Genomic DNA, 57,252 nt, shown 5'->3' on the forward strand with positions numbered 1-57,252 from the left:
ATGTTCAGGAAAAAGAAAAACTGTAGCCAAAGGAGCATTAGGCTCACTTTGTCTACAGTCTGAGACCGCATTTTCATGCGGTCACTTTCGCCTGATCTTCATTTTCCCGGAGGCAATGACTTTTCCGTCCAGCCGAATCTGCCAAATTCCTTCATTTCCAGTTCTCGGCACAACCGCCGCATGTGTCAGCCGGTCGCGCTCCTCCTCGGTCACCAAGACGGTGAGCGGCTCTGCGAGTGTGCCCCGGAGACCCGGCAGGAGAGCATACGTGCCGGGCTGCGCAGCGGTCACGAGTTCATAATCACTGAACGCCTGATCTGACAGCCGGCGGTGGGTGTTCCAGTCATCGCCGTCGTCGAGCGTGACGACGATGACCGCTTTCCCGTCCTGCTCAAACTGGGTCGCCAGCGTCCTGCCCGCACGTTTTGTGAATCCGGTTTTGCCGGCGACCGCCGAGCCGTCTCCGCGGACAAGCCGGTGCTTGTTCTGCCAGGCGTTCCCCTCGCCGAACTTGTAATACGGCGTGGAAGCGATCTCCCGGAATTCGCGGTTCTCCATCGCAAGCTTCAGCATCAGCGCCGTTTCATAGGCCGTCGACAGGTGCCGGTCGTCATGAAGGCCGGATGGATTGGTGAAGGTCGTCTTTTGCAGTCCGGCCAGCTCCGCTTTTTCATTCATCATCCCGACGAAGCCCTCAACCGATCCGCCCGCGTCCTCCGCGAGGCCGACTGCCGCGTCATTGCCCGAGCGGAGCATCAGACCGTACAGCAGGTGCCTGGCCGGAACCCGCTCCCCCGCCTCAACATAGATTGCCGATCCCTCCTGGTCGTCCGCATTCCGCGAAATTTCAACCGTCCCTTCCGAGCCTTCGGCGTCAAGGTATGTGAGCGCGGTCCAGATTTTCGTCAGGCTTGCGATCGGCATCTGCTCCATCTCATTGCTGCCATCGAGCAACCGGCCGTTTTTTGCATCGATGACCGCGTAGGCGCCCGCCGCAGATACAGACGCAGCGGGGCCGGCCAGCAATGCAATCAAAATGACCATCCAACTGGTGAGCAGCTTGTTACGCACAGTCCACCGCCTCTGATAATTTGGTCGTTGTCCGCCGGATGCACATTCAGTCAGTCAATCAGTCTGCCGATTCATCGGCGAATGTTTCGGTGAACGAGGACATGAAAAGATCCAGTTCCTCTTCGCCTTCTTCTCCCTCCGGATCCGCAAGTTTCGGCAGGTCTTCAATCGAAGCCAGGCCGAAATGATCAAGGAAGGCGTCCGTCGTCCCGTAGAGGATCGCCCGGCCCGTCCCTTCCGCTCGGCCGGTTTCTCTCACCATCCCGCGCGTGACGAGCGTCTGCAAGGGCCGCTCTGATTTTACGCCGCGGATTTCTTCGATTTCGACGCGGGTGATCGGCTGCCGGTAGGCGATGATCGCCAGCACTTCAAGCGATGCCTGAGTCAGCGACTGTGCCGTCGGGTTTTCAAGGAGCCGCCGGACCGCTTCCGCATGCTCAGGTTTCGTCACGAGCCTGAATGTTCCGGCCACCTCTGTGAGCATGATGCCGCGGCCATCCGACCCGTCGTAGTCTTTCTTCAGAATGGCGATCGCGCGTCCGACCGCCTCCAGGTCCGTTTCGGTCGCCTCCGCAAGCTGCCGTCCGGTCAGGCCGTCCTCCCCCGCCACAAACAGAAGGCTTTCGACCATTCCGGTAATCCGGGTCTCATTGTCCATTCATTCCACTTCTTTCTTTAGGATGACCGTCAGTTCTTCGAAGTTCCCTTCCTGTTCGACGGTCACTTCTCTTCGTTTCATCAGTTCCAGGATAGACAGGAACGTCACCACGAGCTCGGACTTCTCTCCCGAACGGAACAGGTCGCCAAACAGCGCACGGCCGCCGGCGCGGCCAAGCGAACTGATGACGCTCTCCATCGTATCGGCAATGGAGATATCCTGCCTGGCCACCCTCGTCCGGAGCGGTGCCCGCAGTTTCTTCCGCTCCATCATCTTTCTGAAAGCGGCGATCATGTCGTGAATATTGAGTCCTTCTTCCGGAAGCGGCGCCGGCACATCCCCGCCCGGTTCCACCGGTGGTCGGGAATAGGATCGGCCCCGCTCTTCCTCGTATTCCTTCAGGACGCCGGCCGCCTCTTTATATTTCCGGTATTCGATGAGCCGTTCGACCAGTTCATCCCTCGGATCCGGACCGTCATCGGAAAAGTCATCCGGCTCGGGCATTTCCTCTTCATGGACCGGGAGCAGCATTTTGCTCTTGATCGCGAGCAGCGTCGCGGCCATGACCAGGTATTCACTCATTTCATTGAGCTCAAGGACTTTCATCGTATGGATATGATCCATGTACTGCTGTGTCAGCTCGGCCATCGGTATATCATAGATATCGATTTCAAGCCGGTTGATTAAGTGCAATAATAGATCAAGAGGCCCCTCGAACGCCTCAAGTTTCACCAAATAAGACAAAACGGTTCACCTGCTGTCGTTTTTTAAGGGAGGACGATTGGGATGCATGCGCTCCGTCATCCGCTTTTCATCAAGTTTATGGCGTATTTCAACGGGAATCAAGATTATTTCGAGTGCCACGAAGTTTTGGAAGACTACTGGAATGAGGTGGCGCCAAGGGATAAGACCCATCCGCTCGTCGGCTACATCCTCGTTGCGGTGGCGTTTTACCACTGGAGGCGCGGCAACTTTGCCGGTGCGGAAAAGTCGATGGAGAACGGGTTGGGTAAGCTCTCCGGTGCACTTGAAGAACGTCCGGAGTTCTTTGAAGGCATCGACGCCGGACAGCTTCTCGCTTCCGCCGGCCGGTCGCTGAACGAAATCCGTGCGGGGCAGCCGTTCCGTTCATTTGAGATCCGGGTACTGGATCCGGATCTCCAAGCGGCCGTCAACACGACGGCCTCTTCCCTGACAGACAGAAGAAACAGCCCGTCCCTCATTCACAAACATATGCAAAGACACCGGTCCGCTATGCCGGTCCGGCCGAAAAAAGGGAGGGACAGCCGTCATTGACGGTCTGTCCCTCCTTCGATCATTTCCGGGCACTTTTCAAGAAACGGCCTCGTCGCTTCGGTGGCTTTGAACGTTTTCCCGGGCAAAAGCGCTGCAAGCTTCCCGACCATCGCTTTCCCGATTCCTTCACCTCTGTGCGACGGGTTGACCGAGACGTGGTGAACCGTTACGGCATCCCCCTCAATCTCGGTGCCGATCAGGCCGATGTAGTCCTCTCCCTGCTTCCAGAGAAACAGCTGGAAACGGTCATCCGATTCATACCGGCTGATCGTCTCCTTCAGCTTTTTCAGGTCTTTTTCCTCCGGCATGAAGGAGAGAAGGCCCATCGCGATTTTTTCGAGTGATTTCTTATAGCGCAACAGCATATTTCAATCCCTCTTTTTCGTGTTCTCTGCCGGTCTCACTGTGACGGCGGTCCTGCGTTGGGCGCGATGAAAAGCCAATAGACGGCTCCCCATATGATCGCCATGACGACAAGGACGAGGAACAGAATGATGTTCGATTTCCTCAACGGATTCCTTCCTTTCCCACTGTTGCGGGTTCGGCGTCCAGGCGGACCAGGTCCTCGTAAGTTTCTCTCCGGATGGCAAGGCGGTGTTCCCCGTTTTCCACAAACACGACCGCGGGCCGGGGCAGCCGGTTATAGTTGCTGGCCATGGCATATCCGTAGGCACCTGTGCAAAAAACAGCCACCAGGTCCCCTTCCCGGACACCGGGCAACAGCGCCTCTTCGATGAGCTTGTCTCCGGACTCGCAGCACTTGCCCGCAATCGTATACCGGGCATCGTGCGGCTCGTCCATCCGGTTTGCCAGCGCAGCCGAGTACCGGGCGCCGTACAGCGCGGGGCGGATGTTGTCGCTCATGCCGCCGTCCACTGCAAGATAGTGCCTGACTCCCGGCACCGTCTTTTCGGAGCCCGCTCTGTACAGGGTCGTGCCGGCATCGCCGACGAGCGACCGGCCCGGCTCGATCCAGATTTCCGGCAGCGGATAGGAGGCTTCCTCCGTGGTCCGCTTCACGGTCCGGATCATGCTTTTGACATACTCCTCCGGTTCAAGCGGATGATCTTCCTCCGTGTACCGGATGCCGAATCCGCCGCCGAGATTGAGCACGGAGCAGACGAATCCGCGCTCCCGGCGCCAGGAATCCATTTTGCCGATGAGCGACTCCGCGGCGAGGCCGAACGCCTCCGTGTCGAAAATCTGGGAGCCGATATGGCAATGGAGGCCAAGCACCCGGATTTCGGGGATTTCCGACAGGCGACGGAGCGCTTCGTCTGCCTGCCCGTTGTTCAAGTCAAACCCGAACTTCGAGTCTTCCTGGCCGGTCGTGATGTAGTCATGCGTATGCGCTTCGATGCCCGGCGTAACGCGGATCAGCACATCCATTCTCCGCGATGAACCGCGGGCAAGCCGGCCGATCATTGAAATTTCAAGGAAATTGTCCGCGACAATGCATCCGACGCCTTCTTCAAAGGCCATCCGGAGCTCTTCTTCACTTTTATTGTTGCCATGGAAATGGATCCGCTCCGCAGGGAAGCCTGCCCGGATGGCAGTGTACAGTTCTCCCCCAGAAACAACATCCAGCGACAGGCCTTCTTCCTCGGCGAGCCGGTAAATGGCCATGCAGGAAAATGCCTTGCTCGCGTAGGCGACCTGTGCCGGCACCCCTTCGTCCGAAAATGTTCTTTTGAACGCACGCGCACGGGACCGGAACAATCCCGTGTCGTATACGATGAGAGGCGTGCCGTATGTATCGGCCAGCAGGACCGAGTCCATGCCGCCGATTTCAAGATGACCCTTGTTGTTGACTGTCTGTGCTCCGTATAGATGCACGCTGCTCATCCCCCCGGCTTGTTCTACTACAAACTTTACCATGAAGGAAGGGAACGTGCAATCGGCCTTCAGGTGCGCCTGCGCTGCGGCGAATCGGTGATGAACGGCCTGATGGCATCCTGCGTCATCGGGAAGCGGATGACGACACGGCCAAGCGCCTTCGGGAAGAACGGAACGAGCGGCCACAGGTACGGAACGCCCATCGGCTTGACCCAGCACAAATACCAGAACATGATCCCGATGCCGATGAAGAATCCAGGCGGTCCGAGAAGGGCGGTCAAGATCAGCAGCCCTGTACGGAAGATTTTCGCAGATATGCTTAGTTCATAAGACGGGATGGCAAATGTGACGACCGCCGTCAGGGCGACGTACAGCACCACTTCCGCCGTGAACAGCCCGACGTCGATGGCGATCTGGCCGATGATCACCGCAGCGATCAGGCCCATCGCCGTTGTCAGCGGGGTCGGCGTATGGATGGCCGCCAGCCTCATGAATTCAATGCCTGCATCCGCCGTGATGATCTGAAACAAAAGCGGGACCGAGCCATGGTCTTTCGGCCCAAGAAAATCAAGTGCCGCCGGCAGATGGCTGCTGTGCTTGACAAGCAGATACCAGAGCGGCAGGAGGAAAACGCTGGCCAAGAATCCGGAGAACCTGAGCAGCCGGACCGCGGTGCCGATGAGCGGTGCCTGTCGATATTCCTCGGCGTGCTGCAGGTGATGGAAAATCGAGATCGGCACAAGAAGCACGGACGGCGACGTATCGACGATGATGGCGATATGGCCTTCCAGAAGGTGGGCGACGCATATATCCGGCCGTTCGGTGAACCGGACGAACGGAATCGGGTGGAACCGCTGTTTGAACAGCATCTCCTCCAGCTGCTTGTCGGTCATCGTCATCCCGTCGTGCTCAATCTGTGCAAGACGGTCGCGGATCATGTCGACGTGGGCGCTGTCGGCGACCCCTTCGATGTAGCCGATCGCCACGTCCAGCCGGCTCCTTTCGGAAACCCGGTGGATCTGGAAGCGGAGCTTCGGGTCCCGGAGGCGCCTGCGGATGAGCGCCGTATTCATCAAGAAGTTTTCGGTGAATCCGTCACGCGAGCCCCGGACCACTTTCTCGTTGTCCGGCTCTTCCGGCTGGCGGCCCGGATACTCGCGCACATCGGCGAGGAACGCAGAGCCGTCATCCATGATAAAAGCGGCCTGCCCGCTCAGGACCGCGTCGATCAGGTCATCGACGTCCTTTGCCGGGCCGGCCGCATGATAAGGGAAGAACGTGAGGAAGTTGGATCGGTCGATCATTTCCTGAAGCGTGTCCCACTCGTCATCCACCTGCATGGAAGTGAGCAGTTCGGTCAAGACCTGGCCGCTCACCAGACCGTTCATATACACCAATGTGGCCGGCTCTTTCCGCAGGTGAATGTCCGCCAACACGAAATCGAAAGTCTCCCCTTCCCCGAAGAGCGCGCCGAGTTGTTCTTTTGCCTGATCTCTGCTGTCGTATAGACGCTTGATCGTCATCCTTCCCCTTTCATCTTCACTGGTTCCCGGACAAGATCCGGCCTCATCCAGGTCTTCATCTTCGAAAGGATTTTTTTCTCGAGCCTCGACACCTGAACCTGTGAAATGCCGAGGCGTTCTGCAATGTCGCTTTGCGTGCAGTCCATATAAAACCGCATGATGATGATCGTCCGGTCACGCGGATCCAGGCGGGAGATGACATCCTTGAGCGGGATGTGTTCGAAGCCGCGCTCCGAACGCTCATCCCGCACCTGGTCCATGAGCGTCACCGAATCTCCCTCTCCCTCGTACAGCTGTTCCTGAAGAGAGGCGGGATCCCGCATGGCATCCATTGCGACAATCACTTCGCCGGGCGGCACTCCGATGATTTCGGAGATTTCCGTGATGGTCGGCGAACGCTCATGCTCTTTCATGAAGTCATCCGAGGCATGCCGGATCTTGAAGTTGAGTTCCCGGATGGAGCGGCTGACCTTCACCATGCCGTCGTCACGGAGAAACCGCTGGATCTCCCCGATGATCATCGGCACCGCATAGGTGGAGAACTTCACGTCGTAGCTCAGATCGAACTTGTCGACGGCCTTGAGCAGACCGATGCATCCGATTTGATACAGATCGTCCAGTTCGACGCCTCTTGAAGAAAAGCGTTGGACAATCGACCAGACGAGCCGGGTGTTTCCCTCCACCATTTCACGCCTGGCATCCGTATCCCCCGCCTGGGCGGCGGCGATCAGCTCCCGCATCCTTTCCTGTGTCAGCAACGATTGCTTTCGCTGTGTCCCATGCTCTTCCATTGTTCACCCCGTCGTCCGGCAGACTTCGGGCACCGGGGAAAAAGTTTTTTTGAACGTGACCGTCGTCCCGCTGCCCGGCCGGGATTGGACTTCCAGATGGTCGGCGAAGCTTTCCATGATCGTAAAGCCCATTCCGGACCGCTCCGCCTCCGGTTTGGTCGTGAACATCGGCTGCATCGCTTCATTCACGTCTGCGATGCCGCCTCCATGGTCCGTGATCGACACGGTCACTTCCCGGCCGTCCAGCTTCGCCCGGATTTCCACGACTCCCGCCGGATCTTCCGCATACCCGTGGATGATCGCGTTCGTCGCCGCTTCCGAAATGATCGTTTTGTATTCCGAGATTTCTTCTAGCGTCGGATCAAGCGCAGCGATGAAAAACGTAAGTGTCATGCGGGCCAGCGCCTCGTTTTCACTGATGGCGGAAAATTGGAGTGTCATTTCATTTTCCATGCAGGATCCCTCCCAGCCTGTCAATTGCATCCGTCGGCAGCCCGTCAAGAAGATGATCGCCCAGCCCCGACATTTCAAACATCTTCCTCATCGTCGGCGACGGATTCAGGATCACCGTTCCTCCCTCAACCGCCCGCAGGTCTCTCATCCTGCCGAGAATCAGCCCGATCCCCGCACTGTCCATGAATTGCAGGTTGCCGAGATCCCAGATGATCCCGCTGATTGAGCCCCCGTAGATCAAGTGGCTGACCGTCCTCCGGATTTCATCGGCCGAGTGGTGATCGAGCTCTCCCATCGGCCGTACCGATACAATGCCTTCATCCAACATTTCAATCATCTGTTCCATTGGTTGACCCCCTTTAGGCCGTATATTCCACATCTCTCCCGCCTGTTCCTTGCCTCCGACAAAACTAGTGCGAAACCGCCAGAATCAGACCCGCGGCCCGTCCTCCGAGCCTGCCCCGGAAAGGCGGATTTTATACGCGGAATTGCGGATTTGATTAGGAGTATCGGGACGGTTTCGGAGTATGGAGGCAAATATCGGAGCTTGGGCTGCAATTTCGGAGTATGGAAGCAATTATCGGAGTATGGGCTGTAATTTCGGAGTATGGAAGCAATTATCGGAGTATGGGCTGTAATTTCGGAGTATGGAAGCAATTATCGGAGCTTGGGCTGCAATTTCGGAGTATGGAAGCAATTATCGGAGCATGGGCTGTAATTTCGGAGTATGGAAGCAATTATCGGAGCATGGAGGAAAAAGTCCATTGTGTCGGGCGGATCCATCAGTCGAAGAAAACCGCTCGCTTGCCGCGGGCATTGTCTCAGTCTCCTCGAGCTCCGCTCTGCGGGGCCTTCGACTAATGCTATTCCCGCAGGCGTCTCGCGGATTTCTTCTCCTTCTTCTGAGTAGAAATTACATAGAAACAAAGCCTGCGCGCTCACTCAAGTGCTGTATGATTCCACTCGCGCGAGCAATGCGCTCACTCGCAGTTCCTATGATCCCACTCGCCCTTTCTTTTCCGACATCCGCCATCAATCCGCTCGCTTACAGCGGGCATTGTCGCGGGGCCTCGCATTAATGCTATTCCCGCCCGTCTCGCGGATCTCTTCTCCTTCTTCTGAGTGAAAATAACACTGAGAGCCGGACAATACCGAAATTAGAAGACGGGCCACAGTTCCTGCTCAACCTTCGGACAATGAGTGTGATCAAGCCTGACACTTCATCACAGCGAACCCGGCGCCAAAAATCCCCCTCAACCATAAAAACTGTGCAGGCCCCAATCGGCCTGCACAGTTCTGTCACTCTTTCACCTTTTATTGAATATCTCCATGGATGAGCGGCGGCGGGGCGATTCGTTCGGCGCCGATGAGGACGTGTTCGAGAATCATGGAGACGGCGGTGTCGGTGCCGCGTCCATTCGTATGGACATCAGCGATCGGTTCGCCTTTCGCCACCCGGTCACCGACCTTCTTTTTCAGTACAATTCCGACGCCAAGATCAATCTCTTCGTCTTTTGTGGCACGGCCGGCGCCGAGATGCATCGCGGCAACACCGATGTCATCCGCACCGATCGTTTGGACAAAGCCTTCCTGTTCCGCTCTCACGGAAACGATCTCTTTTGCAGCCGGAAGACGGTCAGGATGATCGACGATTTCCGGATCGCCGCCCTGCGCTTCGATGAATGAGCGGAACAGGCGGAGGGCCGAACCGTCTTCGAGGACACCGCGGATCAGGTCAGCGCCTTCTTCCAGTGTTTCCGCCTTGCCTCCCGCAACAACCATCCGGCTTCCGAGTTCCACGCAAAGGTGCGTGAGGTCTTCCGGTCCCTCGCCTTTCAGCGTGGCAATGGCTTCTTTCACTTCAAGCGCATTGCCGACCGCGTAGCCGAGCGGCTGGCTCATGTCGGAAATGACGGCAAGCGTCCGGCGGCCGACCGCATTGCCGATGCCGACCATCGCTTCTGCCAGCCGGCGTGCATCTTCATCCGTTTTCATGAACGCGCCTTCTCCGGTTTTCACGTCCAGCACGATTGCATCGGCGCCGGCCGCGATTTTCTTGCTCATGATGGAGCTCGCGATGAGCGGGATGCTGTTCACCGTCGCCGTGACGTCGCGCAGGGCGTACAGTTTCTTGTCGGCTGGCGTGAGGTTGCCGCTCTGTCCGATGACGGCGAGTTTCAGCCGGTTCACCTGATCCCTGAACTGCTGTTCCGTCAATTCAATATGAAAACCGGTGATCGACTCCAGTTTGTCCAGCGTGCCGCCGGTGTGCCCGAGCCCGCGGCCGCTCATCTTGGCAACCGGCACGCCGCATGCAGCGACGAGCGGGCCCAGGATGAGGGTGGTCGTGTCTCCCACTCCGCCCGTCGAATGCTTGTCCACCAGCGTACCTTCAATGCCCGACAAGTCAATCCGGTCGCCGGAGTCGACCATCGCCATCGTCAGAGTCGCCCGCTCCTGCTCGTCCATGTCCTTGAAAAACACAGACATGAGCAGTGCGCTCGCCTGGTAATCCGGAATGGAGCCATCCGTGATCCCTTCGATGAAATACTGGATCTCTTCATCCGAAAGGCTTCCGCCGTCCCGTTTTTTCTCTATGACATCCACCATTCTCATTTCCGTTCAGCCCGCTTTCTATAAGATTCTCCAATCCAAGCCGGTTTTTCCGTCTCAAGACAGCCTGTCGAGGAAGCTTTGACCGAATTCCGGCAGCTTCACGCCGAAGTTGTCGGCCACCGTTGCTCCAAGTGAGGCGAATGTGTGCTGCAGCGGAAGTTCGCCGCCCTTCTCAAACCGCGGCGACCAGGCGAAGAGGGGAACGTATTCCCTCGTGTGGTCGGTGCCCGGTGCGGTCGGATCATTCCCGTGGTCCGCCGTGATGATCAGCAGATCGTCTTCGCCCATGGCCTCCTGGATTTCCGGCAGGCGGGCATCGAACTCGGCGAGCGCACGCCCGTACCCTTCCGGATCCCGCCGGTGGCCGAACAATGCGTCGAAGTCGACGAGGTTCGTGAAAGACAGGCCGCGGAAGTCCTTGCCCATTACTTCAATGAGCTTGTCCACGCCGTCCATGTTGCTTGTCGTGCGGATCGCTTCCGTCACACCTTCGCCGTTGAAGATGTCGGAGATCTTTCCGACCGCCATCACATCAAAGCCCTCATCTTTCAGCTCATTCATGACTGTCCTGCCGAACGGCTTCAGCGCATAGTCATGCCGGTTCACGGTCCGGCTGAAGTCGCCCGGCTTTCCGACGAACGGGCGGGCAATCACGCGGCCGACGAGGAATTCTTCACGGAGCGTAATCTCCCGTGCGATCTCGCAGATGCGGTAAAGCTCATCAAGCGGAATGATTTCTTCATGGGCCGCAATCTGGAGCACCGGATCTGCGGACGTATAGACGATCAGATCACCGGTTTCCATCTGAAGCGGACCGAGCTCATCGATGATGACCGTTCCGCTGGCCGGCTTGTTTCCGATCACTTTCCGGCCTGTTTTCTCTTCCAGTTCAGCGATCAGTTCCGGCGGGAAGCCTTCCGGATATACCTTGAACGGCTTGTCAATGTTGAGGCCCATGATTTCCCAGTGCCCGGTCATCGTATCCTTGCCGACCGAAGCTTCCTGCATCCTGCCGTAAAAGGCAGCCGGTTCGGTCGCCGGATCCAGACCTTTGAGGGGCCGGATGTTCGCAAGGCCGAGCTTCGCCATGTTCGGCATATCGAGCCCGCCCGTCTTTTCAGCAATGTGGCCGAGCGTATCCGCGCCTTCGTCACCAAAATCGGCAGCATCCGGTGCTTCACCGATTCCGACCGAGTCGAGCACGATCAGATGAATTCGTTTAAATGGTTGCGCTGTCATTTCCAAAAACCTCCTTGGCCGTTTATACCCTTTTCATGAACCATCGTACCATAATTCAGATGTCAGTTGTCATGATTTTACTGTCAGGCACGGGGATGATATTGGCTGTAAACATCTTTCAGGCGGTTTTTCGAAACATGTGTGTAAATCTGCGTCGTGGAGATATCGGCATGGCCGAGCATCTCCTGGATGGCCCGCAGATCGGCGCCGTTTTCGACGAGGTGCGTGGCGAATGAATGACGGAGGATGTGCGGTGTGAGCTCCTTCGTGATTCCGGCCGTGCGGGCATGTTCATTGAGCAGTTTCCAGACACCTTGCCTGGACAGCCGCCCCCCTCTTGCATTCACAAACAGCGCATCCTGAGCACGCCCGCCCTTGAGCAGCTGAGGACGGGCTTCGTTCAGATAGACGGACACCGCATCGAGCGCTGTCCGGCCGAGCGGGATGATCCGCTCTTTGCCCCCTTTTCCGAACACGCGTGCAAAGCCCATCGTCAAATGGACATCACCCGTATTCATGCCGATGCACTCGCTCACCCGCATCCCGGTTCCGTAAAGCATCTCGAGCATCGCCCTGTCTCTGACGCCAGTCGGCTTCGAACGGTCCGGTGCCGAAATGAGCGCATCGACTTCTTCGACCGACAAGACACGCGGAAGCTTCATCTCAAGTTTCGGCAAGTCAAGCTGGACCGTCGGATCTCCCGTGGTGATCTGCTCGCGCACGAGAAACTGGTGAAACGAGCGGATGGATGAAATATGACGGGAAATCGTCCTCGCCGACTTCCCGTCCGCCTCCAGGACTTTCAGGTATTCGATGATATCCTGCCGCGACACCCCGTCCAATGAGCCCGCATCCGTGCTTTCGGCCAGATGACGGAGATACCCCCTCAGATCCCGCCGGTATGATTCAACCGTGTTGTCCGCCAGCTGTCGCTCCACTTTCAAAAAATGAATATAGTCCATCAACGCGTCGTCCGCTTCTTTCATCTGGCATCCCCCCTGTTTGATCTGATCGGATGAAAAAAAGGACAGCTTTCGCCATCCCCATTACTGTTATGTCGTTTATGTACGTTCCGCGTCATCGGAAGTCTCGCCGCTGCATCGCCAGCAGATTCCATGGAACGTGAGACGGTGGTCCTTGATCTGGAAATTCCATCTGTCTTCGACAATCTGCTCCACGTCTCCAAGCAGATCTTCCTGAATTTCATCAACCGCGCCGCATTCAATGCAGACAAGATGATGATGGAAATGGGCAGCGCCTTCCTGCCTGAGGTCAAAGCGCGATACCCCGTCACCGAAATTGATCTTGTCGACGACTTTCAGTTCCGTCAGCAGCTCGAGCGTCCGGTAAACGGTCGCCAGTCCGATTTCCGGCGCCTTTTCCTTCACGAGCAGATAGACATCCTCCGCACTCAGGTGGGCCTCTTCATGTTCCAGGAGGACCCGGACAGTCGCCTCTCGCTGGGGCGTCAACTTATAGTTCGCATTGTGCAGCTGTTTTTTGATCCGTTCAATCCTGCTCTCCATGAGACGCCCCCCCTCAAACTGCTCTCATTATAGCAAACCACATCGCCCGGTTACAAGATGGCCGCCGTTATTCTTGATAACAATTATTATATGATAATCATTTTCAGTTATCAAGCAAATAGAATAGACCTATCTCTCCGGCAAGGGCGAAAGCGGAAATGACGGCGATCCTCAGAGCTGCCGCCTGTCGGTCCCTGCCGAAATGCCTCTTCAGCATGAACGGAGGTGCAAGGTTCATGCAAAACAGGATGAACAGCACAGTCAAAACAAGCTGTCCGGGGAACCACCAGAGGGCATAGTACTTCATCGCCCCTTCCTGGCTGATGAGAAATGCGGACGCGAGCCCGAAGTAAACCGAACGGATGCCGGCAAACAACAACACCGAATGCCGGAGGGCCGCATGGGAAGCGAAAAAGAGGGCGATCACATGAAACGCGGCGAACGAGGCGGCGGCTCTCCATGGGAATCCGGATGCCCCCAGTCTCGCCCGGTTGTCCACGAACACGGCGACCGCTTCTGCCATGCCGGGACCGGACAGCCGATAAAGCACAGTCCCGCCCGTATAGCCGATGATCAGGAGCGTCAGAAGATAAAGAAATGGGAGCGTACGTGGCACGGCCTGCACCTCCTGCTGTTTTGTACATGCTATGCCTGTCCGCTCCCCGTCATGTCAACGGACGTTCCGCGCCCCTTTAGCCCAAAGGATGGAAAATGCCGTCTTGGCATCAAAAATCCGGCCGTCAGCCACCATCTCCTCCGCTTCCTCAAGCGTGACTTCATGCAGCTCCACAAACTCATCCTCATCGCCTTGCAGGGGATTTTCGACGGCGTTGAGCCCCTTTGCGGCAAACACATGCACCACTTCATCCGCAAATCCGGGGGAAGTCGCGAAACTCGTGACCGCTATCAGTTCATCGCAAGCGTAGCCCGTTTCTTCTTCCAGTTCGCGGCGTGCGGTCACTTCCGGAGCCTCGCCCGGCTCGAGCTTGCCTGCGGGCACTTCAAGCATCGCCTTGCCGAGCGCCTTCCGGTATTGTTCGACAAGCACGATCCGGCCGTCTTCCAGGATGGGAATGACGGCCACCGCCCCCGGATGCCGGACGAGCTCCCGCTTTGCGGATTTTCCGTCCGGCAAGATCACATCATCCAGTTCCACGGTAATGATTTTCCCTTGATAGATCGTCCGGGTGCCGATCGTCTTTTCTTCGAACTTTTCCAAATGGCTCATTCCTTTCGGTTGGTCGTCTTGATGTATTCATTATACTATTGTCGGGAGGGGGTGTTCTCGTTGGAGAAACGAAAACTTGGAAATGACGGGCCGTATGTGTCAGAGATTGCGTTCGGCTGCATGTCGCTGCCGGACGATCTGGATGCATCTTCCCGGATCATCGATGCCGCCCTGGACGCGGGCATCAACTACTTCGACACTGCCGATCTGTACATGCGCGGGCGCAACGAGGAACTGACCGGACGGGCGCTCGGCAGCCGCCGGAAAGACGTGATCCTGGCGACCAAGGTCGGCAACCGCTGGACGGAAGGCCGTGACGGCTGGACATGGGACGCATCGCCGGAGTATATCCGGAGCGCCGTCCGGGACAGCCTCCGCCGCCTCCAGACGGATTACATCGATCTGTACCAGCTCCACGGCGGGACAAATGAAGATGACCTGGACGCCGTGATTGATGTGTTCGAAGAACTGAAAAAAGAAGGGCTGATCCGCCAATATGGCATTTCATCGATCCGGCCGAATGCCTTCCGCCCGTTTCTTGAAAAAAGCGAAGCCGTTTCTGTCATGATGCAATACAGCCTGCTTGACCGCCGGCCCGAGGAATGGCTTGCCGGCATCCAAAACAACGGTGCATCGGTCGTCGCCCGCGGCCCGCTGGCAAAGGGGCTGCTCACCGCCGAAGCCGGGAAGCGCTCCGCGCAATCAGAAGGATTTGAATCTTATTCGGGAAGCGAACTCCGGGAAATTGCCGATGAATTTTCAAGGTTGCCCGGCAGTCTGCACGGCGCAGCGCTCGGTTTTGTGCTTGGCCGTCCGGAAGTGGCGGCTGCCGTGGCGGGCGCAAGCAGTGCCGGCCAGCTCGAGGAAACGCTGAAGGCCTACCGGGACATGCCTGACAAAGAGACGATCGAAGCCTACGCCGCTTTGACGAAGACGGCCCGGTATGAGAATCACCGGGAATAAGACCGGAAAACGGACGAAAGCACCGGGGCGATTGCGCCCCGGTGCTTCCTTTTGCAAAAGCCGGTCAGTCTTTCTTGCGGCCGTCCCCATATCCGTACCGGTCGAGGAGCTCCCCAAAGGACATGTTCTTCTCGCGGTCGCGGCGAGCCTTGGCGGCTTCTTCCTTCTTCCGCGTCTCTTCTGCCTGTTCGCTTGCAAGCAGGTCTTTTTTCGCCTGCATCAGTTTCTGCAGCGTGTCGCCGCCGAGTCCGTCGGCCACCGTCGCCCTGCCTTCGGCATCCCGGCTCCGGTCCCGTTCAGGCTGCCGGGCTTTTTTCTGTCTGGACATATTTCGCTCACCTTCCTGCGTTCACTTTCTCACGGCCTGGTGACGATTGTGGCCACACCCTGGCCGCCGCCGATGCACAAGGTCGCCAGGCCGTTCTTCGCGTCCCGCCGCTCCATTTCGTGGAGCAGCGTCACGAGGATCCGGGCACCGCTCGCACCGATCGGGTGTCCGAGCGCAATGGCGCCGCCGTTGACATTCAGCTTGTCGTGGTCAAACCCGAGTTCTTTGTCGACGGCAATCGACTGGGCCGCAAACGCCTCGTTTGCCTCCACCAGGTCCATGTCCGCGAGTTCCATCCCCGCCTTTTCAAGCACATTGCGGACCGCCTGGACGGGACCGATCCCCATGACGGCAGGGTCTACGCCCGCATTGGCATTGGCCTTGATGACGGCGAGGCCCTTGATGCCAAGTTCGTCCGCCTTCTCCTTAGACATGACGACAAACGCCGCAGCGCCGTCATTGATGCCCGAAGCATTCCCGGCCGTCACGCTTCCTTCCTTCTTGAACGCAGGACGGAGCTTTGAAAGCTTGTCCGCCGTCGTCCCGGCCTTTACATACTCGTCTGTGTCAAAGACGACCGGGTCTCCCTTGCGCTGCGGGATTTCAACCGGCACGATCTCCTCTTTGAAACGGCCGGCTTCAATGGCAGCCGCTGCACGGGACTGCGACCGGGCCGAAAATTCATCCTGCTCCTCGCGGCTGATCCCGTAGCGGTCGCACAGGTTCTCCGCCGTCACGCCCATGTGATAGTCATTGAACGCGCACCATAGCCCGTCGGAAATCATGCTGTCGACGAGGTTCTGGTCGCCCATCTTGAAGCCCTCTCGTGCACCTTTTACCAGATAAGGCGCCTGGCTCATATTCTCCATGCCGCCAGCAACGATGATGTCGGCGTCCCCGGCCTTGATCGCCTGCATCGCCAGATGCACTGCCTTCAGACCGGAGCCGCATACTTTGTTGATCGTCATCGACGGAACGGTTTCCGGCAGGCCCGCCTTCATCGCGGCCTGGCGTGCCGGGTTCTGGCCAAGCCCCGCCTGGAGAACGTTGCCCATGATCACTTCATCTACGTTGCCTCCGTCCACACCGGCACGGTTCAACGCTTCTTTGATGACGATTCCTCCAAGCTCAGTTGCCGGAACATCCTTCAATGCGCCGAGGAACGACCCGATCGCCGTCCGGACAGCGCTTACAATCACCACTTCGTTTGACATACCCCTAACCCCTTTCCGTCCTCTGTAAAGTTGCCATGCCCCGTCCCCATCCTTAAAATGATAGATGGGAGGGGGTTCATCATGTTCAGTTTACCAAAAGAAGCAACAATAATCGAGGTCGGGCCGCGTGACGGCCTGCAGAATGAGAAGAATGAAGTTCCGACGGACGTCAAGCTCCGGTTCATCCGCGCGCTTCAGGATGCGGGCATCCGCGAGATGGAAGTGACTTCATTCGTCTCGCCGAAGTGGGTGCCGCAGATGGGGGATGCGGCGCAGATCATGGACAGCGTCCCTCGCACCGGCCGGCAGTTTGTCCTTGCGCCGAACGAACGCGGCATCGAAAATGCAAAGGCGGCGGGAGCGGACAGCATCGCCGTGTTCGTCGGCGTCTCTGATTCATTCAATAAGAAAAACATCAACCGCTCCACCGCAGAAAGCATGGAGGGCCTGGCCCCGCAGATCCGGCAGCTGAAAAAAGACGGCCTTTTCGTGCGCGCCTGCATCTCAACGGCATTCCATTGTCCGTTTGAAGGCCCCGTCGACCCCGAGAAGACGTTAGAGCTGTGCAGGCAATTTGCCGAGCTCGGCGCGGACGAATTGAGCGTCGCGGACACGAACGGCATGGCAGATCCAGCCGAAAGCTACCGCCTGTTCAGCCGGCTGAAGGAAGAATTGCCCGATCTGCTCATCACGGCACATTTCCATGACACGAGGAAAATGGCACTTGCCAATATCCTGGCTTCCCTTCAGGCCGGAGTTGACCGGTTCGACACTTCTGCCGGAGGTCTCGGCGGCTGTCCGTTCTCGCCCGGCGCAACGGGCAACGTCGCCACCGAAGACGTCGTCTACATGCTTGAACGTATGGGCGTGGCAACCGGAGTTTCTGTCGATGCGGTTTGCCGGGCGGTCGATGAGATTGCCGGCACCGTTTCGCGTCCGCTTGCATCCGGGATGTATACTTTGCATCAAAATGGCCAACCCAAGCAATAATCCGGAAAAGGAGGACACCTTATGGAATCCAGAAAAAAACGGTTTGCCGTGGCAACCGGAATCGTTGCCGGGGTGTCCGCCGCCATCGGCTCTGCCGCCGGATTCATCGCCACCAACAAACTGATGTACATGAAAAAGAAAGAAGACGACTTTATTCGCCAACGCGAAATCAATGCGAAGCGGTTTGACGAAGGCTGGTACGACTCGGTCGCCAAACAGGAGCGCTGGGTGGAATCGCCGAACGGATACCGGCTCATGGCGGTTCTGCTCGAGCCGCTCGAGACAAATCACTACGTCATCATCTGTCACGGCGTGACCGAAAACAAGATCAACTCGGTGAAATATGCCCGGATGTTCGAACGGCTCGGATTCAACTCCGTGATCTATGATCACCGCAGGCATGGCGACTCCGAGGGCAAGACGACGAGTTTTGGCCATTATGAGAAAACAGACCTGGCCGCCGTGGTGGCCGAGCTTCGGAATTACGCGGGAGAGGAGGCGGTCATCGGCATTCACGGCGAATCGATGGGAGCCGCTACCGCACTGCTTTATGCAGGGATGGGCGGGGACCGCGCGGATTTCTATGTGGCAGACTGCCCGTTTTCCGATTTTACGGATCAGGTGCTATACATCCTCAGAAGAGACACGCCGTTCCGTACGGGGCTGGCAATCCGTCTGGCGAACATCTTCCTGCGGGTGCGGGACGGCTACACCCTCAGCCTCGTGTCCCCAAGGAAAACGGCTCCGGACATCCAAAAGCCCGTGCTGTACATTCACAGTCTGGAAGATGATTTCATCCTGCCGGACATGACACGGGAACTTTACCGGCTGACCCCGGAGCCAAAGGAAATCCGCTTGTTCGAAAAAGGCGGCCATGCCCAGTCATACAATGAAAATGCCGCGGAATACGAGGCTGAAGTAAAGGGTTTTCTCAGCCGCAACGGCTTTTTGCCGGGCTGAACCCATTCAAAAACGCGCACTCCCTTGAGGAGGCGCGTTTTTTTGTCTGGATCACTTGTCGTTCATCTTGTTCATTTGAGCCATCATCTGATTGATCTTTTTCTGGGATGGCTTCATCCCCATCTGCATCATCAGCATCCGGATCATCTGTTCATTGATCGGCGGGTTCTCTTTCAGGTAATTCATCATATATTTACGTGCGATGAAAAAGCCGAGAGCCACCCCGGCGAGCAAAGCGACGATGATCAGGACAATCCACCAAGCGGTCGCCATGAGAGTTCCTCCTTCGTGCAGTCGATTTCACGGATAGTGCACCAAGGAGAAGTATACAACAAAAAATTATCAGCGACTACTGTTTCCGCATAATTCCCGGATAGACACAAATCCGCTTTCCCAAAAGCGCACCGGCTTCAGCCACCCGCACTCGCGGCTTCCTTCCCTCACGGCAAAGTAATGGCCGCTGACGCCGGCCAGCCCGGCAAACAAGTCCAGATCCAGCATCCGCGTGCCCTCGCAACCGACCGTCAGGCTGTACGGCCCGAAACCGATCCGGATCGTACCCTTCACGGGATGGTGGAAGATCAGCTCCTCCCCGTCACGCCCCATTTCCGGAAAACGTCCGTCCAATCTGCCCATCAACGCCTCGGACACCGCTTCCCGGCATATCGGCCTGCACAGGTACCGGACTTCCCGGCCGTCCTCCCGGTGAACCGGACGGCTGCCGTGATCGCCGCCGAGCATCTCCTCAAGCAACGACTCCCGGCCGATGACAAACGACCGGTGATCCCCTTTCACTTCATAGATGGTATACACCCGCATGACCGCGCCCCCTCTTTTTTAACCATCATACCGGCTTTATGCAGAAAACCGTGTCAGGTTACGGAGAAGAACCCCACTACTTTTGTCGAATAACCAAAAGCGGAGCGGGCCTGCCAAGACCCGACAGGCATAAGGCAGGATGCAGAGCGAAGCCCGCTTCGCGGCGCATCGTGACTTATGACCCCGAGGGTCTGGCCCGCGCAGCTGGATGAACCAAAAGCGGAGCGGGCCTGCCAAGACCCGACGGGCATAAGGCAGGATGCAGAGCGAAGCCTGCTTCGCGGCGCATCATGACTTATGACCCCGAGGGTCTGGCCCGCGCAGCTGGATGAACCAAAAGCGGAGGACGTGTAATTACAAAAACTCCGAAGAGGACAATGTCCTCTCCGGAGCACCGGTGGCTTGATGGGTTGGGTCAGCCGAGCAGCTTCTTGAAGCGGGCTGCGACGTTTTCAGGAGTGAATCCGTATTCGCTGATGACGGTGTTGCCCGGTGCGCTGGCGCCGAATGTGTCGATGGCCAGGACGTCGCCCTCGCCGCCTGCATACTTGTGCCAGCCGAACGAAGCGCCCATTTCGATGGCCAGGCGTTTCTTGACGGCAGAAGGCAGGACTTTCTCTTTGTACGCGTCCTCCTGCTGCTCAAAGCGATCCCAGGAAGGCATGGACACAACATTCACGCGGATTCCGTCTGCGGCGAGCCGTTTTTGGGCTTCCACCGCTAGCGCGACTTCGGACCCGGTTGCCAGAAGCAGTCCGTCCGGCTCTCCGCCTTCCGCAGCGGAGACGACATACGCCCCCTTCGAAACGCCTTCGGATGCCAGTTCCGCAGTATGCTCGAGCACCGGCAGGTTTTGCCGGGACAGGACGAGGACCGTCGGAACGGATTCCGAAGACACGGCCAGCTTCCAGGCCGCTGCGGTTTCATTGCCGTCTGCCGGGCGGATGACCGACAGATGCGGCATGGCACGAAGCGATGCGAGATGCTCCACGGGCTCATGGGTCGGTCCGTCTTCGCCGACCGCAATGCTGTCGTGCGTAAAGACATAGGTGACCGGCACGCCCATGAGTGCGGACAGCCGGATCGCCGGGCGGACATAGTCGCTGAATACGAAGAAGGTTCCGCCGAACACGTTCAGGCCGCCGTGGAGCGCCATGCCGTTGAGTGCCGCGCCCATTGCAAACTCTCGGACGCCGAACCAGATATTGCGGCCCGCGTAATCGTGCGGCAGGAAGTCCGCCGATCCTTTGATCGCCGTTTTATTTGAACCTGCAAGGTCGGCACTTCCGCCAAAGAGCGACGGCACGGATTTTGCGAGGGCATTGATGGCATCTCCGGATGCGCTGCGCGTGGCGACCGATTTTCCGGTTTCATACACGGGCAGCCCACTGTCGAATCCTTCCGGCAGGCGCCCCTCGATCGCATCGGTGAGCTGCTTCGCCTCTTGCGGATAAGCTTTGCGGTAAGCCTCCAGCTGCTCGTTCCACGCCTGTTCAGGACCTTCGCCCTGACGTTTCGCGGCGTCGCGGAATGTTTCATACACTTCATCCGGGACATGGAAGTCTTCTTCGAATGTCCAGTTATAATATTCCTTGACGAGCTTCATTTCATCTTCGCCGAGCGGGGCGCCGTGCACGTCCGCTTTGCCGGACTTATTCGGCGAGCCGTATCCGATGATCGTCTTCACCTCGATGATTGTCGGGCCGCCTTTGTTGCCTTTCGCTTCGGCAATTGCATTTGAAACGGATTCCACGTCGTTTCCGTCATCCACGCGGAGGTAGTTCCAACCGTAGGATTCAAAGCGCTTTTTCACGTTTTCGGAAAAGCTCATGCCGAGTTCGCCGTCAAGCGTGATGTCGTTGCTGTCATAGAGGACAATCAGTTTGTCGAGCTGCAGGTGACCTGCAAGGGAAATGGCCTCGTTGGCGACACCTTCCATCAGATCGCCGTCACCGCAGAGCGCGAATGTATGGTGATCCACGATGTCGTGGCCCGGCTTGTTGTAGGTTGCAGCCAGGTGCCGCTCTGCCATCGCCATGCCGACTGCCATCCCGATTCCCTGTCCGAGCGGGCCCGTCGTGGCTTCCACGCCTGCCGTGTGGCCGTATTCCGGGTGGCCCGGTGTCTTGGATCCCCACTGGCGGAAGTTCTTGATCTCCTCAAGCGGCAGGTCGTAGCCGCCCAGGTGGAGCAGGCTGTACAACAGCATCGAGCCGTGGCCTGCAGACAAGACAAAGCGGTCCCTGTTGAACCACTTTGGATTGGCGGGATTGTGATGAAGATGTTTCGTCCAGAGGGTATAAGCCATCGGTGCGGCACCCATCGGAAGACCAGGGTGGCCGGAGTTGGCTTTTTCGATCGCATCGATGGACAGCGTGCGAATCGTGGTGATTGCTAGAGCATCTGCGTTTGTCGGCATTTTCGACATCCTTTCACGTACGATTGATACTGCCTCTTTAGTTTAGTCGAGGAAAGGATTCTTTACAACCTGCCTTCAAACAGCCGGTCAGTTCGGGTATTTTCCTTTCTTTGCTTCCTTCACTTTTTCTGGTGTCACGTCTTTGCCCTCCGGGTCGATGACAGTGACATTTTCGATGGTGTCTTTCATCGATGACCGGAACACGTCCAGGTATTCCTTGCGGAGTGCGGACTGTTCCTTCGCTTCTTCCATCGATAGTCCGATGGTCTTTTTCTTGTTGGCCAATTCATTGATGCGTGCGATTTTTTCTTGTGATAGCATGGTCAATCTCCTTTCGGGTTTCGAAGTGCCGGGAAGAAACAACCGATCTCCCCGCGCTTGCGTGTTCTTTATTCTATACCCGGACATCTCGCACCGAACCGTGTCAGCAGCGGGTGCTCTCCGGACGAAAAGACGGCCGCCTTATAATGGCGACCGGGCACCGGGCTATGCATTTAAGCCTAAGAAAAAAGAGGAGCCGGCGCAACTCATTCGCTCGGCTCCCCATTTTCAATATATTCCCTGAAGCGGCGGTGCACCGTCGCCTTGCTGACATCATGGCCCAGCCCTCTCAACGTGGAGGCAATTTCCTCAAACGTCAGCCCTTTGTCGCGCAGGCTCACAATCTCGGCGAGCGGAACGTCAATCCGCTCCCTTCCTTCCGGATTCCCTTTCTTTTTCAGGTTCCTCTCCGGCCGGTAGCCTTTTTCCACGGCCCTTCTCATGCCCCGCTTGATCTTTGCATTGTGCATCTTGCGCTGGTACTCTTCGACGATGGCCAGGATTTCCAGCAGCATCGTGTCCATTTCATTGAGGGCGACCGGCCCCTTGTCGGTCAGTGTAAAAGTGGAGGCGCCGGCCTTGCTCAGCAGATGTAAAACGGCGACCCTGGCATTTCCTCTGCCAAGGCGTGTCTCATCCTGAACCAGTACGGCTTTCGTTCCGTTTTCCCTGACGTGGTCAATCAGGTCCAGCAGTCCGTCACGGTCCATGTCGTAGCCGCTGTGGCGGTCAAGGAACACCCCGCCGACCGGGAATCCCAGCTCATCGGCAAAGGCAAGAAGTTCCTCTTCCTGGCGCTCAAGCGACAAGTCCTGCGTTTCTTTTTCGGTGCTCACCCGGCAGTAGAGCACGCATGTGTCCTCTCCCCGCTTCATTTGTCTCCACCGGCCAGGAGGATATCGTCTGAGTAGGCCGGCGTAGCCGGAACGATGATTGTCTCGCCGGCCAGCAAAGTTGTGTCGGGCTTGCCGTTGAGCCGGAGGACTTCCTCCACCCAGCGGTCTGCAGGCAGTGAAGTGTCAGTCTGTGCGTGCAGCGACAGCAGGGAATCCCCCTGGGCGACCGTCACTTCCTGCGTGCCTGCCCCCTGCTCTTCTGCACCGTCGGGCATGGCGAACGCCAGGATCACTGCCAGTAAAATGAAAGAAAACGAGAATGAATGGTTGCGGATAAAGTCCATGGTTGAGCCTCCTGATCTGTTTTTCGAATGCATGTTCGTATGATAGCCCCATCATAATGCGAACAGGTGTTTTTGTCAACTCCAATCCTCGAACCTATGTTTGCATTTCATTGAGACGGCTGATATACTGGAAACAAGTAGAATCGAGCCAAAGAAGAGGTGAATGGATTGAAAAAGATGTCCAAGAGGCAGGAGGCGATCCTGACCTTCATCAAAGAGGAAGTCAGGACAAAGGGCTATCCGCCGTCCGTCAGGGAAATCGGAGAAGCCGTCGGCCTTGCCTCCAGTTCCACCGTGCACGGACACCTCGCACGACTGGAAAACAAGGGACTCATCCGCCGGGATCCGACGAAACCGCGTGCCATCGAGGTCTTGGAGCTCGACGGCGGCAACATCGAGAAACCGCATGTCGTCCAGGTGCCGATCGTCGGTAAAGTCACTGCCGGCCTGCCGATCACGGCGGTCGAGAACATCGAAGAGTATTTCCCGCTGCCCGAATCATACGGCGGTGCAGAGGACCAGTTGTTCATGCTGGAGATCATGGGAGAGTCCATGATCGAGGCGGGCATCCTCAACGGTGACTATGTGGTGGTCAGGCAGCAAAGCACGGCCAACAACGGGGAAATCGTTGTCGCCATGACTGAAGAGGACGAAGCGACCGTCAAGCGCTTCTTCAAGGAAGCCGGACATTTCCGGCTGCAGCCGGAAAATTCTTCGATGGAGCCGATTGTCGTCGAGAATGTCTCCATTCTCGGCAAAGTCATTGGCGTCTATCGGCATATCCAGTGATCACCCGCGGGTGTCCGGAGGTCCTATGCGGCTGTTCCGGACACCCATTTCTATGCGTTCTCTCACAGAGATATGAAAATTTCGTTCCACGCATGGCCGGCCCGCCCGCCGATTCCGCTTTTGCGCACACGAAAAAACCGGCGGAAGCATGTATTGCTTCCGCCGGTTTTCTTGTGCTTTTTAATACATTTTCATATACTGTTCCCGCTCCCATGGATGGACGGTCGTGCGGAACATGTTCCATTCCGCTTCTTTCGTATCCATGAAGTTTTTATAGATATGGTTGCCGAGCGCCCGTTTGATGACTTCGTCCTTCTCGAGCTGGTCGAGGGCTTCCTTCAGGCTTGCGGGCAGGTCCTCGATGCCCATGCTGCGTCTTTCCCGGAGACTCATCTCATAGATGTTCTCGTCGACCGATTCCGGCGGCTCCATGCTTCCGCGGATCCCTTCGAGCCCGGCTCCAAGCAGGACGGCCATCGCCAGGTAAGGATTCGCCGACGGATCGACGGACCGGACCTCGATCCGCGTGCTGAGCCCGCGTGATGTCGGGATGCGGATGAGGGGGCTCCGGTTTGTACCTGACCACGCCACATACACCGGCGCCTCATAGCCGGGAACGAGCCGTTTGTAGGAGTTCACCGTCGGATTGGTGATGGCGGTGAATCCGTGGGCATGCTGAAGGAGCCCCGCCATGAACTGGTAGGCCTCCCCGCTCAGGCCCTCTTCGCCTTCCGGGTCTTCAAAGACATTCTTTCCTTCCTTGAACAGGGACATGTTGCAGTGCATGCCGGATCCCGCCACGCCGAACAGCGGTTTCGGCATGAATGTCGCATGCAGTCCGTGTTTCCGCGCAATCGTCTTGACGACGAGCTTGAACGTCTGGATATTGTCGCATGCCCGGATGGCGTCCGCATACTTAAAGTCGATCTCATGCTGTCCGGGGGCATTTTCATGGTGGGATGCCTCGATTTCAAAGCCGAGAGACTCGAGTTCAAGGACGATGTCGCGACGGCAGTTTTCACCGAGGTCTGTCGGCGCCAGGTCAAAGTATCCGCCGTAGTCGTTCAGTTCCAGGCTCGGCTCACCGTCCATGCCGAGCTTGAACAGGAAGAATTCCGGCTCGGGGCCGATGTTGAAATGCGTGTAGCCAAGGTCTTCCATTTCTTTGAGCACCCGCTTCAGATTGCTTCTCGGGTCTCCTTCAAACGGCTCCCCGTCCGCACGGTGGACGTCGCAGATGAGCCGTGCCACGCTTCCGGATCCGGTGTCCCACTGGAACACCGTCCAAGTGTCCAGGTCCGGCACAAGATACATATCCGACTCTTCGATGCGCACAAAGCCTTCGATCGACGAGCCGTCGAACATCATTTTGTTGTCGAGCGCCTTGTCGATCTGGGACACCGGGATTTCCACATTTTTCACCGTGCCGAGAATGTCGGTGAACTGCAGCCGGATAAAGTTGACGTTGCGCTCCTGTATGTCACTCTTGATATCTTCCTTTGTAATGTTTTTCACGTTACCATCCTTTCAATTAGTCAAGCAGGCCTTCGCTCTCCAGGGAGGCGAGGGCGTTCATAATGGCAATCCGGACGTGCTCATAAGTCAGCCCGCCCTGGATGTAGGCCGTGTACGGCGGCCGGATCGGTCCGTCCGCAGTCAGTTCGATGCTCGAGCCCTGGACGAATGTTCCGGCTGCCATGATGACATCGTCTTCATAACCGGGCATGTAAGAAGGAACCGGGGCAAAATGGGCATTGACCGGGGAATTGGACTGGATTTCCCTGCAGAAGCGAATCATCTGATCGGCGTTCCCGAACGAAACCGACTGGATCAGATCCGTGCGGTCCGCCGAGTAATGGGGAGACGTCTCCATGCCCGCAGCCTCCAGCATCGCCGATGTGAAAATGGCCCCTTTCACGGCCTGCGCCGTCACGTGGGGCGCCAGGAAGAACCCCTGGTACATGTCCGGCAAGGTTCCGAGGGATGCACCTGCCTCTGCTCCTATACCCGGAGAAGTCATCCGGTAAGCGCATTTCTCGATCAGTTCAGCCCGGCCGGCAAGATAGCCGCCCGTTTTGGCAAGCCCGCCGCCCGGGTTCTTGATGAGCGAGCCGGCCATCAGGTCGACACCCGCCTCGGTCGGTTCCCTTTCTTCGACGAATTCACCGTAGCAGTTGTCCGTGAAAATGACGGCCTCCGGCTTGATCTTGCGGATTTCCTTCACCATTTCACCGATTTGGCCGACGGTGAAGCTCGGGCGCAGCGAATAGCCCTTTGAGCGCTGAATGGCAATCATCTTCGTCTTTTCACCGACCGCCCCGCGGACTGCCTCAAAATCGACGGTGCCGTCCGCGTTGAGGTCCAGATGGCGGTAGGAAATACCGAAGTCCTTCAGGGATCCCGTGTCCTGCCCCTTTGGTCCCGAAACGATCGAGGCAAGTGTGTCGTACGGCTGACCGGTGATATAAAGCAGTTCATCGCCCGGACGGAGAATGCCGAACAGCGCAATGGAAATTGCGTGCGTCCCCGAAATGATCTGGTTCCGGACGAGCGCCGCCTCCGCGCCGAATGCGGCTGCATAAACCCGTTCCAGCACGTCGCGGCCTTCGTCGTCGTATCCATAGCCTGTCGAAGGATTCATGTGATGGTCCGATACGCGGTTATCGCGGAATGCGGCAAGCACTTTTGCCTGGTTGAAAAGGGCCGTTTCATCGGTTTTTTTCAGTAAGGGGGCAATTTTGCCTTCCGATTCTTCGAGCCACTGTCCGATCCGTCCGCCGGCAGCCGGCAGTGTGTTCAAAAATGAATTCATCGTTACGTCTCCTCTGGTTGCAAAGATTCCCCTTCAGTATAACACGCGCCGCGGCCCTGTTCCGGGACCTTGCATAACCAGGCTTCTTTGATACACTTTTGTAGAACGGCCGGCGGCGGATTGGGAGGAATGTAAATTGGCCTGGGAAGTACTGAGCATGATCGGCACGGTCGCATTTGCGGTTTCGGGTGCCGTCATTGCCATGGAAGAGGAATACGATCTCTTTGGTGTTTATATGCTGGGCGTTGTGACTGCGTTCGGCGGAGGGGCATTCCGAAACGTGCTCATCGGCGTTCCGGTTTCCGCCCTATGGGAACAGGAGATGCTGTTCCGGATCGCCCTCGTGTCGATTACGGTCATTTTCCTGTTTCCGAACCGGCTCATCCGGCACTGGTCCAGATGGGGCACTTCATTTGACGCCGTCGGGCTCGCCGCCTTTGCCGTGCAGGGGGCGATGATGGCGGTACAGCTCGGCCTCGGCATGTCTGCGACGATTGTGGCTGCCGTCCTGACGGGAGCCGGAGGCGGCATGATCCGCGATCTTCTCGCGGGCAGGCGGCCGCTCGTCCTCAGGAAGGAAATCTATGCGGTTTGGGCCGCGATTGCCGGGATTGCGGTCACACTCGGTGCAGGGATGGCCGACTGGGGGCTTTACCTGGTCGCAGCGACAGTGGCGGTGCTCCGTATTTTCTCGGCCCGCTTCGGATGGCGGTTGCCCGTCCGCAAGCTCGTTTCCTGATTGCCGGCCCCCGGTCTAACACAATAAAAAGCCTCCGGATGAGCGGCCGCTCCCGGAGGCTTTTCTTATTCTTCGTTCTTCGTTTCGGGCGGTGCCAGGTTGATGGGACGCGACGGGACGAACGTCGAGATGGCGTGCTTGTAGATCAGCTGCTGTTTGCCGTCCGAGTCAAGCAGGACGGTGAAGTTGTCGTAGGACTTGATCTGTCCCTTCAGCTGGAATCCGTTTGTCAGGAAGACGGTGATGAACACACCGTTTTTGCGCAGTTGGTTCAGGAACGTGTCCTGGATATTGACCGGCTTCATTGCATACTCCTCCGCTCTCTCTTTTTGATGGATCACTCCGTTATTAATTACATTCGGCTCCCATCATCGAATTCCTTCAATAATTTCAGAATTTCCGTCAAATTGTTTTCAGTGCCCGAACCCGCGTCCAGCCAGTGGACGTCCAGCTTGTTCCGGAAGTAGGTGAGCTGGCGCTTTGCATAGCGGCGCGTGTTCCGTTTGGCCAGTTCCACGGCTTCTTCCATCCCGGTTTCCCCGGCCAGCGCAGCGGCAATCTCACGGTAGCCGATCGCTTTCATCGCCTGGCTGTCCACCAGTCCCGCAGCGGCAAGCCGTTCCACTTCTCCGGTGAATCCGCTGTCCATCATGAGGTCAAATCTTTCGTTGATCCGCTCGTACAGTTTCTCCCGGTCCATATCGAGCCCCGCGAGAAGATGGCGGAAGACCGGGCGCTGATTTCCCTCGTCCTCCAGTTCGGCACGCGGCCTGCCGGTCACCCCGACAATATCGAGTGCACGGAGCACCCGTCTCGTGTTGTTCGGGTGCACGGCGCGGGCCGCTTCCGGATCAAGCCGCGCCAATTCCCGGTGGAGTGCTTCCGGCCCTTCCCGCTCCAGCAGCATCTCCATCTTGCGGCGAAAATCAGGATCGGTGCGGCTTTCCGTGAAGCGGAAATCATAAAGGACCGCCTGAACATACAGCCCGGTTCCCCCGACAAGGATCGGCAGCCTTCCGCGTCCGCTGATTTCCCGGATCTTTTCCCGTACCCGCTGCTGGTAATCAAACACCGAAAAACTTTCCGACGGGTCCAATATGTCAAACAGATGATGCGGGATGCCGCGCATTTCCTCTGCCGTTATCTTGGCCGTGCCGATATCAAGGCCCCGGTAAACCTGAAGCGCGTCACCGTTGATGACTTCCCCGCCGGTTTCTTCGGCAAGCCGGACGCTCAGTGCCGTTTTTCCCGAAGCGGTCGGGCCGACAATCGCCACCACCTCGGGCCAGCGGTTCATTTGCCTCCCCATTTCCGGATCCATTCCAGCACGAAGCGGACGACGGCGTCTCTGTGGCGGGAATGCAGGATCTCGTGGCGTCCCCCTTCCAGCAGCAGGACGGTCACTCGTTCTGCGCCGTTTTTCTCCATCTGCCGGGCCGCCTTGAAAACCCCCGTTCCCTCTTCGCCGACGGGGTCCGACGAACCCGAAATCATCAGCACCGGAAGGGAAGCCGGCATCTTGCGGATTTCCCGGTCGCGGTGGATCAGGTCGAGGCCGTCGAACAGATCCGAAAAGAATCCGGTGGTCGAGACGAATCCGCAATCTTCATCATCCATGTAGGCACGGACTGCCTCTTCATCCTCAGAGAGCCAGGCGAACGGAGACCCTTCGTCGCTGAACTTGCTGTTGTAGCTGCCGAATGTGAGGGAGTTCAGAAGCTGGTTCGGCTCTTTTTCCGCCCCGGCTGCCGAATAAGCGGCAGCGACGGTACGCCCCGCCGAAAGAAGAGGGCCCGGATGCGCACCGGTACCCATGAAGATCGCCCGGTCCAGGCCGCTTCCGTAGCGCTGGGCGTATCTCCTGGCGACGAACGATCCCATGCTGTGGCCGAACAAAGTGAAATCCGGAGAAGGATGTGTTGCCCGGAGGAAGGAGATGACTTCGTAGGCGTCCCTTACAACCCGTTCAAAGCCGTCCTTCTCTGCAAAATACCCCCGGATGCCGTTCATCCGGCATGTCTCTCCGTGGCCCCGGTGATCGTGTCCGCTGACGATGTACCCCGCATCCCTGAGCCGCTTTGCAAACCCTTCGTATCTGCCGATATGCTCCGCCATCCCGTGAAGCAAATGGATGTGGCCGTTTGGAGTGCCGGCGGGCTCCAGCACAAAGGCACTGATCATCTGCCCGTCCGTCATATGAATCGTCATTCTGTCCATTGCCTCATCACCTTTCCCGTCCTGCCGTTTCGCCGAGCAGGCGCCTGAGTTCTTCCTTCCCTCCGCGCCGCTCCGCCGAAGGGCCGAGCAGCCGCTTCATATAAGCGGCCGCCTGAGGACCGACCGCCCTCGCCTTCTCCACGTCAAAGAACAGCCATCCGCTTCTCCTCACGAGAAAGTCTGCGGGCACGGCGGCCATCTCTTGATGGACCGAGTAAAGGATCCGGCCACGGTCCGCAGCGCTCAGCCCGTCCCCGGCACCTGCGGCATGGGCAAACTTGAACACCGCATCCGCGTTTGTTCCGTAAAATGCGGCGATTTCCCTGCCCTCTTCCCTGCTGAGCCCGTAAAGCTCGGCTTCATTGGTCTTCCCTTCAATGAAATTGGGCAGGTCAACGGGACTGGCAAAGTCGCCGCCCGACAGCGGCAGGTGCTTTGTCACGCAAGGCCCCCATTTTTCACCTGAAGACCGGTCCGCAATGCGGTCGACGACGTGTTCGGCCATCTTGCGGTAACCCGTCAGTTTTCCGCCCGCAATGGTCAGAAGTCCGCTGTCGGATTCCCAGATCTCATCTTTCCTCGAAATTTCGGAAGGGTCTTTCCCTTCCTGGTGGATGAGCGGCCGCACACCGGCCCAAGCTGACTCGACGTCTCCCCGCTGCAGCCGCGTCCCCGGGAATATCCAGTCGGCGGCCTCCAGAAGGTAGCGGATATCTTCTTCTGACGCCTTGACATCTGCGGGATTGCCTTCATAGAACGTGTCGGTCGTTCCGACATAAGCCTTCCGTCCCCTCGGAATGGCAAAGAGCATTCGTCCGTCCGGACCGTCAAAGTAAATTGCCTGACGGAGCGGGAACCGGGACTTGTCGATGACGATATGGGCGCCCTTGGACAGTTTGAGGTGCTTGTTGTTTCCTTTTCCGTCCATCTTCCTCACTTCATCGACCCAGGGTCCGGCCGCATTGACGATATGCTCCGCATCGGCCCTGAACACAGTGCCGTCCAGTCCGTCGCGGATGACGGCGCCCGCAATCTTTCCGCCTTCATGGACAAACCTTTCCGCTTTGCAGTAATTAAGACAGACGGCTCCTTTTTCGGCTGCTTTTTTCAAAGTCTCCAGAGTAAGCCGGGCGTCGTCCGTCCGGTATTCCACATAATTGCCGCCTCCAAGCAGTCCATCCTGTTTAAGCAGCGGCTCGAGTTCAAGCGTCTCTTCCGGAGACAGCATCGTCCGGCGCTCATCCTTTTCCACTCCGGCGAGCAAATCGTACACCGTCAAGCCTGCCGACGTCATGAGCGGTCCAAATGTCCCGCCTTTGTAAAATGGCAGCAGCATGCGCTCCGGCTCCGTGACATGAGGCGCATTCTCATAGACAATTTTCCGTTCGCGGCCGGTTTCCGCCACAATCTTGAGCTCCATCTGCTTGAGGTAGCGCAGGCCGCCGTGGATAAGCTTCGTGGACCGGCTGGACGTGCCTTCTGCAAAGTCCTGCATCTCGACGAGCAGAACCGACATGCCCCTCGTCACCGCGTCCAGCGCAATGCCCGCGCCGGTGACCCCTCCGCCGATCACAAGAACATCAAAACGAAATCCGGCCGCATGCTGCTTCATCTTCGGCCTCAATAGAGTAGAAAACATCTGATCGCCTCCCTCTCTTTTTGAACAGAAGCGGTTTTACACATCCGTCACTTGAACGCCCTCGCCGCTTCCACCGCCCGTTTCCAGCCGCCGTACAGCCTGTCGCGCTGCGGCCCTTCCATTTTCGGGCTGAACACTTCCCTGCTGCGCCACATATCGGCAATTTCATCGCAGTCCTGCCAAAAACCGGTGGAAAGGCCGGCCAGATAGGCCGCGCCGAGAGCGGTCGTTTCATTGAACTCAGACAGTTCGACGGTGCTCTGGAGAATGTCCGCCTGAAATTGCATGAGAAACGAGTTGGCGACCGCACCGCCATCAACACGGAGATTTTCCACCGATAAATCCGAATCGCTCTCCATCGCATCGAGGACATCCTTCGTCTGGTAGGCGAGAGATTCAAGCGTCGCCCGCACGAAATGCTCCTTGTCGGTGCCACGGGTCAGGCCGAACACCGCCCCTCGGACTTCAGAGTCCCAGTAGGGGGTGCCGAGCCCGACAAATGCAGGTACCACATACACCCCCTCCGTGGAATCCACACGCCGGGCGTAGTCTTCGCTGTCGCCGGCCGATTTCAGCATCCGGAGTCCGTCGCGGAGCCACTGGACCGCGGATCCGGCGACGAACACGCTGCCTTCAAGTGCATACTTGACCCCGTCGCCGATGTCCCAGGCGATCGTTGTGAGCAGTCCGTGTTTTGAGGAAACCGGCGCATCGCCCGTATTCATCAGCATGAAACAGCCCGTTCCGTAAGTATTTTTGGCCATCCCTTTTTCAAAGCAGGCCTGTCCGAACAAAGCCGCCTGCTGGTCGCCGGCAGCTCCAGCGATCGGGATCTTTTCTCCGAAGAAGACGGTCGGCGAAGTCTCCGCATAAATTTGGGAAGATGGCCGCACTTCCGGAAGCATATCCTCCGGCACACCGAGAATTGTGCAGAGTTCGGAGTCCCACTTCAGTTCGTGGATGTTGTACATGAGTGTGCGTGATGCGTTCGATACATCCGTCACATGCACGGCCCCGCCGGACAGCTTCCAGATGAGAAAGCTGTCGATCGTTCCAAACAGGAGATCTCCGTTTTCGGCCCGGGCCCGTGCACCTTCCATACGGTCCAGGATCCATTTCACTTTCGTCCCGGAGAAATAGGGATCGAGCACAAGCCCGGTTTTTTCGCGGAACAGGGCTTCACGGCCGTCCTCTTTCAGTGCGTCAATGATCGGCTGCGTCTGACGGGACTGCCAGACAATCGCCCGGTACACCGGGCGTCCCGTCTTTTTGTTCCAGACAACCGTCGTCTCCCGCTGATTCGTGATGCCGATGCCGGCAATCTGTTTTTCGCTGACGCCGCTCTCGCTGAGCACGGCCGCAATGCAGGACAGGACCGAGCCCCAAATTTCGTTTGCGTCATGCTCCACCCATCCAGGCTGCGGAAAGTATTGCTTGAACTCCTGCTGGGCACTGTGAACTTTGCGGCCTTCCCGGTCGAACAAGATGGCCCGGGAACTTGTCGTCCCCTGATCGATCGACAGGATATAAGTATCCATCCGCTTCTCTCCTTTCCTCTACATCACCCGCTTGAACATCTTCTCGATTTCATATGTGGAAAAATGAATGATGACCGGTCGGCCGTGAGGACAAGTGTAGGGGCTCTCAGCCCGGCCGAGGTCGGTCAGCAGGCGCTCCATATCGGTCCTGGTAAGGAAATGGTTCGCCTTGATCGAGCGCTTGCAGCTCATCATGATCGCCGTCTCTTCAAGCAGCCTGCCGATGTCTGTCCGGCGCTCAGCAAGCGCCTGGTCGACGAGCGCCTCGATGATATCCTCTTCGGCGCCGGCCGGGAACCATGACGGGTGCTCTCGGACGACGAACGCATTGTGGCCAAATTCCTCCAGCTCAATGCCTGCTTTTGCGAGGACGCCCTGCACTTCGCGGATCCGCTCCATATCGTCGGGAGGATAGTGGAACGTCATCGGAATCATGAGTGCCTGACGCTCGCCGGGATCCACATTCTTCACTTTTTCCCGGAAAAACTCATACTTGATCCTTTCCTGCGCCGCGTGCTGGTCGATCATATAAAATCCGTCCGGGCTTTGGGCGACGATGTAAGTCCCGTGAATCTGACCGACGACTTCCAGTTCCTCAAACGGCACTTTCCTCGGGTTTTCCGGCAAGCCGGGCGCCGGTTCCTCCTTGACCGCAGCCGGCTCATCAAACGGCTTCGGATAAGGCGGGCTTTCCGGAACGATGCGGTCCGGCAGTCCGCCGGCTTGCTCGACGGCGGACTGAGAAAAATCCAAGGCCGTGCCTGAATCATTTTCCGGATATGAGCCGCCTTCCGATTGAGGGTGTCCGCCGCCGATCCGCTCTGCCGTCTTTTCCGGCAGCATGTACGGGGCCGGGGATCCGGAATTCCAGCCGGCCGGCGGCGAGGGGCGGAGATCTTCCCCGGCGCTCCTCCAAAGAACCGTCTGCTCCGATTTCGGCCGGGGCTCTTTAGGTGGCTTGGCGGCAGGAGCACCGAGCGCACCCGCGACGGCCTGCCGCACCGAGTCGCGGATAAGCCCACACAATTCGCCCTCCTTGCTCAGACGGATCTGCTGCTTGGCCGGATGGACATTCACGTCGGTGAGATACGGGTCGCCCTCGATCGAGATGACCGCAATCGGAAATCGTCCGATCGGCAGGTAGGTGTGATACGCGTCGATCACGGCTTTCGTCACCGTGAAGCTTTTGACCCACCTGCCGTTGACGAGCACGGTCATATAGTTTTTCGAGGCTCTTGTGATATCCGGGACGGCACAGTATCCGCATACCCTGTAGTCTGCCGACTCGCCGTCAAATCGGAGCATTTTCCTGGCGGTGCCGGCCCCGTATATGTCCGAAATGACTTTCAGCAGGCCACCGCTGCCCGATGTCCTCAGATGTTCCTGTCCGTTGTGTAGCAGCCGGAAAGCGATTCCCGGGTGGCTGAGCGCCATCCGGTTCATGTAGTCGATCGAATGGCCAAGCTCTGTCTGGAGCGTCTTCAAGTATTTGAGGCGTGCCGGCGTGTTGTAAAACAGCTGGGACACCGTAATGTCGGTCCCCTTGCGCGAAGGGGCTCCCTCCTGCTCGATGAGCCGGCTGCCTTCGACCCGTACGCGGATGCCGGCTGCTTCGCCGTCTGATGTGGTCATTTCGACTTTTGCGACAGCCGCAATACTGGCAAGTGCCTCGCCTCGGAAGCCGAGCGTCCGGATCCTGAACAAATCATGCTCATTGCCGATTTTGCTCGTTGCATGTCTCGAGAAGGAAAGCACAGCATCGCCGCCGTCCATGCCCCTGCCGTTGTCCGTCACGCGGATCGCCTTCAGCCCGGCTTCCTCCAGCCGGACTTCGATCGAGGTCGCTTCTGCATCAATCGCATTTTCGACCAGTTCCTTGACGACGGAAGCCGGCCGCTCCACCACTTCTCCCGCCGCGATTTTATTGGAAAGCGGTTCGTCCATCAGGATGATTTGGCCCATTTTTTATCTCCCTTCCCGTCTGATCTTCTCCTGCAGTTCATGCAGCCACTGGAATGCATCCATCGGCGTCATGCGAAGAAGGTCTAGGCCCTTGATTTCCTCGGCGAGCTTCGCATGTCCGGTTTGTTCTTGCTCCCCTTCAACCACTTCACCGAAGAGGGAAAGCTGATCACTTTCAGGACTGTCCGGTCTGCCGCCCGCAGCCGAGGAAGATTCAAATTCTCTAAGAAGCCCTTCCGCCCGGCGGATGACCGTTTCCGGGAGACCCGCCAGCTCGGCCACGTGGATGCCGTAGCTTTTGTCTGCAGGGCCTTCCTTCACCTTGTGCAGGAAGATGACGTGTCCGCTCTGCTCGGCTGCCGATACATGAACGTTCCTCAGCCTTCCGAGCTTTTCGGACAATCCGGTCAGTTCATGGTAGTGGGTCGAAAACAGGGTGTTTGCACCGATTTCTTCATGGATGAACTCCATCATTGCCTGTGCGAGCGCCATTCCGTCATACGTTGAAGTCCCCCTGCCGATTTCATCGAACAACAGCAGGCTGTCGGCGGTCGCATGGGCAAGCGCATGCCGGGATTCCATCATTTCCACCATGAATGTGCTTTGCCCGCCGGCCAGGTCGTCCGCCGCGCCGATGCGTGTGAAGATCTGGTCGGTGACCGGCAATTCGGCGGAATCTGCCGGCACGTAGCAGCCGATCTGCGCCATGATCACGGTCAGGGCCACCTGGCGCATGTATGTACTTTTTCCGGACATGTTCGGACCCGTGATGAGGAGCATGTTCGCCGAGTCATCCAGCACGCAGTCGTTCGGGACATAGGTTCCGTCATCCAGCATTTTCTCTACGACCGGATGGCGTCCGTTCCTGATGACAATCGACCGGCCGTCATGGAATTCCGGCCGGACATAGCGGTAGCGTTCAGCCACTTCCGCAAATCCCGCCAGCACATCAAGTGAACTCAGCCGGTCGGCAAGGTCCTGGATTTCGCGGATATGGGCTTTGACCCGCTCCCGCACTTCGTTGAACAGTTCCGTTTCGAGGATCAGCGCCTCCTCTTCCGCATTGAGGATGAGGGCTTCCTTTTCCTTCAGTTCGGGCGTGATATAGCGTTCCGCATTCGCAAGCGTCTGCTTGCGCTCGTACCGGCCGGTGTCCACAAGGTGGACATTCGACTTCGTCACTTCCAGATAGTAACCGAATACCCGGTTGTAGCCGATCTTAAGCGACTTGATGCCGGTCAGCCGCCTCTCCTCCGCTTCAAGCGCAGCAATCCAGTCCTTGCCGTTGCGGGAAGCGTCCCTGAGCTCGTCCAGCCGCCGGTTGAAGCCGGACCGGATCACGCCGCCCTCCTTGTTGCTGATCGGGGGCTCGTCTGTAATCGCCGCCTCCAGCATACCGAGCGCCTCGGTACATGGATCAATCTCACCGGCAAACGCCGCCAGCCGGGTGGTCCCGCTGTTCTGCAGCGCAGTCCGGATCGGCGCCGCCTGCGCAAGCGACCGTCGCAGCTGGGCCAGGTCGCGTCCCGTCGCATTGCCGAACGCCACTTTCCCGGCAAGCCGTTCCATGTCATAGACACCCTTGAGCAGATCCCGGACTTCCCCACGGGCGAAAAATGCTTCCATGAATTCCCCGACGGTGTCCGTCCTGTTGAGGATTGCATCCCTGCCGGCAAGCGGCTCGTGGATCCATTGGCGCAGCTTCCTGCCGCCCATTGCAGTGACGGTTTCGTCCAGCAGCCAGTAAAGGGAGCCTTTTTCTCCTCCACCCCGTATGGATTGCACAAGCTCCAGGTTCCGCCTCGAGTTCGGATCGATCGAGAGTACGGCGCGGCGCTCCCGATAATCGATCGGGCGGATATGGCCGAGCGACCGTTTCTGTGTCCGTTCCAAATATCGGAGCAGCCGGGCCGCCGCGGGCAGGATTGCGGGCGGGCATTGTCCGGCCAATTCCCCGCCGCCGTCCGGAAAACTCTCTTCTTCCTCCACCGACAAAAGGATGTTCCGCGAACGGGCCAGGTCATGCAACGAAAGATACAGCTCGTCGGGCACCACGATTTCGCGGATCTTCAGCGACTCCGCCTCGGAGATCAATGATTTCTCATCATGGCCCGCAAGCGTGGCAACGCCTTCGCCGGTCGACAGGTCGATCCGGACAAGGGCATATTCCCCCGCTTCCGTACGTCCGGCTGATCCGATGAACACATTGGACTTTTCGCCCACCGACCGGCCTTCCGTCAAGGTTCCGGGCGTGATGAGCTGAATGACCTCCCGTTTGACGATTCCCTTGGCAAGCGCCGGGTCTTCCGTCTGCTCGCAGATCGCCACCTTGTAACCTTTGCGGACAAGGGTCTCGATGTAGGAAGACGCCGAGTGGAACGGAACTCCGCACATCGGAATCCGGCCCGCCTGTCCCCCCTCCCTCGAAGTCAGGGTGATTTCCAGCAGCTGCGCTGCCTTCAGGGCATCGTCAAAGAACATTTCATAAAAATCGCCCAGCCTGAAGAACAGAAAAGCGTCCTTGTACTCTTCTTTGATCTCCATATATTGCCGCATCATCGGTGTCAATCCCGCCATGTCCCACAACTCCCGTATGTCTAAATTATTCACCTCAATTATAACACTCAAAAGCGAAGCGGGCCGGTATGCCGCGACCGGCACAAGACGGACGGCGCAGCGAAGCCCGCTTCGCGGAGGCGGACGGCTTGTGACCCGAGCGGCAGGCCCGCGCAGCTGGACGATCAAAAGCGAAGCGGGCCGGTATGCCGCGACCGGCACAAGACGGACGGCGCAGTGAAGCCCGCTTCGCGGAGGCGGACGGCTTGTGACCCGAGCGGCAGGCCCGCGCAGCTGGACGATCAAAAGCGAAGCGGGCCGTTCTGCCGCGACCGGCACAAGATGGACGGCGCAGCGAAGCCTGCTTCGCGGAGGCGGACGGCTTGTGACCCGAGCGGCAGGCCCGCGCAGCTGGACGATCAAAAGCGGAGCGGGCCGTTCTGCCGCGACCGGCACAAGATGGACGGCGCAGCGAAGCCTGCTTCGCGGAGGCGGACGGCTTGTGACCCGAGCGGCAGGCCCGCGCAGCTGGACGATCAAAAGCGAAGCGGGCCGGTATGCCGCGACCGGCACAAGACGGACGGCGCAGTGAAGCCCGCTTCGCGGAGGCGGGCGGCTTGTGACCCGAGCGGCAGGCTGTTGAGGGCAACGCAAAAGGCAGAGGTCTGCCGGTCCCCCGAAAGGGCCGTCAGTCTCTGCCTTTTGCCGAATGGATGAACAATGCCGGATTGCCGCGCGGGGCTAGAGTGAACTGGAGTCCTTGCTGCCTTCTCCGCCCGGGTGCGACTTTTTGCCGTGCCCTCCCGTGGATGAGGAAGAGCTCTCCTCACCGAAATGCCATTCCTCCTCAAAATCATGAGGATGTACCTGGATGCAGACTTTCGTTTCCCCGACCACTTCGGCAAGAAGTTCCCGCTCAACCGAGACACTGAATTTCTCACCGCATTTCGTGATGACTGCTTCTGTGCAATTCGGCTGCTGGATCACTTTAACGTAAACCTCTTCATGGCCGCCCGTGCTTCCGTCCCGGTAATGGAGCCGGATGCGGTCACGGTAATGAATCGTTTCCGTATAGACGGATGTCTTCGAGTGGTCGTGGTGAGAGTACCAGACGTTGATATCGTACTTGCCCGTCACCTCGACGTACTTTCCGTTTTTCTTGGCCTGATGATGGTGATTGATGATCCAGCATCCGAGAATGCCCGACGGTTTGTTCGGCGGGCAAAGCACTTCAGTCGACTCCGACCGTTTCTTCCCTTTGGCGACAACCGCTTTCGTGACGATCTGCCGTAAGTTTTTCAGGGTCAACCCTCCTCATTCACTTCAGTCCATCTTATGCATCAAACGCCCGGATAGTGAAAAAAACGCCCATCTTTCTTCCGGTTCCGGTGCTGTCCATTCAATCATATGAATCCGCAACGAGGATGATGAATGCGGGCTCGGCCAAACTGGCCGATGCAGAAAAAAAACAGGGATCCGGACATGTTTGTCCGAAACCCTGCGGATTCGCGGTGAAGCTGGATTAATTCAGTTTGCCCGGTGCATTTCTCACCTGGGATCCGGTTTCGCCCCGGAGAAGATCTCCGCCGGTCTCTTCGATGATGCGGTTCGTGACATCGTTGGCAATCGTGTTGGAGACGAGCTGGAGAAGCTGGTTGACATCCACCTGGCTCTGCTTGAATTCACGGACGATTGGCATGTTGTCCAGCTCTTCTTCGATTTGGCTGATCTTGCCTTCAACGAGCTGCTGTGCGCGCTCCTTCCCGTATTGCTGGAAATTGACCGCCTGCTTTTGAAGGCTCTTCAGGCTCGCGATTTTTTCGCGGACACTCTTGTTGTCGTTGATCTGCTCTTCCGCCCGCTTGAAGAACTCCACTTCTTCAGTCGCGCTGATCATTTCGGCGAGTTCTTTCGCCTTTTCGATGATATCGTGTTTCGTGTATGTCTTTTCCATGGTTGATCCACCTTTTCAGCCGCAGCCCCTGAACGTCACACAGGCGGCAATCGGTTTTGTCCCGTGTTACGGGTTTTCTCCCATTATACTGAACCGGACGGCCGCCGCACAAGGAAAGCGGCAGATTGTCGTGGCATTGCCACAAACTGCGTGCTTCCCGCACGGACCATTCCCCCAAAAAAGATACGGCCCCTGACCCGGATTCCGGGCGGGACCGATGCCTGTTTGGTTAATCCGCGCGGTGCGCCCCTGAGCGCACGGGGCAAGGCCCGGTGTGCCGGGCGTCTCCCTCAGCGCTTTCGCTTTTCGACAAGCAGTTTCATCGCCGTCCGTTCCTCGCCTGCGATGATGATGTCCGTAAAGGCAGGGGAACACGTCAGGTCGGCGCCGCTCGGGGCGACGAACCCCCTGGCAATGGCGACTGCCTTGACCGCCTGGTTCAGCGCTCCGGCCCCGACCGCCTGCATTTCCGCATATCCCTTCTCCCGGATGACTGCCACGAGCGCACCTGCCACTGAATTTGGATTTGAGCGTGATGATACTTTCAACGAGTCCATGCCTTTCCCTCCTGTTTTTCCGCATTCATGGAACCGGATGCTTCCATAACCCACTGTATGCGGGGGAGGCGGAGGGCATGATAGCGCCCGTTGCATTCTCCGTGCCGATTTCAGCCGTTGAACGGATGGTCTTCGTTGATGAGGATCCGCTCGACCCGGCGTGCCTTGCCGGTGTCCGCGTCCGCTTCGACAAACAGTCCGCCGAGCTGGGTTCTGCCGTTGTCCACCTGGAAGCGGACCGGCATGTTCGTCTTGAAGCGGTAAAGGACATCTTCTTTTTTCATGCCGAGAATGCCGTCATACGGGCCGGTCATCCCGGCGTCGGTCAGATAGGCCGTTCCACCCGGAAGAATTCGCTCATCGGCGGTCTGCACATGGGTGTGCGTGCCGACTACGGCGGTGGCCCGGCCGTCCAGGTGCCAGCCCATCGCAATCTTTTCGCTTGTCGCCTCTGCATGGAAATCAATGAAGATGAGCGGGGAGACGGCAGCCGCCTCCTCGATCAAACGGTCGGCCATCGCAAACGGATCGTCATGCGGCGGCATGAACGTCCGGCCATGGAGGTTGATGACCGTAAGCGTGCCCGCCTCTTTTTGGACGGTCACCGTTCCGCGGCCCGGCGCCTCGGGGGAAAAGTTGGCCGGCCGGATGAGGGCTTCGGATCCGTCGATGAAGTCAAAAATCTCCCTTTTGTCCCATGTGTGATTGCCCATCGTGATGACATCCACACCGGCAAAAAGCAGCTCATCGTGATCATCGCGTGTGAGCCCTTTTCCGGAAGCGGCATTTTCGCCGTTCGCGATGATGACATCCGGTGAGTATCGGCGGCGCAGTTTCGGCAGTTGGCGGCGGATCATGTCCATGCCGGAACCTCCGACGATGTCTCCGATAAATAGGATTTTCATAAAGTTGATTGCCTTCTTTCCCAAATGGAGAAAGGCTCCCGGGACGAGGGTCCACGGAAGCCGTTCTGCCGGTTATTTTGCATATTCGACCGCACGGGTTTCCCGGATGACGGTCACTTTGATATGGCCCGGATAGTCGAGCTCACTTTCAATCCGCTTTCGGATATCGCGTGCAAGGCGGTGGGCGGTGATGTCGTCCACCTGATCCGGACGGACAATGATGCGCACTTCACGCCCTGCCTGAATGGCGAAGGACTTTTCAACGCCATCATAATCCTCGGCGATTTCCTCGAGTTTTTCAAGGCGCCGGATGTAATTCTCGAGCGTCTCGCTGCGCGCTCCCGGACGTGCGGCGGACAGGGCGTCGGCCGCAGCGACGAGGATGGCGATGACCGAAGTCGGTTCGGTGTCGCCGTGGTGCGAAGCGATGCTGTTGATGACGACCGGATGCTCTTTGTATTTGGTGGCAAGTTCAACACCGATTTCAACGTGGCTGCCCTCGACTTCATGGTCGATGGCCTTTCCGATGTCATGCAGCAGGCCGGCACGTCGGGCCAGGGCGATGTCGGAATCCTTGAAACCGAGTTCCGCTGCCAGCAGGCCCGACAAATAGGCGACTTCCTTCGAGTGCTTCAGGACATTCTGACCATAGCTCGTCCGGTATTTCAGCCGTCCGAGGATCTTGATCAGATCCGGATGCAGATTGTGGATGCCCAGGTCGAATGTCGTCTGCTCCCCGGCTTCGCGGATTTGCTCGTCCACCTCTTTCCGGGCCTTTTCCACCATCTCTTCAATGCGGGCAGGATGAATCCGCCCGTCCTGCACGAGTTTTTCAAGTGCCAGCCGGGCAGTTTCCCGCCGGATCGGGTCAAAGCCGGACAAGATGACGGCTTCCGGCGTGTCATCGATGATCAGGTCGATGCCAGTCAGCGTCTCAAGCGTCCGGATGTTCCGTCCTTCACGGCCGATGATTCTGCCCTTCATCTCGTCATTTGGCAGATTGACGACCGAAACGGTGGTTTCTGCGACATGGTCGGCTGCAAACCGCTGGAGTGCTAGGGAGAGGATCTCCCGGGCTTTCCGGTCCGATTCTTCCTTCGCGCGGAGTTCCGACTCTCTTGTCATGACGGCGATGTCAGTTGATAATTCGTTCTCCACTTCAGTCAGGATGAGCTGGCGTGCCTCATCCCGGGTGAGTGCAGATATGCGTTCGAGCTCCGTCTGCTGTTCCGACTTGAGCTCTTCCGCCTTGCTCTCCATCTGTGCGATATGCTGTTGTCGTTCGGCCAAAGCGTCTTCCTTGCGCTCCAGACCCGCTTCACGTTTGTTCAGCGCATCCTCCTTGCGGTCGAGGTTCTCTTCCTTCTGCAACAGCCGGCTCTCCTGCCGCTGCAGTTCGCCGCGGCGGTCCCGGATGTCGGATTCGGCTTCTGTCCGTAGTTTGTGGGTTTCATCTTTCGCTTCAAGTAGCGCTTCCTTCTTCAATGCCTCCGCTTCGCGCCTGCCCTCTTCAACGATGAGCGCGGCAGACTGCTTCGCACCGGTCACTTTAGAATCGTTCACGTTTTTCAAAACAAAATAGCCAACAACTGCACCGACGATGAGTCCGAGCAAAGCGGAGATGATCACTTCAACCATTGAGGTCACCTCCCCCTGCTTTCATTCGTCTGTCAAACCGGCCGGAACAAAATCCCGGCCGTGGTCAAGCCAGTCATGCTGATGTTGCTCTGTCCAGCTGCGCGGGCCAGATTCTCGGGAGCATCTGTCCGCCGAGGGTCTAGACGGCCCGCTCCGCTTTTCTTGCATGAAGCTATACAATTTTAATTGTACCGGCGGAAAAATCCCCTGTCAAGGATTGCCGGCTGACTGTTCTGACGATGTTTGCCGGCTTTTGCACGGATGCCGGAGGGGTCTTTCCGTGCGCTTCACCGGGCCGCCCCCGGACACCCGGCCGCCGAATGCGAAAAGGCTGCCCGCTTGCATCCCGGGCAGCCTTCATCGTCTTATTCGTCGCCGAGAAGAAGGTCGAGCTCTTCGTCTTCTTCCGTTTCGTCATGACCGGCAATCACATACTGTGCACCGGCAAGACCGTAGGCTTCACGGATCCTGTTGGAAATTTCCTGCCGGACCTCCGGATTTTCTTTCAGGAACTGCTTGGCGTTCTCCCGGCCCTGGCCGAGCCGCTCGTCATTATAGGAATACCAGGATCCGCTCTTCTGGACGATGTCCGTTTCGACGCCGAGGTCGATCGTCTCGCCTTCCTTGGAGATCCCTTCCCCGTACATGATGTCCACTTCAGCCGTGCGGAACGGAGGGGCAACCTTATTTTTCACGACTTTGATGCGGGTTCGGTTCCCGACAATGTCGCTTCCCTGCTTGATGGATTCCGCGCGGCGGACTTCAAGCCGGACGGAACTATAGAATTTCAGCGCGCGGCCGCCCGGAGTGACTTCCGGGTTGCCGAACATGACGCCGACTTTTTCACGGATCTGGTTGATGAAGATGGCAAGTGTCTTCGACTTGTTGATGGCGCCGGACAGCTTCCGGAGCGCCTGGGACATGAGCCGGGCCTGGAGGCCGACGTGAGAGTCGCCCATCTCGCCTTCAATCTCGGCTTTAGGGACGAGCGCGGCGACCGAGTCGACAACGATGATGTCGATGGCACCGCTCCGCACGAGGGCTTCAGCAATTTCAAGCGCCTGCTCGCCGGTGTCCGGCTGGGAAAGGAGGAGCTCATCGATGTTGACGCCGAGTTTTTGCGCATAAACCGGGTCGAGTGCGTGCTCGGCATCGATGAAGGCGGCCGTCCCGCCGGACGACTGTGCTTCGGCGATGGCGTGGAGCGCAACGGTCGTCTTGCCCGAGCTTTCCGGCCCATAGATTTCGACGACACGGCCGCGCGGGTAGCCGCCCACTCCAAGCGCTGTGTCAAGAGTGAGCGAACCGCTCGGCGAAGTCGAGATCTCCCGGTCCGTCTTTTCTCCCAGTTTCATGACGGATCCCTTCCCGAACTGTTTTTCAATCTGTTTCAATGCCATGTCCAATGCAGCTTTGCGATCGCTCAAACTTGTTCCTCCTCATAGGTTCATACTGTTTTTCTTACTACCACTACTATACTCGGTTTCTGAGAAAACTTCAAGGAAAAAGCGAACATCCATTCGATTTTAATTCATGCGGTTTTTGGATTTCAGTCCCGTTCCCGATGCCATATTTGCAATTTGACGCAAAACACGGCCCCGAAATCCAATTTTCGGGGCCGTGTTTCAGCCGATCATGCGAATCAATATATGGAGGGCGGATTTGACTGCCCGGATCCTGTTTGTGTTGCGCATGCCGGACAAGAGCAACTTTCTTGTCTCCATCGAACCGCCGCGCCGGGCGATGGCGACCCAAACCGTGCCCCCGGGTTCGCCATCGTGCGGATCGGGGCCGGCCGCCCCGGTGAGACCGACACCGACGTCGGTCGAGAACTTGGCGAGGACGGAAGAAGCCATGGCAGCGGCTGTTTCTTCGCTGACAACGCCATGCTCTTTCAGAAACTCGGCCGGAATTCCGAGCTGGGCCGTTTTCGCCTCTGCGGTGTAGGTGACGACGCCGCCGGCAAGCGCGGCGCTGATCCCGGGCTGCTCTGCCAACTCTGCCATGAACAGGCCGGCGGTGAGGCTTTCCGCAGCGGAAATTGTCAGCCGGTTTTCGATCAGCAGGGAGGCTGCCTTGGAAACGAGCGTCTCGTCGTCATGGCCGTAGATATATTCGCCGGCCAGTTTCCGGATTTCAGTTTCTGCACGATCAAGCAGCACCACGGCCTCCTCCCGGCTTTCCGTCTTCGCCGTCATCCGGATCGTCACTTCCCCGTCGGAGGCGAGCGGCGCGAGCGTCGGATTCGTCTGGTTGTCCAGCAGGTCCATCAGCCGCTCCTCCAGCTCCGCCTCCCCGATTCCGTAAAACCGGAGAACACGGGACACGATGCGGCCATCCTCACCCGCAATCTGAGCCAGAAGAGGCTTTGCCTGCTCGGTGAACATCGGCTCCATCTCCTTCGGCGGCCCCGGCATGAGCAAATAGTGGACGCCGCCGGAAGCGGCAAGCATGCCGGGAGCCATTCCATGCCGGTTTTCCAGTACAACGGCACCGTCCAGGACAAGTGCCTGCTTGCGGTTATTCTCCGTCATCGGCCGTCCCATCCGCTTAAACCAGCCCTCGATGGACCGAAGTGCCGCTTCATCGTGGACGAGCCGCCTTCCCGCGTGGTGCGCAATCGTTTCCTTCGTCAGATCATCTTTCGTCGGGCCGAGTCCACCGGTGAAGATGAGAAGATCGGCACGGCTTTCGGCGATCCGGATCACTTCTCCGAGCCTGCCGGGGTTGTCGCCGACGACCGTCTGAAAATGGACATCGATGCCAATTTCCGCCAGGCCCGATGAAATATACCGGGCATTCGTGTTGTTGATCTGGCCGAGCAACAACTCAGATCCGACCGCAATGATTTCAGCTTTCATGGGGCTTCATCCTTTCCTTACATGGATTCGAGAAGAACGCGGCGGTTCTTGTAGAAGTAGTCGGCTCCCGACCAGACGGTGAACACAAGTGCGATGTAAAGCATGATCATGCCGAACGGAATTCCCGCCGCGGCAAAGAACATGTCGTTCAGAAGCAGGAAGACGATCGCGATCAGCTGGGCGGTTGTCTTGATCTTGCCGAGCATGTTCGCCGCCACGACTTCCCCGCCGCCCGCCAGGATGAGCCGGAGACCGGTCACGGCAAACTCGCGGCTGATAATGATGATGACGATCCAGGACGGCGCCAGCCCCATCTCCACGAGGATGATGAGCGCGGCCGAGACGAGCAGCTTGTCCGCCAGGGGATCCAGGAATTTGCCCATGTTTGTGACCAGATTGTATTTGCGGGCCAGGTGGCCGTCGATCCAGTCGGTCAGCGATGCGAAGATGAAGAGGATGCCGCCGATCAGATGCTCGACGGAAAGTTCCGTGCCTCCGAAGCGCACTTCCCCGAAACCGAAATCAATGAGCATAAAGATCATGAAAACCGGGATGAGGAAAATACGGGCTACGGTGATTTTGTTCGGTAAATTCATGTGCCGTTCAATCCTTTCAATTAAAATAGCCATCTGTTGCCAGATGACTATTGTTTGTTCGCAAGCTGGATGACGATGTTTTGCGTCACCCGCTCGGTTTCGGGAATTTCATATTCCAGCTTCTGCCCATTGACGATCAGCGACACGCCGGGCGTATAGCCGATGCGGAGCCGGATCCAGTCCACTCCGGAAACCTCGATCGTTTCCTCCTGGCCGCTCTCTACCGTGCGGCTCAAATGCTGTGCGCCGGCACTGTCCGTCGCGGTGACCCAGGATCTGCCGGATCCTTTGACCATGACAGTGGCCGTGTCTGCACCGGCAAGGCTGTAGTAGGAGGTTTCCCCTTCGGAACGGTCGAAGGAAAGCGCGGCCGCGGACTTTTCTTCCTCTGCACCGGCTGTTTCATCTGCCGCTTCTTCATCGGAATCCGCGTCAACCGCCTCCGATTCTTCATCCGCCGCGCTTTGCTGGCCGGAAGCCGTCTGGCCGCCCGGCTGCTCCACTTTCACGCTGCGGTCCGGCTCCTGCCTTTCCTCATCCTTGCTGTTTGAAGCGGTCATCTGAGAAAGGAACCAGACGATTGCGACGGCAAGGACGATGAACAGGGCGAGGATCACCTTCGGCATCACCTCGGCCGCCCGTCCCGAGCGTCTTGCCATCGTGCTTCTTCTCATCGCCGGCGCCGGCATGCCCGGTTCCTGGCCGGGGGCCGGCGCCGGAGCTTCGGCCTTGTAGAGTGCCAGCATCTCATCCGGATCCAGGCCGACCGCCTCGGCGTACTGCTTAATGAATGCCCGGACATAGAAAGTCCCGGGCATGATGCCGAAATCCCCTTCTTCAATTGCGGAGAGATAGCGCTTTTGAATCTTCGTCAGTTCCTGAAGATCGTCGAGCGAGTATCCTTTTTCTTTTCTTGCCTGCTTCAGCCGAGCGCCCAGTTCGGACAACCAAAACACCTTCCTATCAAATATTGAATCCGAAATCCATTCCGCTCCGGCCTGACATTCTGTCGTTTTGCTCCAGTTTGTCGTAAGTGATCTCTTCGTCGTTATCCCGCCGGATTTCAATGATATAGTCAAAGTCGTCCATTGTATACTCTGAATGACGTACAAAGATATCGGGATGTTCCACCACTTTGATGGACGGCATGCGCATGATCTCCCTCACGAGCTGCATATGGCGCTCATCGGTGGCTTTTCGCGTGACGATCCCGTCGAGGATGAACACATTGTTGCCGGAGAATTCGTCGCCGGCCAGCTTGCTGCGGACCGTCTGACGGATCATCGTCGAAGAAAGGAAAATCCACTTTCTGTTTGCACTGACACTGGCCGCGACGACCGACTCTGTTTTTCCGACCCGGGGCATTCCGCGGATGCCGATCAGTTTGTGCCCCTCCTGCTTGAAGATCTCCGCCATGAAATCCACGAGGATCCCGAGTTCGTCGCGGACAAACCGGAATGTCTTCTTGTCATCGGCATCCCGCTGGATATACCTGCCGTGGCGGACCGCAAGGATATCCCGCAGCTTCGGATGACGCAGCTTGCGGACGTTGATCATTTCCATCGTGGAAGCGATCAGTTCAAACCGCTCGATCGCCTCGTCGTCCTCCGAGCTGAGAAGCATTCCCCTGCGGCCCTCATCGACGCCGTTGATCGTGATGATGTTCACGCGCAACAGCCCGAGAAGCGATGAGATTTCTCCGAGCAGACCCGGACGGTTCACTTCGATTTCATACTCCATATACCACTCACTCAAGTAAAATCGCCTCCATCGGCGCCGGTGCGCAATGTATTTCTATCATAGCGGATTTAAGGGTTGAAGAAAAGGGAAAGAGGGCGCCGTTTCGCCCTCTTTCCCTTTAAATATACCAGCCGCCGTTCACGCGGATAATCTGGCCTGTTACATAAGAACCGCCTTCCCCCAGAAGGAAATCGACCATCCCGGCCACATCGCCCGGAAGGCCGGGCCGCATGAGGGGAATCTCGCCGAAGGCCATCCGCCTCTCTTCCTCGGTCAGATGGCTGTTCATGCGGGTTTCAATCCAGCCGGGTGATACGGCATTGACGAGCACATTCGAGCCCGCCGCTTCCTTCGCATAGGCCTTCACAAAACCGTGGACGGCGCCTTTCACTGCCGAATAAGCCACCTCGCCGGCCGCTCCCGCATCTCCCCAGATCGATCCGATCATCACGACATGGGAAACCGGGTGCCGCCGCAGACGTTCCGAAACGAGCGCGATAAAGCGCATCGGATTGGCGGCATGCACATGCCAGAGCGCATCCAGATCTTTCATCGACGTATCCGTCAGCAGTTTGTTCATCTCCTGGCCCGCAGCCGAGACGACCGCCCGGATGTCCCCGGTCGACGCCGCCAGTTTCTCTCCGCCGTCCGGCTTTGAGAAATCGGCGCCCGCCGTCTCGAAGCGCTGATCCGGATACCGTGCGGACAACCCTTCGCGCAAGGCTTCGGCCCTTTCCTCCGAACGGTTGTAGTGCAGATAAAGCGACCAGCCGGAGGAAGCGAGCTTCTCGGCGACGGCCGTTCCGATCTCACCGGATGCGCCCAGGACGGCCGCGGTTTTCCTCCCTGTCATTCCCCTTTGTCGGGAAGCACCTGGAACACGCTCCATGCCTGCTCATCGGCGAGCGGAACGAGCGCATCCTGCAGGTCCTTCACCTGCAGATCTTCAAGTGCAGGGACGGTGTCAAACAGATTCATCCCGTTGAATGTATACCGGGTGAACTGGTTGGCGATGTATTCGATCGAGTTGAGTGCGCGGAGGAACAGGCCGGTCCTTCTACGGAGCTGTCGGTCGAGCGCATCCTGTCCGAACGGGAATTTCTCCGCCGCACTTCTTAGTGTCGCCCGGACCTTCTCCGCAAATTTGTCGGGATCTTTGCTGTCGGTTCCGATCACCGCGAATGCGAAGCCCGCCTCCGATGTATACTCGGTGCCGAACGACTCGTCGATGAGGCCTTCTTCATAAGCTTCCGTAAAGAAGTCGGATGTTCTGCCGAAAAGCAGGTCGAGCAGGATTTCAGCGGCGAGCTCATGCTTGAGCGCATCGATGCCCGAAAGGTCCGGGTGCGGCAGCTTCACCGCGAACTGGACTTTCGGCTTTGAGACATCCATCTTGATCGAGCGGGCGGGCACATCCGCACTTGCCGGCTCCTGAGGGAATTCACGGACGATCGGCTCGGGTTTGTCGAATGTCTTGGCCGCCTGGTTTTCGCGGATGAACGCCATCATTTCTTCGGGATCCACCGCTCCGACCGCGAACACAAGCATGTTCGACGGGTGGTAGAACGTATGGTAGCACTCATACAGATGATCCGCAGTGATGTCCGCAATCGACTCGACCGTGCCGGCGATGTCAATCTTCACCGGGTGCGACTTGTACAGGTTTTCAATGGCGCCGAAGTACGCCCGCCAGTCCGGCTGGTCGTCATACATGGTGATTTCCTGGCCGATGATGCCTTTTTCCTTCTCAACCGTCTGTTCCGTGAAGTACGGAGACTGGACAAAGTCGAGGAGAAGCTCCGTGTTCGGATACAAATTGTCTGTCGCGGAGAACAGATACGCAGTCCGGGTGAAAGAAGTGAACGCGTTGGCGGATGCCCCGTTCGCTCCGAACTTCTGAAATACATCCCCGTCTTCCTTCTCGAACATTTTATGCTCAAGAAAATGGGCGATGCCGTCCGGAACGCGGACCATATCCGACTTTCCAAGCGGTTTGAATGTATTGTCGATGGAGCCGTATTTCGTCGTGAATGACACATAAGTTTTCGAGAAGCCTTTTTTCGGAAGGATGAACACCTGGAGCCCATTCGGAAGTTCCTCATGGTACAGGGTCTCCTGCAACCGATCGAATTCAAGCGTCCGCATCATCGGATTCCTCCTTTCCTGACAGCAGGTAAACAAGTTCTTTTTCAATGGTGCCGGCCATTTTTTGGATGTCTTCCTTTGTGACCGGCTCCCATTTGGCAATCCAGGCCTCCGGAGAGAATCCGCCCGGAAGGTCCTTGTACTGATCGAAGATTTCAATTTGGCCTCTTGCCGAATCCAGAGCTTCCCGGAGCTGATTGGCGAGCATCGCCTTCGTCTGGTCCAGTTCAAGATCTGAAATTTCACCGGCCTTCATGGCTTCGAGCTGTTCATCGATGAGTGCTGCCGCCTTTTCCGCCTGCTCGGGATCCACGCCGGATGAAACGGTGATCAGCCCGTATCTTGACAGGTAGGAACTGGCCGCATAGTAGGCCAGGCTTTCCTTTTCCCGCACGTTCATGAACAGCTTGGAATGCGGGAATCCGCCGAAGATGCCGTTTGTGAGCTGCATTTTCGGGAAATCTTCTGTTCCAAAGAGAACCGGCGTCGAAAAACCGATGTGCAGTTTGCCCTGCTTCATCGCCTGTCGTTCATACACACGGCCGGTTTTGCCCCGCCGCTCCGTCGCCGCCTGGGGAGAAACGGCCGGAATCCGTCCTTCAAAATTGAAAGCAGAACGGATTTCTTCGGAAAACGCCTCCGGATCCACATCCCCCGCCACATAGATGTCCACTTCATCTTCGCTGATCATCCGTTTGTACGCATCCAGTACATCCTGTCCGGCCAGCGCGCCTACATGTTCCTCGTCGCCGGTCGCCCGGATCGATTCCGGGCTGTCCGGCCGCATGAGCTGCATCAAGCGCTGCTGGGCAAAGCGGGTCTTGTCATCATAGAGCGAGCTGAGCCGTTCAAGGACCGTCTGCTTCTCCCGCTCGAAAATCTGCGGCTTGAAGTTCCCGTCTTGCATGTTCGGCCGGAAAACGGAATCGGCAAGCAGGCGGACCGTCCAGTCCACGACGCCTTCCTCTTCAAGAAGCTTGTCGTTGACGCATTCTGCATTGAAGGAGACGTAGTGGTAGTCTCCCCGCTTGCCCACATCCGTATAATAGAGCGTGCCGTACATGTTCTCAAGCGCGGAACGGAGCGCCGCCCGGCTCGGATGGGTTTCATTGCTGTCTTCCAGGATATTGGCCAGAACCGCCCTTGCCGATGCACCGGCGGCAGTCATCGGCTGCCGGAAGCGCAGTGAAAAAGTCACCGTTTTGAATTGGGTTGTCCGGCGAACAAACAGCCGGACGCCTTCTGCGAGTCGAAATTCCGTAAACATGGCACACCTCGGTTTCATTCGTTATTTTTATTGAGTATTGTCCAATTCCACTATACCGAAACCGGAGCGCCGGTGGCAAACATTGGCGTTTATCTCCGTAATTATATTATGTTAACCATTGTGTGTGATTCATTGAGCGAAAGGAGACGATTTGGCGCCTGGCCGCCGCAGCCAATGCGGTCCTCTCTGACCCATCATAAAAAAGGCGGGATTGCCTCCGTTAGCCGGATGCAATCTCGCCTTTTCCAGTTGGTTGAATGAAAGCCTTGTCGTTGACGGTCTTACCTGCTGCCTTTAATGTAAGGCTTGCCGCTCGCCTTTGGTCCTGTTGCCTTGCCGATGAAGCCGGCGAGGGCGAGGATCGTGAGGATGTACGGGAGCGCGTGGAGATAGCCGGTCGGAATTTCTTTGATGATCGGGATGCTTGGACCGACAACAGCGAGCGCCTGTGCGAAGCCGAAGAAGATGGCGGCCCCCATCGCACCGATCGGATGCCACTTGCCGAAGATCATGGCGGCGAGCGCCATGAAGCCTTGGCCGTTGATCGTCGCGTGGCCGAAATCACGCGTCATCGTCTGAGAATAAATGGCTCCGCCGATGCCGGCAAGAGCGCCGGAGATGACGACTGCAATGTAGCGGATCCGGTTGACGTGGATCCCCATCGTGTCCGCTGCCATCGGGTGTTCGCCGACCGAGCGCAGACGCAGGCCGAACGGTGTCTTGAAGATGACATACCAGGCGACAAACGCTGCGACGATGGCCAGGATGCTGGATCCGTAGACCCCCTTGAAGAGCATCGGACCGATGACCGGGATATCCTGGAGCACCGGAATGTTGAAGTTTGGAATCGCTTTTTTGATGAAGTCGGTCTGTCCTTTGTCGAAGATCATCTTCGTCAGGAACAGCGCGACCGCAAGACCGAGCATGTTGATCGCAACGCCGGAGACAACCTGGTCTGCCCGGAACGTGATTGATGCGACCGCATGCAGGAGCGAGAAGACGGCGGACACGATCATCGCCGCAATCAGGGCGACCCACGGAGTCCAGCTTCCAAAAGTATCATAGAAGAACAGGTTGAACAGGATGCCGATGAAAGCCCCCATCACCATGAGCCCTTCCAGTGCGATGTTGACGACGCCGGACCGCTCGGAGAAGACGCCGCCGAGCGCCGTGAAGATGAGGGGCGCGGCGTATGCAATCGATACCGGTGCCATGAAGTACAGGATTTCGAGGAAGCTCATGTCACTTTGCCTCCTTTTTCTTGGAGATCTTGCTCAGGAGAAGGCGGATTGCATAGCCGCACGCCACGAAGAAGATGACGAGCGCGATGACAATCTGGACAATCTCCTCGGGAATCTGGGCGGCATTCGGCATGTTCAGTGCCCCGTACTTCAGAGAACCGAACAGAACGGCACCGAAGATGACACCGAGCGGCGTGTTGGCTCCGAGCAGGGCAACGGCGATCCCGTCAAACCCGATGCCGGTGAATCCGCCGCGCGTGTACATGTTGCCGAATGTCCCGAGCCCTTCCATGGCACCCGCCAGTCCGGCAAATGCACCGGAAATGACCATCGCCAGAATGATGTTTTTGCCGATCTTCATGCCGGCATATTCAGAAGCATTTTCGTTGAATCCGACGGCCTTGAGTTCGAAGCCGGTCGTTGTTTTCTCAAGCAGGAACCACATAAGCACAACCATCAGCAGGGCGAGGATGATGCCGTAGTGGAGCCGTGAATAATCCGTGATCGATGCGAGGAAATCCGAGCGGAGCGAAGCGGTTTCTTTGATCCGCTCCGTCTTGTCGCCGCCGCCCGACCAAGTCTTGATGAGCGCGTTGACCACATAAAGCGCAACATAGTTCATCATGATCGTCACAATGACTTCGTGGATTTTCATCTTCGCTTTCAGCAATCCCGGCAGGAACGCCCATAGGGCACCCGCAGCCGCGCCGGCCAGGATGGCAAGCGGAAGATGGATCACTTTCGGAAGGTCGAATGCCGCGCCGACATACACTGCCGCAAACCAGCCGACGATGAGCTGGCCCTCGACTCCGATATTGAACAGCCCGGTACGGAAGGCAAATGCCACTGCAAGACCGGCAAGGATGTACGGCGTGATCTGGCGGATGGTTTCGCCGATTGCATAGGAGTCGCCGAAGATCCCGTTCCAGAGGGCAATATATCCTTTAACCGGATCATAGCCGCTGACAACCATGACGATTGCCCCGACGAGCAGGCCGAGGATCACGGAAATCACCGGGACGAGGATATTAATCATTCTATTGGACATGCTTGTCATCACCTTCTTCCGCCTGCATGGCCGCCGCCTCTTTGCGGGAATGGCCCGCCATCAGCAAGCCAAGTTCCTGTTCATCCGTTTCGAGCGGCTTGACCGTATCGATGATCGCTCCGTCGTAGATGACGGCAATGCGGTCTGAGACGTTCATGACCTCGTCAAGCTCGAACGAGATGAGGAGAACCGCTTTTCCGCTGTCCCGCTGCTCGATGAGCCGGCGGTGAATAAACTCGATCGCCCCGACGTCCAGCCCGCGGGTCGGGAGCGCGGCGATGAGCAGGTCGGGATCCCGCTCGACTTCGCGTCCGATGATCGCTTTTTGCTGGTTCCCCCCCGAAAGGGCTCGGGCCGGCTCGTGCGCGCCCTGCGTGCGGACGTCATATTGTTCGATGATCTGTTCCGCAAAGCGGTCGATCGCCTTGTAATCGATGATCCCGCCCTTTGAAAGGGGCTTTTGATAATACGTTTGGAGCGCGATATTGTAGCCGATCGGGAAATCAAGGACGAGCCCGTGTTTGTGCCGGTCCTGCGGGATGTGCCCGACGCCCGATTCGGTGACCTGGCGCGGACGCTTGTTGGTGATGTCTTTGCCGTTGATCGATACGCTTCCGGATTTGGTCTTTCTGAGACCGGTGATCGCCTCGATCAGCTCTGACTGGCCGTTGCCGTCGATGCCGGCAATGCCGACGATTTCTCCGCGGCGGACGCTCAGGTTGAGTCCTTTTACCTTTTCAACGTTCCGGGAATCGGTGACGACCAGATCTTTGACCGCGAGCACTTCATCGGTCGGATGGGCAGGGCCTTTTTCAGTCTTGAAGATGACCTGCCGGCCGACCATGAGCGAAGCCAGTTCTTCCGGGCTGCTCTCGGAGGTGATGACGGTGCCGATCCCCTTCCCTTTACGGATGACGGTCACCCGGTCGGATACATCCATGATCTCCTGTAGTTTGTGGGTGATCAGGATGATCGATTTCCCTTCCTTGATGAGCTTGCGCATGATTGTGATAAGTTCCATGATCTCCTGGGGAGTCAGGGATGCGGTCGGCTCGTCGAAAATCAGGATTTCCGCACCCCGGTATAAGGTTTTGAGGATTTCCACCCGCTGCTGCATTCCCACAGAAATGTCTTCAATCTTGGCATACGGATCGACGTTGAGCCCGTACTGCTTCGACAGCTCGGCCACCTTCTTGGCAGCGGCCGATATGTTCAGGGAACCGCCTTTCGTCGGCTCGTTCCCAAGAATGATGTTCTCGGTGACCGTGAAGTTCTCAACAAGCATGAAGTGCTGGTGCACCATGCCGATGCCGAGCTCGTTCGCCACGTTCGGATCCGTGATGGCGACTTTTTTGCCGCGGACCCGAATCTCCCCGCCTTCCGGCTGATACAGCCCGAAGAGGACGTTCATGAGTGTCGACTTCCCGGCACCGTTCTCTCCGAGAAGCGCATGGATCTCCCCTTTGCGGAGTTGCAGCGTGATGTTGTCATTTGCCACGAAATTGCCGAACTCCTTGCGGATGTTGAGCATTTCGATCACATATTCCAATGGTTTCACTCCTTTGCCTCTTGGACCTGGATCTCCGGCTGCCAGACGGCGGCCGCAAACGGGATACAGGAAAGACTTCCTGCACCAGGAAATCTTTCATCTATCCATTTGCATGGCAGATCATCATTCAAAAAGAAAGCACAGAGGCCGGAATGGGCCGGCCTCCATGTTGTGCTGGATTTTTTATTTCTTCGGTTCTTTGCCTTCCGGATATTCCGGAACTTCAATTTCACCGGACTTGATCTTTTCTTTGTAGTCTTCGATCTTCGTCATCACTTCTTCAGGAATTGCGCCGCGGGAATCCGCGAGGTCAACGCCGTCTTCATCAAGGCCGTAGACATGTGTTTCGCCGCCAGGGAAGTCGCCTTCCTTCGCACGTTTCGCGATGTCTTCAACCGCAACGTCAACTCGCTTCAGCATTGAAGTGAGAGTGACGTTCGTGTCGCCGACCGCGCCTTCGTCGTACTGGTCGGAGTCAACGCCGATCACCCAGACATTTGCATCCGGATCTGCAGATTTGCGTTCCTTTGCCTCGGAGAACACACCGTTGCCAGTGCCGCCCGCTGCGTGGAAGATGATGTCCACGCCGCTGGAATACATGCGGTTGGCCATTGTCTTGCCGGTTTCCGCTTTGTCGAACGCGCCTGCATACTGGACGTCAACATCGATCTCAGGGTCAACGGCTTTTACGCCTGCGACAAAGCCTGACTCAAAGCGGTGGATGACTTCGTTTTCCATCCCGCCGACAAAGCCGACTTTCTTGGATTCGGTCATCAGTGCTGCGGCAACGCCTGCAAGGTAGGAGCCTTCCTGTTCCTTGAAGAGGATGCTGGCAGTGTTCGGCTGGTCAACGACTGCGTCGATGATGGCAAACTCTGTATCTTTTTGCTGGGATGCAATTTCATCCATTGCATCCTGCATCATGAAGCCCACACCGAAGACGAGAGAGAAGTCGCGTCGCGCGAGGGCATTGAGGTTAGGGATGTAGTCTTCTTCGCCGGCAGACTGAAGGTAGTCATAGCCGCCGTCGCCTTTTTCCATGTCGTTCGCTTCGCCGAACTCCTTGATGCCTTTCCATGCCGCCTGGTTGAACGACTTGTCGTCGATGCCGCCGACGTCTGTGACCATTGCCACCGAAAATTCGCTTGTTTTCTCTCCGCCGCCTTCTTTTTTGCCGTTGTCTTTTGACGCGTCATCGTTGCCCGAGCCACATGCTCCGAGCAGTGTGCCGGCAGCAAGAAGAACCGACAGTGCAAGACCGAACTTGCGTTTAGCCATGTGTGGAACCCCCTAGATTGTTTTGGGTGATAGCAGGAAGTTGGATCGTTTTACATCCGTTTTCGCAATACGTGGAAGTTGAACTTGTCACCTTTGAAATAGTTCCTCGAGTAAAGGACCATGTCGTCGCCTTCGGCATAATGGTACTGCCTCAGCATAAGGAGGGCCGTCTCCGGCTCACACTCCAGGATCGGCGAAGCCGCCTCATCATAGCCGACCGGCTCGATGTGGGCCACCGCCTGGGTGATCCGGATGTCGGCCTCTCGCTCGATCGCCTCGAAGATGGAGTCGTCTTTGCGCTTCAGGAACTCATCGCCGAGCAGCCGGGACGGCACCTTGTCGATGCAGTAGACGACCGGATCCCCGTCTGCGGTCCGGACTCTCCTGATCGTCGTGATCAGTTCATCGGGGCCGCAGCCGAAGCGTTCCATGTCTTCTTCGGCCGCCTTGTCTTCTGACGAAGAGAGGAAGTTGGTCCCCGGCTCCATGCCGACCTGCCGGATCATCGCCGATACGCTCGACAACTCCTCAATCCCGGCAGAAAACAGCGGCCTCGGATTGACGAACGTTCCGACTCCGTGGCGCCTTACGATGTAATGGTCTTCCTCGAGGAGACGGAGTGCCTCGCGCAGCGTTGCCCTCGACACCCCAAGCATCTTGGCCAGCTCGAATTCGGACGGAAGCTTTTCTTTTTCTTTGAAGACACCCGTCGTGATATCGCGCTTCAGCCGGTCGATCACCTGAAGGTACAAGTGCCGATGGTCCGCTTTGATCGTCATGCAATCACCAC

The 57,252-nt window shown here is 57.6% G+C and carries 58 protein-coding genes; 8 read left to right on the forward strand and 50 right to left on the reverse strand.

Annotated features, from left to right (window positions below; translation table 11 throughout):
- Positions 1-81 precede the first annotated feature (81 nt).
- Genes ACFFIY_RS02335 through ACFFIY_RS02345 form a run of 3 tightly spaced genes read right to left on the reverse strand, consistent with a single transcriptional unit; the run spans position 82 to position 2,473 of the window.
- On the reverse strand, positions 82-1,071 hold the full coding sequence (locus ACFFIY_RS02335; RefSeq protein WP_354198540.1) for a D-alanyl-D-alanine carboxypeptidase family protein: 990 nt from the start codon (positions 1,069-1,071) through the stop codon (positions 82-84).
- A 58-nt stretch (positions 1,072-1,129) separates the two neighbouring features.
- Entirely contained in the window at positions 1,130-1,729 is a 600-nt protein-coding gene (gene scpB / locus ACFFIY_RS02340; protein ID WP_354198538.1) for an SMC-Scp complex subunit ScpB, read from the reverse strand.
- A complete protein-coding gene (locus ACFFIY_RS02345) occupies positions 1,730-2,473 on the reverse strand; it encodes a segregation/condensation protein A (RefSeq protein ID WP_354198536.1) in 744 nt (247 codons plus the stop codon).
- Between the two features lie 42 nt (positions 2,474-2,515).
- Between ACFFIY_RS02345 and ACFFIY_RS02350 the strand changes: the two genes are divergently transcribed.
- The gene (locus tag ACFFIY_RS02350; protein ID WP_354198534.1) at positions 2,516-3,025 is read left to right on the forward strand and encodes a DUF309 domain-containing protein; all 510 of its coding nucleotides are present in this window, start codon (positions 2,516-2,518) and stop codon (positions 3,023-3,025) included.
- On the opposite strand, the gene ACFFIY_RS02355 is transcribed toward ACFFIY_RS02350, so the two are convergent.
- The 12 genes from ACFFIY_RS02355 to ACFFIY_RS02410 form a co-directional block, all read right to left on the reverse strand.
- Positions 3,019-3,390: a GNAT family N-acetyltransferase gene (locus ACFFIY_RS02355; RefSeq protein ID WP_354198532.1), complete on the reverse strand. Its 372-nt coding sequence runs from the start codon at positions 3,388-3,390 to the stop codon at positions 3,019-3,021. The two genes, ACFFIY_RS02350 and ACFFIY_RS02355, sit on opposite strands and share 7 nt — an antisense overlap.
- Positions 3,391-3,532: 142 nt before the next feature.
- Complete coding sequence (gene lysA, locus ACFFIY_RS02360) at positions 3,533-4,861, reverse strand: diaminopimelate decarboxylase (RefSeq protein ID WP_376837166.1); 1,329 nt, start codon at positions 4,859-4,861, stop codon at positions 3,533-3,535.
- 68 nt (positions 4,862-4,929) lie between these two features.
- A complete protein-coding gene (locus tag ACFFIY_RS02365; RefSeq protein ID WP_354198528.1) occupies positions 4,930-6,384 on the reverse strand; it encodes a spore germination protein in 1,455 nt (484 codons plus the stop codon).
- Positions 6,381-7,175, reverse strand: a complete 795-nt coding sequence (locus ACFFIY_RS02370; protein ID WP_354198526.1) for a SigF/SigG family RNA polymerase sporulation sigma factor — start codon at positions 7,173-7,175, stop codon at positions 6,381-6,383. Before ACFFIY_RS02370 ends, ACFFIY_RS02365 begins: the two co-directional genes overlap by 4 nt.
- Before the next feature lie 3 nt (positions 7,176-7,178).
- Entirely contained in the window at positions 7,179-7,628 is a 450-nt protein-coding gene (gene spoIIAB / locus ACFFIY_RS02375) for an anti-sigma F factor (protein ID WP_354198524.1), read from the reverse strand.
- A complete protein-coding gene (locus tag ACFFIY_RS02380; RefSeq protein ID WP_354198522.1) occupies positions 7,618-7,974 on the reverse strand; it encodes an STAS domain-containing protein in 357 nt (118 codons plus the stop codon). Before ACFFIY_RS02380 ends, spoIIAB begins: the two co-directional genes overlap by 11 nt.
- A 968-nt stretch (positions 7,975-8,942) precedes the next feature.
- Positions 8,943-10,244, reverse strand: coding sequence for a pyrimidine-nucleoside phosphorylase (locus ACFFIY_RS02385; protein WP_354198520.1), 1,302 nt, complete (start codon positions 10,242-10,244; stop codon positions 8,943-8,945).
- A gap of 54 nt (positions 10,245-10,298) precedes the next feature.
- Entirely contained in the window at positions 10,299-11,483 is a 1,185-nt protein-coding gene (gene deoB / locus ACFFIY_RS02390) for a phosphopentomutase (RefSeq protein ID WP_354198518.1), read from the reverse strand.
- A gap of 83 nt (positions 11,484-11,566) precedes the next feature.
- On the reverse strand, positions 11,567-12,469 hold the full coding sequence (xerD, locus tag ACFFIY_RS02395; protein WP_354198516.1) for a site-specific tyrosine recombinase XerD: 903 nt from the start codon (positions 12,467-12,469) through the stop codon (positions 11,567-11,569).
- 75 nt (positions 12,470-12,544) lie between these two features.
- Positions 12,545-13,009 carry a ferric iron uptake transcriptional regulator gene (fur, locus tag ACFFIY_RS02400; protein ID WP_354198514.1) on the reverse strand — a complete coding sequence of 155 codons (465 nt, stop codon included), beginning with the start codon at positions 13,007-13,009 and terminating at the stop codon, positions 12,545-12,547.
- Positions 13,010-13,112: 103 nt separating this feature from the next.
- Positions 13,113-13,625 carry a hypothetical protein gene (locus ACFFIY_RS02405; RefSeq protein WP_354198512.1) on the reverse strand — a complete coding sequence of 171 codons (513 nt, stop codon included), beginning with the start codon at positions 13,623-13,625 and terminating at the stop codon, positions 13,113-13,115.
- A 54-nt stretch (positions 13,626-13,679) separates the two neighbouring features.
- Positions 13,680-14,228 (reverse strand): NUDIX domain-containing protein, encoded by a 549-nt coding sequence (locus ACFFIY_RS02410; RefSeq protein WP_354198510.1) that lies wholly within the window; start codon positions 14,226-14,228, stop codon positions 13,680-13,682.
- Positions 14,229-14,297: 69 nt separating this feature from the next.
- Here ACFFIY_RS02410 and ACFFIY_RS02415 point away from each other — a divergent pair, with 69 nt between their 5' ends.
- A complete protein-coding gene (locus ACFFIY_RS02415; RefSeq protein WP_354198508.1) occupies positions 14,298-15,200 on the forward strand; it encodes an aldo/keto reductase in 903 nt (300 codons plus the stop codon).
- Positions 15,201-15,264: 64 nt separating this feature from the next.
- Here ACFFIY_RS02415 and ACFFIY_RS02420 read toward each other — a convergent pair whose 3' ends face one another.
- On the reverse strand, positions 15,265-15,528 hold the full coding sequence (locus ACFFIY_RS02420) for a YqkE family protein (RefSeq protein WP_354198506.1): 264 nt from the start codon (positions 15,526-15,528) through the stop codon (positions 15,265-15,267).
- Between the two features lie 29 nt (positions 15,529-15,557).
- On the reverse strand, positions 15,558-16,742 hold the full coding sequence (locus ACFFIY_RS02425; protein WP_354198504.1) for an acetyl-CoA C-acetyltransferase: 1,185 nt from the start codon (positions 16,740-16,742) through the stop codon (positions 15,558-15,560).
- 81 nt (positions 16,743-16,823) lie between these two features.
- Between ACFFIY_RS02425 and ACFFIY_RS02430 the strand changes: the two genes are divergently transcribed.
- The gene (locus tag ACFFIY_RS02430) at positions 16,824-17,732 is read left to right on the forward strand and encodes a hydroxymethylglutaryl-CoA lyase (RefSeq protein WP_354198502.1); all 909 of its coding nucleotides are present in this window, start codon (positions 16,824-16,826) and stop codon (positions 17,730-17,732) included.
- A gap of 21 nt (positions 17,733-17,753) precedes the next feature.
- On the forward strand, positions 17,754-18,692 hold the full coding sequence (locus tag ACFFIY_RS02435; RefSeq protein WP_354198500.1) for an alpha/beta hydrolase: 939 nt from the start codon (positions 17,754-17,756) through the stop codon (positions 18,690-18,692).
- Between the two features lie 51 nt (positions 18,693-18,743).
- On the opposite strand, the gene ACFFIY_RS02440 is transcribed toward ACFFIY_RS02435, so the two are convergent.
- The 6 genes from ACFFIY_RS02440 to ACFFIY_RS02465 form a co-directional block, all read right to left on the reverse strand.
- Positions 18,744-18,965 carry a YneF family protein gene (locus ACFFIY_RS02440; RefSeq protein WP_354198498.1) on the reverse strand — a complete coding sequence of 74 codons (222 nt, stop codon included), beginning with the start codon at positions 18,963-18,965 and terminating at the stop codon, positions 18,744-18,746.
- Between the two features lie 69 nt (positions 18,966-19,034).
- Positions 19,035-19,511, reverse strand: coding sequence for a sporulation inhibitor of replication protein SirA (gene sirA / locus ACFFIY_RS02445; RefSeq protein ID WP_354198496.1), 477 nt, complete (start codon positions 19,509-19,511; stop codon positions 19,035-19,037).
- Between the two features lie 415 nt (positions 19,512-19,926).
- Positions 19,927-21,930: a transketolase gene (tkt, locus tag ACFFIY_RS02450; protein WP_354198494.1), complete on the reverse strand. Its 2,004-nt coding sequence runs from the start codon at positions 21,928-21,930 to the stop codon at positions 19,927-19,929.
- Positions 21,931-22,017: 87 nt separating this feature from the next.
- The gene (locus ACFFIY_RS02455; RefSeq protein ID WP_354198492.1) at positions 22,018-22,251 is read right to left on the reverse strand and encodes a DUF896 domain-containing protein; all 234 of its coding nucleotides are present in this window, start codon (positions 22,249-22,251) and stop codon (positions 22,018-22,020) included.
- 206 nt (positions 22,252-22,457) lie between these two features.
- Positions 22,458-23,126 carry a YneB family resolvase-like protein gene (locus ACFFIY_RS02460; RefSeq protein WP_354198490.1) on the reverse strand — a complete coding sequence of 223 codons (669 nt, stop codon included), beginning with the start codon at positions 23,124-23,126 and terminating at the stop codon, positions 22,458-22,460.
- Positions 23,123-23,431: a hypothetical protein gene (locus ACFFIY_RS02465; RefSeq protein ID WP_354198488.1), complete on the reverse strand. Its 309-nt coding sequence runs from the start codon at positions 23,429-23,431 to the stop codon at positions 23,123-23,125. The genes ACFFIY_RS02460 and ACFFIY_RS02465 overlap by 4 nt, the downstream gene beginning before the upstream one ends.
- A 168-nt stretch (positions 23,432-23,599) precedes the next feature.
- Here ACFFIY_RS02465 and lexA point away from each other — a divergent pair, with 168 nt between their 5' ends.
- Positions 23,600-24,220: a transcriptional repressor LexA gene (gene lexA / locus ACFFIY_RS02470; protein ID WP_354198486.1), complete on the forward strand. Its 621-nt coding sequence runs from the start codon at positions 23,600-23,602 to the stop codon at positions 24,218-24,220.
- A gap of 180 nt (positions 24,221-24,400) precedes the next feature.
- On the opposite strand, the gene glnA is transcribed toward lexA, so the two are convergent.
- Together glnA and ACFFIY_RS02480 are read right to left on the reverse strand one after the other, a co-directional pair.
- On the reverse strand, positions 24,401-25,735 hold the full coding sequence (gene glnA / locus ACFFIY_RS02475) for a type I glutamate--ammonia ligase (RefSeq protein WP_354198484.1): 1,335 nt from the start codon (positions 25,733-25,735) through the stop codon (positions 24,401-24,403).
- Positions 25,736-25,751: 16 nt separating this feature from the next.
- The gene (locus ACFFIY_RS02480) at positions 25,752-27,032 is read right to left on the reverse strand and encodes a methionine gamma-lyase family protein (RefSeq protein ID WP_354198482.1); all 1,281 of its coding nucleotides are present in this window, start codon (positions 27,030-27,032) and stop codon (positions 25,752-25,754) included.
- Between the two features lie 136 nt (positions 27,033-27,168).
- On the opposite strand from ACFFIY_RS02480, the gene ACFFIY_RS02485 reads away from it, so the two are divergent.
- Positions 27,169-27,771: a trimeric intracellular cation channel family protein gene (locus tag ACFFIY_RS02485; RefSeq protein WP_354198480.1), complete on the forward strand. Its 603-nt coding sequence runs from the start codon at positions 27,169-27,171 to the stop codon at positions 27,769-27,771.
- 65 nt (positions 27,772-27,836) lie between these two features.
- Here ACFFIY_RS02485 and hfq read toward each other — a convergent pair whose 3' ends face one another.
- The 7 genes from hfq to mutS are packed head-to-tail and all read right to left on the reverse strand — an operon-like array spanning position 27,837 to position 37,704.
- The gene (gene hfq, locus ACFFIY_RS02490) at positions 27,837-28,076 is read right to left on the reverse strand and encodes an RNA chaperone Hfq (protein ID WP_354198478.1); all 240 of its coding nucleotides are present in this window, start codon (positions 28,074-28,076) and stop codon (positions 27,837-27,839) included.
- Positions 28,077-28,123: 47 nt separating this feature from the next.
- Positions 28,124-29,068: a tRNA (adenosine(37)-N6)-dimethylallyltransferase MiaA gene (miaA, locus tag ACFFIY_RS02495; protein ID WP_354198476.1), complete on the reverse strand. Its 945-nt coding sequence runs from the start codon at positions 29,066-29,068 to the stop codon at positions 28,124-28,126.
- Positions 29,065-29,988, reverse strand: coding sequence for an alpha/beta fold hydrolase (locus ACFFIY_RS02500; RefSeq protein WP_376837167.1), 924 nt, complete (start codon positions 29,986-29,988; stop codon positions 29,065-29,067). The genes miaA and ACFFIY_RS02500 overlap by 4 nt, the downstream gene beginning before the upstream one ends.
- A 7-nt stretch (positions 29,989-29,995) precedes the next feature.
- Positions 29,996-31,627, reverse strand: a complete 1,632-nt coding sequence (locus ACFFIY_RS02505) for a glycerol-3-phosphate dehydrogenase/oxidase (protein ID WP_354198472.1) — start codon at positions 31,625-31,627, stop codon at positions 29,996-29,998.
- Between the two features lie 47 nt (positions 31,628-31,674).
- The gene (gene glpK, locus ACFFIY_RS02510; RefSeq protein WP_354198470.1) at positions 31,675-33,165 is read right to left on the reverse strand and encodes a glycerol kinase GlpK; all 1,491 of its coding nucleotides are present in this window, start codon (positions 33,163-33,165) and stop codon (positions 31,675-31,677) included.
- An 18-nt stretch (positions 33,166-33,183) separates the two neighbouring features.
- A complete protein-coding gene (gene mutL, locus ACFFIY_RS02515; protein ID WP_354198468.1) occupies positions 33,184-35,127 on the reverse strand; it encodes a DNA mismatch repair endonuclease MutL in 1,944 nt (647 codons plus the stop codon).
- Positions 35,128-35,130: 3 nt separating this feature from the next.
- Complete coding sequence (gene mutS, locus ACFFIY_RS02520) at positions 35,131-37,704, reverse strand: DNA mismatch repair protein MutS (RefSeq protein ID WP_354198466.1); 2,574 nt, start codon at positions 37,702-37,704, stop codon at positions 35,131-35,133.
- 16 nt (positions 37,705-37,720) lie between these two features.
- Between mutS and ACFFIY_RS02525 the strand changes: the two genes are divergently transcribed.
- Together ACFFIY_RS02525 and ACFFIY_RS02530 are read left to right on the forward strand one after the other, a co-directional pair.
- Positions 37,721-37,924, forward strand: coding sequence for a hypothetical protein (locus ACFFIY_RS02525; protein ID WP_354198464.1), 204 nt, complete (start codon positions 37,721-37,723; stop codon positions 37,922-37,924).
- Positions 37,925-37,951: 27 nt separating this feature from the next.
- Positions 37,952-38,275: a hypothetical protein gene (locus ACFFIY_RS02530; RefSeq protein WP_376837169.1), complete on the forward strand. Its 324-nt coding sequence runs from the start codon at positions 37,952-37,954 to the stop codon at positions 38,273-38,275.
- 149 nt (positions 38,276-38,424) lie between these two features.
- On the opposite strand, the gene cotE is transcribed toward ACFFIY_RS02530, so the two are convergent.
- The 18 genes from cotE to ACFFIY_RS02620 form a co-directional block, all read right to left on the reverse strand.
- Complete coding sequence (gene cotE, locus ACFFIY_RS02535; protein ID WP_376837171.1) at positions 38,425-38,985, reverse strand: outer spore coat protein CotE; 561 nt, start codon at positions 38,983-38,985, stop codon at positions 38,425-38,427.
- Positions 38,986-39,205: 220 nt separating this feature from the next.
- Complete coding sequence (locus ACFFIY_RS02540; RefSeq protein ID WP_354199140.1) at positions 39,206-39,637, reverse strand: YlbF/YmcA family competence regulator; 432 nt, start codon at positions 39,635-39,637, stop codon at positions 39,206-39,208.
- A gap of 290 nt (positions 39,638-39,927) precedes the next feature.
- Entirely contained in the window at positions 39,928-40,194 is a 267-nt protein-coding gene (locus ACFFIY_RS02545) for a stage V sporulation protein S (protein WP_076756472.1), read from the reverse strand.
- 110 nt (positions 40,195-40,304) lie between these two features.
- Entirely contained in the window at positions 40,305-41,099 is a 795-nt protein-coding gene (locus tag ACFFIY_RS02550) for a TIGR00282 family metallophosphoesterase (protein WP_354199138.1), read from the reverse strand.
- Between the two features lie 72 nt (positions 41,100-41,171).
- Positions 41,172-42,737: a ribonuclease Y gene (rny, locus tag ACFFIY_RS02555; protein WP_354199136.1), complete on the reverse strand. Its 1,566-nt coding sequence runs from the start codon at positions 42,735-42,737 to the stop codon at positions 41,172-41,174.
- 365 nt (positions 42,738-43,102) lie between these two features.
- Positions 43,103-44,164 (reverse strand): recombinase RecA, encoded by a 1,062-nt coding sequence (gene recA / locus ACFFIY_RS02560; protein WP_354199135.1) that lies wholly within the window; start codon positions 44,162-44,164, stop codon positions 43,103-43,105.
- A gap of 198 nt (positions 44,165-44,362) precedes the next feature.
- Positions 44,363-45,598 carry a competence/damage-inducible protein A gene (locus tag ACFFIY_RS02565; protein ID WP_354199134.1) on the reverse strand — a complete coding sequence of 412 codons (1,236 nt, stop codon included), beginning with the start codon at positions 45,596-45,598 and terminating at the stop codon, positions 44,363-44,365.
- A gap of 17 nt (positions 45,599-45,615) precedes the next feature.
- Entirely contained in the window at positions 45,616-46,194 is a 579-nt protein-coding gene (gene pgsA, locus ACFFIY_RS02570; RefSeq protein ID WP_354199132.1) for a CDP-diacylglycerol--glycerol-3-phosphate 3-phosphatidyltransferase, read from the reverse strand.
- Between the two features lie 47 nt (positions 46,195-46,241).
- A complete protein-coding gene (locus ACFFIY_RS02575) occupies positions 46,242-47,141 on the reverse strand; it encodes a RodZ domain-containing protein (RefSeq protein WP_354199130.1) in 900 nt (299 codons plus the stop codon).
- 16 nt (positions 47,142-47,157) lie between these two features.
- Positions 47,158-47,949, reverse strand: coding sequence for a DUF3388 domain-containing protein (locus tag ACFFIY_RS02580; protein WP_354199128.1), 792 nt, complete (start codon positions 47,947-47,949; stop codon positions 47,158-47,160).
- A 103-nt stretch (positions 47,950-48,052) separates the two neighbouring features.
- Positions 48,053-48,787 carry an elongation factor P 5-aminopentanone reductase gene (gene ymfI / locus ACFFIY_RS02585; protein ID WP_354199126.1) on the reverse strand — a complete coding sequence of 245 codons (735 nt, stop codon included), beginning with the start codon at positions 48,785-48,787 and terminating at the stop codon, positions 48,053-48,055.
- A complete protein-coding gene (gene yfmH / locus ACFFIY_RS02590) occupies positions 48,784-50,079 on the reverse strand; it encodes an EF-P 5-aminopentanol modification-associated protein YfmH (RefSeq protein WP_354199146.1) in 1,296 nt (431 codons plus the stop codon). The genes ymfI and yfmH overlap by 4 nt, the downstream gene beginning before the upstream one ends.
- On the reverse strand, positions 50,066-51,346 hold the full coding sequence (gene yfmF, locus ACFFIY_RS02595) for an EF-P 5-aminopentanol modification-associated protein YfmF (protein WP_376837170.1): 1,281 nt from the start codon (positions 51,344-51,346) through the stop codon (positions 50,066-50,068). The genes yfmH and yfmF overlap by 14 nt, the downstream gene beginning before the upstream one ends.
- Before the next feature lie 281 nt (positions 51,347-51,627).
- The gene (locus ACFFIY_RS02600; RefSeq protein ID WP_354199122.1) at positions 51,628-52,587 is read right to left on the reverse strand and encodes an ABC transporter permease; all 960 of its coding nucleotides are present in this window, start codon (positions 52,585-52,587) and stop codon (positions 51,628-51,630) included.
- A gap of 1 nt (position 52,588) precedes the next feature.
- On the reverse strand, positions 52,589-53,635 hold the full coding sequence (locus tag ACFFIY_RS02605; RefSeq protein WP_354199120.1) for an ABC transporter permease: 1,047 nt from the start codon (positions 53,633-53,635) through the stop codon (positions 52,589-52,591).
- Complete coding sequence (locus tag ACFFIY_RS02610) at positions 53,625-55,184, reverse strand: ABC transporter ATP-binding protein (RefSeq protein WP_354199144.1); 1,560 nt, start codon at positions 55,182-55,184, stop codon at positions 53,625-53,627. The genes ACFFIY_RS02605 and ACFFIY_RS02610 overlap by 11 nt, the downstream gene beginning before the upstream one ends.
- Before the next feature lie 183 nt (positions 55,185-55,367).
- Entirely contained in the window at positions 55,368-56,462 is a 1,095-nt protein-coding gene (locus tag ACFFIY_RS02615) for a BMP family lipoprotein (RefSeq protein WP_354199118.1), read from the reverse strand.
- Between the two features lie 50 nt (positions 56,463-56,512).
- Complete coding sequence (locus ACFFIY_RS02620) at positions 56,513-57,241, reverse strand: GntR family transcriptional regulator (RefSeq protein WP_354199116.1); 729 nt, start codon at positions 57,239-57,241, stop codon at positions 56,513-56,515.
- Positions 57,242-57,252: the final 11 nt, after the last annotated feature.

This window comes from Bhargavaea ullalensis (genome assembly GCF_042432615.1).
Lineage (GTDB): Bacteria > Bacillota > Bacilli > Bacillales_A > Planococcaceae > Bhargavaea > Bhargavaea ullalensis.

Coding starts and splice junctions, on each gene's coding strand:
- ACFFIY_RS02350 (WP_354198534.1), top strand. CDS start 2,516: ATGCATGCGCTCCGTCATCCGCTTTTCATCAAGTTTATGGCGTATTTC.
- ACFFIY_RS02600 (WP_354199122.1), bottom strand. CDS start 52,587: ATGAGCTTCCTCGAAATCCTGTACTTCATGGCACCGGTATCGATTGCA.
- ACFFIY_RS02440 (WP_354198498.1), bottom strand. CDS start 18,965: ATGGCGACCGCTTGGTGGATTGTCCTGATCATCGTCGCTTTGCTCGCC.
- ACFFIY_RS02550 (WP_354199138.1), bottom strand. CDS start 41,099: ATGAAAATCCTATTTATCGGAGACATCGTCGGAGGTTCCGGCATGGAC.
- ACFFIY_RS02425 (WP_354198504.1), bottom strand. CDS start 16,742: ATGTCAAACGAAGTGGTGATTGTAAGCGCTGTCCGGACGGCGATCGGG.
- ACFFIY_RS02385 (WP_354198520.1), bottom strand. CDS start 10,244: ATGAGAATGGTGGATGTCATAGAGAAAAAACGGGACGGCGGAAGCCTT.
- ACFFIY_RS02540 (WP_354199140.1), bottom strand. CDS start 39,637: ATGGAAAAGACATACACGAAACACGATATCATCGAAAAGGCGAAAGAA.
- ACFFIY_RS02460 (WP_354198490.1), bottom strand. CDS start 23,126: ATGAAGCGGGGAGAGGACACATGCGTGCTCTACTGCCGGGTGAGCACC.
- yfmH (WP_354199146.1), bottom strand. CDS start 50,079: ATGCGGACGCTTGAATTCGATCGGTTGCAGGAGACCCTGTACCATGAG.
- yfmF (WP_376837170.1), bottom strand. CDS start 51,346: ATGTTTACGGAATTTCGACTCGCAGAAGGCGTCCGGCTGTTTGTTCGC.
- scpB (WP_354198538.1), bottom strand. CDS start 1,729: ATGGACAATGAGACCCGGATTACCGGAATGGTCGAAAGCCTTCTGTTT.
- ACFFIY_RS02455 (WP_354198492.1), bottom strand. CDS start 22,251: ATGCTATCACAAGAAAAAATCGCACGCATCAATGAATTGGCCAACAAG.
- ACFFIY_RS02565 (WP_354199134.1), bottom strand. CDS start 45,598: ATGAAAGCTGAAATCATTGCGGTCGGATCTGAGTTGTTGCTCGGCCAG.
- mutS (WP_354198466.1), bottom strand. CDS start 37,704: ATGGCGGGATTGACACCGATGATGCGGCAATATATGGAGATCAAAGAA.
- ACFFIY_RS02545 (WP_076756472.1), bottom strand. CDS start 40,194: ATGGACTCGTTGAAAGTATCATCACGCTCAAATCCAAATTCAGTGGCA.
- ACFFIY_RS02525 (WP_354198464.1), top strand. CDS start 37,721: ATGTCTAAATTATTCACCTCAATTATAACACTCAAAAGCGAAGCGGGC.
- miaA (WP_354198476.1), bottom strand. CDS start 29,068: ATGAACCGCTGGCCCGAGGTGGTGGCGATTGTCGGCCCGACCGCTTCG.
- tkt (WP_354198494.1), bottom strand. CDS start 21,930: ATGCCGACAAACGCAGATGCTCTAGCAATCACCACGATTCGCACGCTG.
- ACFFIY_RS02370 (WP_354198526.1), bottom strand. CDS start 7,175: ATGGAAGAGCATGGGACACAGCGAAAGCAATCGTTGCTGACACAGGAA.
- ACFFIY_RS02430 (WP_354198502.1), top strand. CDS start 16,824: ATGTTCAGTTTACCAAAAGAAGCAACAATAATCGAGGTCGGGCCGCGT.
- ACFFIY_RS02505 (WP_354198472.1), bottom strand. CDS start 31,627: ATGTTTTCTACTCTATTGAGGCCGAAGATGAAGCAGCATGCGGCCGGA.
- ACFFIY_RS02620 (WP_354199116.1), bottom strand. CDS start 57,241: ATGACGATCAAAGCGGACCATCGGCACTTGTACCTTCAGGTGATCGAC.
- fur (WP_354198514.1), bottom strand. CDS start 13,009: ATGGAGAGCAGGATTGAACGGATCAAAAAACAGCTGCACAATGCGAAC.
- ACFFIY_RS02435 (WP_354198500.1), top strand. CDS start 17,754: ATGGAATCCAGAAAAAAACGGTTTGCCGTGGCAACCGGAATCGTTGCC.
- ACFFIY_RS02480 (WP_354198482.1), bottom strand. CDS start 27,032: ATGAATTCATTTTTGAACACACTGCCGGCTGCCGGCGGACGGATCGGA.
- ymfI (WP_354199126.1), bottom strand. CDS start 48,787: ATGACAGGGAGGAAAACCGCGGCCGTCCTGGGCGCATCCGGTGAGATC.
- ACFFIY_RS02420 (WP_354198506.1), bottom strand. CDS start 15,528: ATGTCCAGACAGAAAAAAGCCCGGCAGCCTGAACGGGACCGGAGCCGG.
- ACFFIY_RS02500 (WP_376837167.1), bottom strand. CDS start 29,988: ATGGACAGAATGACGATTCATATGACGGACGGGCAGATGATCAGTGCC.
- ACFFIY_RS02380 (WP_354198522.1), bottom strand. CDS start 7,974: ATGGAACAGATGATTGAAATGTTGGATGAAGGCATTGTATCGGTACGG.
- ACFFIY_RS02615 (WP_354199118.1), bottom strand. CDS start 56,462: ATGGCTAAACGCAAGTTCGGTCTTGCACTGTCGGTTCTTCTTGCTGCC.
- pgsA (WP_354199132.1), bottom strand. CDS start 46,194: ATGAATTTACCGAACAAAATCACCGTAGCCCGTATTTTCCTCATCCCG.
- mutL (WP_354198468.1), bottom strand. CDS start 35,127: ATGGGCCAAATCATCCTGATGGACGAACCGCTTTCCAATAAAATCGCG.
- deoB (WP_354198518.1), bottom strand. CDS start 11,483: ATGACAGCGCAACCATTTAAACGAATTCATCTGATCGTGCTCGACTCG.
- sirA (WP_354198496.1), bottom strand. CDS start 19,511: ATGCGGGTGTATACCATCTATGAAGTGAAAGGGGATCACCGGTCGTTT.
- glpK (WP_354198470.1), bottom strand. CDS start 33,165: ATGGATACTTATATCCTGTCGATCGATCAGGGGACGACAAGTTCCCGG.
- xerD (WP_354198516.1), bottom strand. CDS start 12,469: ATGAAAGAAGCGGACGACGCGTTGATGGACTATATTCATTTTTTGAAA.
- spoIIAB (WP_354198524.1), bottom strand. CDS start 7,628: ATGGAAAATGAAATGACACTCCAATTTTCCGCCATCAGTGAAAACGAG.
- rny (WP_354199136.1), bottom strand. CDS start 42,737: ATGGTTGAAGTGATCATCTCCGCTTTGCTCGGACTCATCGTCGGTGCA.
- hfq (WP_354198478.1), bottom strand. CDS start 28,076: ATGAAGCCGGTCAATATCCAGGACACGTTCCTGAACCAACTGCGCAAA.
- ACFFIY_RS02465 (WP_354198488.1), bottom strand. CDS start 23,431: ATGGACTTTATCCGCAACCATTCATTCTCGTTTTCTTTCATTTTACTG.
- ACFFIY_RS02365 (WP_354198528.1), bottom strand. CDS start 6,384: ATGACGATCAAGCGTCTATACGACAGCAGAGATCAGGCAAAAGAACAA.
- ACFFIY_RS02605 (WP_354199120.1), bottom strand. CDS start 53,635: ATGTCCAATAGAATGATTAATATCCTCGTCCCGGTGATTTCCGTGATC.
- ACFFIY_RS02355 (WP_354198532.1), bottom strand. CDS start 3,390: ATGCTGTTGCGCTATAAGAAATCACTCGAAAAAATCGCGATGGGCCTT.